Source organism: Paenibacillus sp. 37 (genome assembly GCF_008386395.1).
Lineage (GTDB): Bacteria > Bacillota > Bacilli > Paenibacillales > Paenibacillaceae > Paenibacillus > Paenibacillus amylolyticus_B.
In genome coordinates, this window is sequence record NZ_CP043761.1 from 5,532,823 (window position 1) to 5,590,493 (window position 57,671).

The 57,671-nt window shown below is 46.8% G+C and carries 51 protein-coding genes, 9 tRNA genes, 3 rRNA genes and 1 other annotated feature (2 of these 64 only partly in view); of the genes, 3 read left to right on the forward strand and 60 right to left on the reverse strand.

The features are described 5' to 3' along the window. From F0220_RS23655 to F0220_RS23690, 9 genes are all read right to left on the reverse strand, one after another. Nucleotides 1-433 carry the 5' portion of a tRNA threonylcarbamoyladenosine dehydratase gene (locus tag F0220_RS23655; protein ID WP_091020457.1) on the reverse strand. It extends 326 nt beyond the left edge of the window, so the window shows 433 of its 759 coding nt (coding positions 1-433); its start codon is at nt 431-433; its stop codon lies off the left edge, out of view. A gap of 18 nt (nt 434-451) precedes the next feature. Then, nucleotides 452-2,230, reverse strand: coding sequence for an aspartate--tRNA ligase (gene aspS, locus F0220_RS23660; protein WP_105601826.1), 1,779 nt, complete (start codon nt 2,228-2,230; stop codon nt 452-454). Between the two features lie 213 nt (nt 2,231-2,443). Next, nucleotides 2,444-3,697, reverse strand: coding sequence for a histidine--tRNA ligase (gene hisS, locus F0220_RS23665; protein ID WP_017686789.1), 1,254 nt, complete (start codon nt 3,695-3,697; stop codon nt 2,444-2,446). Between the two features lie 789 nt (nt 3,698-4,486). Beyond that, complete coding sequence (locus tag F0220_RS23670) at nt 4,487-5,755, reverse strand: SEC-C metal-binding domain-containing protein (protein WP_105601827.1); 1,269 nt, start codon at nt 5,753-5,755, stop codon at nt 4,487-4,489. 632 nt (nt 5,756-6,387) lie between these two features. Beyond that, nucleotides 6,388-6,834 (reverse strand): hypothetical protein, encoded by a 447-nt coding sequence (locus F0220_RS23675; protein WP_091020461.1) that lies wholly within the window; start codon nt 6,832-6,834, stop codon nt 6,388-6,390. Nucleotides 6,835-6,938: 104 nt separating this feature from the next. Next, a complete protein-coding gene (locus F0220_RS23680) occupies nt 6,939-7,445 on the reverse strand; it encodes a type 1 glutamine amidotransferase domain-containing protein (protein ID WP_105601829.1) in 507 nt (168 codons plus the stop codon). Between the two features lie 265 nt (nt 7,446-7,710). Continuing rightward, entirely contained in the window at nt 7,711-7,878 is a 168-nt protein-coding gene (locus F0220_RS32610; protein WP_017686784.1) for a hypothetical protein, read from the reverse strand. 76 nt (nt 7,879-7,954) lie between these two features. Next, the gene (gene dtd, locus F0220_RS23685; protein WP_091020464.1) at nt 7,955-8,416 is read right to left on the reverse strand and encodes a D-aminoacyl-tRNA deacylase; all 462 of its coding nucleotides are present in this window, start codon (nt 8,414-8,416) and stop codon (nt 7,955-7,957) included. A 12-nt stretch (nt 8,417-8,428) separates the two neighbouring features. After that, nucleotides 8,429-10,606: a RelA/SpoT family protein gene (locus F0220_RS23690; RefSeq protein ID WP_105601831.1), complete on the reverse strand. Its 2,178-nt coding sequence runs from the start codon at nt 10,604-10,606 to the stop codon at nt 8,429-8,431. A 374-nt stretch (nt 10,607-10,980) separates the two neighbouring features. On the opposite strand from F0220_RS23690, the gene uraA reads away from it, so the two are divergent. Beyond that, nucleotides 10,981-12,297 carry a uracil permease gene (gene uraA, locus F0220_RS23695; protein WP_091020470.1) on the forward strand — a complete coding sequence of 439 codons (1,317 nt, stop codon included), beginning with the start codon at nt 10,981-10,983 and terminating at the stop codon, nt 12,295-12,297. A gap of 160 nt (nt 12,298-12,457) precedes the next feature. Here the strand turns inward: uraA and F0220_RS23700 are convergent, their stop codons facing one another. The 6 genes from F0220_RS23700 to F0220_RS23725 form a co-directional block, all read right to left on the reverse strand. Beyond that, the gene (locus tag F0220_RS23700) at nt 12,458-12,973 is read right to left on the reverse strand and encodes an adenine phosphoribosyltransferase (RefSeq protein WP_091020472.1); all 516 of its coding nucleotides are present in this window, start codon (nt 12,971-12,973) and stop codon (nt 12,458-12,460) included. Between the two features lie 37 nt (nt 12,974-13,010). Continuing rightward, nucleotides 13,011-15,419, reverse strand: a complete 2,409-nt coding sequence (recJ, locus tag F0220_RS23705; protein ID WP_105601832.1) for a single-stranded-DNA-specific exonuclease RecJ — start codon at nt 15,417-15,419, stop codon at nt 13,011-13,013. 40 nt (nt 15,420-15,459) lie between these two features. Continuing rightward, entirely contained in the window at nt 15,460-16,419 is a 960-nt protein-coding gene (locus tag F0220_RS23710; protein ID WP_105601834.1) for a cation diffusion facilitator family transporter, read from the reverse strand. A 73-nt stretch (nt 16,420-16,492) separates the two neighbouring features. Beyond that, complete coding sequence (gene secF, locus F0220_RS23715; RefSeq protein ID WP_105601835.1) at nt 16,493-17,401, reverse strand: protein translocase subunit SecF; 909 nt, start codon at nt 17,399-17,401, stop codon at nt 16,493-16,495. After that, nucleotides 17,391-18,641: a protein translocase subunit SecD gene (secD, locus tag F0220_RS23720; RefSeq protein WP_051447453.1), complete on the reverse strand. Its 1,251-nt coding sequence runs from the start codon at nt 18,639-18,641 to the stop codon at nt 17,391-17,393. The genes secF and secD overlap by 11 nt, the downstream gene beginning before the upstream one ends. Before the next feature lie 91 nt (nt 18,642-18,732). Further along, the gene (locus tag F0220_RS23725) at nt 18,733-18,972 is read right to left on the reverse strand and encodes a post-transcriptional regulator (RefSeq protein ID WP_036617497.1); all 240 of its coding nucleotides are present in this window, start codon (nt 18,970-18,972) and stop codon (nt 18,733-18,735) included. A 227-nt stretch (nt 18,973-19,199) separates the two neighbouring features. Here F0220_RS23725 and spoVB point away from each other — a divergent pair, with 227 nt between their 5' ends. Beyond that, the gene (spoVB, locus tag F0220_RS23730) at nt 19,200-20,822 is read left to right on the forward strand and encodes a stage V sporulation protein B (protein ID WP_105601837.1); all 1,623 of its coding nucleotides are present in this window, start codon (nt 19,200-19,202) and stop codon (nt 20,820-20,822) included. Nucleotides 20,823-20,825: 3 nt separating this feature from the next. Here the strand turns inward: spoVB and F0220_RS23735 are convergent, their stop codons facing one another. Beyond that, nucleotides 20,826-21,554 carry a YetF domain-containing protein gene (locus tag F0220_RS23735; RefSeq protein ID WP_105601856.1) on the reverse strand — a complete coding sequence of 243 codons (729 nt, stop codon included), beginning with the start codon at nt 21,552-21,554 and terminating at the stop codon, nt 20,826-20,828. 228 nt (nt 21,555-21,782) lie between these two features. Here F0220_RS23735 and F0220_RS23740 point away from each other — a divergent pair, with 228 nt between their 5' ends. After that, on the forward strand, nt 21,783-22,175 hold the full coding sequence (locus F0220_RS23740; RefSeq protein ID WP_091020482.1) for a TIGR04086 family membrane protein: 393 nt from the start codon (nt 21,783-21,785) through the stop codon (nt 22,173-22,175). A 125-nt stretch (nt 22,176-22,300) separates the two neighbouring features. On the opposite strand, the gene yajC is transcribed toward F0220_RS23740, so the two are convergent. From yajC to F0220_RS23960, 44 genes are all read right to left on the reverse strand, one after another. Then, a complete protein-coding gene (gene yajC, locus F0220_RS23745; RefSeq protein WP_105601839.1) occupies nt 22,301-22,612 on the reverse strand; it encodes a preprotein translocase subunit YajC in 312 nt (103 codons plus the stop codon). Between the two features lie 68 nt (nt 22,613-22,680). Further along, entirely contained in the window at nt 22,681-23,817 is a 1,137-nt protein-coding gene (gene tgt, locus F0220_RS23750; protein ID WP_036616872.1) for a tRNA guanosine(34) transglycosylase Tgt, read from the reverse strand. Between the two features lie 43 nt (nt 23,818-23,860). Next, nucleotides 23,861-24,889: a tRNA preQ1(34) S-adenosylmethionine ribosyltransferase-isomerase QueA gene (gene queA / locus F0220_RS23755; RefSeq protein WP_105601840.1), complete on the reverse strand. Its 1,029-nt coding sequence runs from the start codon at nt 24,887-24,889 to the stop codon at nt 23,861-23,863. Nucleotides 24,890-24,895: 6 nt separating this feature from the next. Then, nucleotides 24,896-26,983 (reverse strand): SpoIID/LytB domain-containing protein, encoded by a 2,088-nt coding sequence (locus F0220_RS23760; RefSeq protein ID WP_105601841.1) that lies wholly within the window; start codon nt 26,981-26,983, stop codon nt 24,896-24,898. A gap of 122 nt (nt 26,984-27,105) precedes the next feature. After that, the gene (gene ruvB / locus F0220_RS23765; RefSeq protein WP_091020485.1) at nt 27,106-28,116 is read right to left on the reverse strand and encodes a Holliday junction branch migration DNA helicase RuvB; all 1,011 of its coding nucleotides are present in this window, start codon (nt 28,114-28,116) and stop codon (nt 27,106-27,108) included. Between the two features lie 55 nt (nt 28,117-28,171). Next, nucleotides 28,172-28,786 (reverse strand): Holliday junction branch migration protein RuvA, encoded by a 615-nt coding sequence (ruvA, locus tag F0220_RS23770; RefSeq protein ID WP_036616866.1) that lies wholly within the window; start codon nt 28,784-28,786, stop codon nt 28,172-28,174. Then, complete coding sequence (ruvC, locus tag F0220_RS23775) at nt 28,783-29,286, reverse strand: crossover junction endodeoxyribonuclease RuvC (RefSeq protein WP_017686765.1); 504 nt, start codon at nt 29,284-29,286, stop codon at nt 28,783-28,785. The genes ruvA and ruvC overlap by 4 nt, the downstream gene beginning before the upstream one ends. A 316-nt stretch (nt 29,287-29,602) precedes the next feature. Further along, nucleotides 29,603-30,295, reverse strand: a complete 693-nt coding sequence (locus tag F0220_RS23780; protein WP_149846775.1) for a BofC C-terminal domain-containing protein — start codon at nt 30,293-30,295, stop codon at nt 29,603-29,605. A 202-nt stretch (nt 30,296-30,497) separates the two neighbouring features. Beyond that, nucleotides 30,498-30,571: transfer RNA gene (locus F0220_RS23785), tRNA-Pro, on the reverse strand. 7 nt (nt 30,572-30,578) lie between these two features. Continuing rightward, nucleotides 30,579-30,657 (reverse strand) — tRNA-Leu (locus tag F0220_RS23790). 16 nt (nt 30,658-30,673) lie between these two features. After that, nucleotides 30,674-30,750: transfer RNA gene (locus F0220_RS23795), tRNA-Arg, on the reverse strand. A gap of 6 nt (nt 30,751-30,756) precedes the next feature. After that, nucleotides 30,757-30,831, reverse strand: a tRNA-Gly gene (locus F0220_RS23800). A gap of 24 nt (nt 30,832-30,855) precedes the next feature. Then, a tRNA-Asp gene (locus F0220_RS23805) sits at nt 30,856-30,933 on the reverse strand. Between the two features lie 27 nt (nt 30,934-30,960). Next, nucleotides 30,961-31,034 (reverse strand) — tRNA-Met (locus F0220_RS23810). Nucleotides 31,035-31,051: 17 nt separating this feature from the next. After that, nucleotides 31,052-31,127 (reverse strand) — tRNA-Val (locus F0220_RS23815). Between the two features lie 8 nt (nt 31,128-31,135). Continuing rightward, nucleotides 31,136-31,207, reverse strand: a tRNA-Glu gene (locus F0220_RS23820). Between the two features lie 4 nt (nt 31,208-31,211). Then, nucleotides 31,212-31,287, reverse strand: a tRNA-Asn gene (locus F0220_RS23825). An 83-nt stretch (nt 31,288-31,370) separates the two neighbouring features. Then, nucleotides 31,371-31,487: ribosomal RNA gene (gene rrf / locus F0220_RS23830) — 5S ribosomal RNA — on the reverse strand. Between the two features lie 81 nt (nt 31,488-31,568). Further along, nucleotides 31,569-34,496, reverse strand: a 23S ribosomal RNA gene (locus F0220_RS23835). A 308-nt stretch (nt 34,497-34,804) separates the two neighbouring features. Further along, nucleotides 34,805-36,357: ribosomal RNA gene (locus F0220_RS23840) — 16S ribosomal RNA — on the reverse strand. The 16S, 23S and 5S rRNA genes sit together here with 9 tRNA genes alongside, the layout of an rRNA operon. Before the next feature lie 546 nt (nt 36,358-36,903). Further along, complete coding sequence (locus F0220_RS23845; RefSeq protein WP_105601118.1) at nt 36,904-38,526, reverse strand: LysM peptidoglycan-binding domain-containing protein; 1,623 nt, start codon at nt 38,524-38,526, stop codon at nt 36,904-36,906. 195 nt (nt 38,527-38,721) lie between these two features. After that, a complete protein-coding gene (gene ilvE / locus F0220_RS23850) occupies nt 38,722-39,606 on the reverse strand; it encodes a branched-chain-amino-acid transaminase (protein ID WP_017692630.1) in 885 nt (294 codons plus the stop codon). A gap of 148 nt (nt 39,607-39,754) precedes the next feature. Beyond that, nucleotides 39,755-40,627 carry a prephenate dehydratase gene (pheA, locus tag F0220_RS23855; protein ID WP_105601119.1) on the reverse strand — a complete coding sequence of 291 codons (873 nt, stop codon included), beginning with the start codon at nt 40,625-40,627 and terminating at the stop codon, nt 39,755-39,757. Beyond that, a complete protein-coding gene (gene thrB, locus F0220_RS23860; RefSeq protein WP_091011906.1) occupies nt 40,624-41,592 on the reverse strand; it encodes a homoserine kinase in 969 nt (322 codons plus the stop codon). Before thrB ends, pheA begins: the two co-directional genes overlap by 4 nt. Next, the gene (gene thrC / locus F0220_RS23865) at nt 41,589-42,659 is read right to left on the reverse strand and encodes a threonine synthase (RefSeq protein WP_105601121.1); all 1,071 of its coding nucleotides are present in this window, start codon (nt 42,657-42,659) and stop codon (nt 41,589-41,591) included. The genes thrB and thrC overlap by 4 nt, the downstream gene beginning before the upstream one ends. Before the next feature lie 115 nt (nt 42,660-42,774). Further along, nucleotides 42,775-44,061: a homoserine dehydrogenase gene (locus F0220_RS23870; RefSeq protein WP_017692626.1), complete on the reverse strand. Its 1,287-nt coding sequence runs from the start codon at nt 44,059-44,061 to the stop codon at nt 42,775-42,777. Nucleotides 44,062-44,119: 58 nt separating this feature from the next. After that, nucleotides 44,120-44,557 (reverse strand): ACT domain-containing protein, encoded by a 438-nt coding sequence (locus F0220_RS23875; protein ID WP_017692625.1) that lies wholly within the window; start codon nt 44,555-44,557, stop codon nt 44,120-44,122. Between the two features lie 228 nt (nt 44,558-44,785). Beyond that, complete coding sequence (gene obgE / locus F0220_RS23880; RefSeq protein ID WP_076216952.1) at nt 44,786-46,096, reverse strand: GTPase ObgE; 1,311 nt, start codon at nt 46,094-46,096, stop codon at nt 44,786-44,788. A gap of 17 nt (nt 46,097-46,113) precedes the next feature. Further along, on the reverse strand, nt 46,114-46,911 hold the full coding sequence (locus F0220_RS23885) for a Spo0B domain-containing protein (protein ID WP_223199765.1): 798 nt from the start codon (nt 46,909-46,911) through the stop codon (nt 46,114-46,116). A 90-nt stretch (nt 46,912-47,001) separates the two neighbouring features. Further along, on the reverse strand, nt 47,002-47,313 hold the full coding sequence (rpmA, locus tag F0220_RS23890; protein ID WP_017692622.1) for a 50S ribosomal protein L27: 312 nt from the start codon (nt 47,311-47,313) through the stop codon (nt 47,002-47,004). Nucleotides 47,314-47,336: 23 nt separating this feature from the next. Continuing rightward, the gene (locus tag F0220_RS23895) at nt 47,337-47,666 is read right to left on the reverse strand and encodes a ribosomal-processing cysteine protease Prp (protein ID WP_036605912.1); all 330 of its coding nucleotides are present in this window, start codon (nt 47,664-47,666) and stop codon (nt 47,337-47,339) included. 14 nt (nt 47,667-47,680) lie between these two features. Further along, a complete protein-coding gene (rplU, locus tag F0220_RS23900; protein ID WP_017692620.1) occupies nt 47,681-47,992 on the reverse strand; it encodes a 50S ribosomal protein L21 in 312 nt (103 codons plus the stop codon). 14 nt (nt 47,993-48,006) lie between these two features. Continuing rightward, nucleotides 48,007-48,091 (reverse strand) — a sequence feature (ribosomal protein L21 leader region). Nucleotides 48,092-48,147: 56 nt separating this feature from the next. Further along, on the reverse strand, nt 48,148-49,398 hold the full coding sequence (locus tag F0220_RS23905; protein ID WP_105601123.1) for an Rne/Rng family ribonuclease: 1,251 nt from the start codon (nt 49,396-49,398) through the stop codon (nt 48,148-48,150). 106 nt (nt 49,399-49,504) lie between these two features. After that, entirely contained in the window at nt 49,505-50,365 is an 861-nt protein-coding gene (locus F0220_RS23910) for a M50 family metallopeptidase (protein ID WP_091011902.1), read from the reverse strand. Further along, entirely contained in the window at nt 50,358-51,206 is an 849-nt protein-coding gene (locus F0220_RS23915) for a M23 family metallopeptidase (RefSeq protein WP_105601124.1), read from the reverse strand. Before F0220_RS23915 ends, F0220_RS23910 begins: the two co-directional genes overlap by 8 nt. 148 nt (nt 51,207-51,354) lie before the next feature. Then, nucleotides 51,355-52,149, reverse strand: a complete 795-nt coding sequence (gene minD, locus F0220_RS23920; protein ID WP_053783092.1) for a septum site-determining protein MinD — start codon at nt 52,147-52,149, stop codon at nt 51,355-51,357. A gap of 3 nt (nt 52,150-52,152) precedes the next feature. Then, entirely contained in the window at nt 52,153-52,815 is a 663-nt protein-coding gene (minC, locus tag F0220_RS23925; RefSeq protein ID WP_017692615.1) for a septum site-determining protein MinC, read from the reverse strand. A gap of 74 nt (nt 52,816-52,889) precedes the next feature. Continuing rightward, nucleotides 52,890-53,423 (reverse strand): rod shape-determining protein MreD, encoded by a 534-nt coding sequence (mreD, locus tag F0220_RS23930; protein ID WP_036605906.1) that lies wholly within the window; start codon nt 53,421-53,423, stop codon nt 52,890-52,892. Further along, nucleotides 53,423-54,295, reverse strand: a complete 873-nt coding sequence (mreC, locus tag F0220_RS23935; RefSeq protein WP_091011898.1) for a rod shape-determining protein MreC — start codon at nt 54,293-54,295, stop codon at nt 53,423-53,425. Before mreC ends, mreD begins: the two co-directional genes overlap by 1 nt. A gap of 185 nt (nt 54,296-54,480) precedes the next feature. Next, on the reverse strand, nt 54,481-55,515 hold the full coding sequence (locus tag F0220_RS23940) for a rod shape-determining protein (RefSeq protein ID WP_017692612.1): 1,035 nt from the start codon (nt 55,513-55,515) through the stop codon (nt 54,481-54,483). A 183-nt stretch (nt 55,516-55,698) separates the two neighbouring features. Next, the gene (radC, locus tag F0220_RS23945) at nt 55,699-56,388 is read right to left on the reverse strand and encodes a RadC family protein (RefSeq protein ID WP_091011896.1); all 690 of its coding nucleotides are present in this window, start codon (nt 56,386-56,388) and stop codon (nt 55,699-55,701) included. 37 nt (nt 56,389-56,425) lie between these two features. After that, the gene (locus F0220_RS23950) at nt 56,426-57,037 is read right to left on the reverse strand and encodes a Maf family protein (protein ID WP_036673538.1); all 612 of its coding nucleotides are present in this window, start codon (nt 57,035-57,037) and stop codon (nt 56,426-56,428) included. Between the two features lie 94 nt (nt 57,038-57,131). Further along, nucleotides 57,132-57,374 (reverse strand): DUF4321 domain-containing protein, encoded by a 243-nt coding sequence (locus F0220_RS23955; protein WP_036605903.1) that lies wholly within the window; start codon nt 57,372-57,374, stop codon nt 57,132-57,134. Nucleotides 57,375-57,519: 145 nt separating this feature from the next. Beyond that, nucleotides 57,520-57,671, reverse strand: partial view of an SPOR domain-containing protein gene (locus F0220_RS23960; protein WP_181155546.1) — the 3' portion only. It continues 1,078 nt past the right edge of the window; only the last 152 of its 1,230 coding nucleotides appear in the window; the start codon falls outside the window, past its right edge; the stop codon is at nt 57,520-57,522.

Sequence of the window (57,671 nt, forward strand, 5' to 3'; positions counted from 1 at the left end):
TGCTGGAAATCATCGGAATTTTACGTTTCAGGCACTCTTTAATGAGATGGATTTTGTAGATAATCGTGTCGGATGCATCCAGCACATAATCCAGTTCATATTTGAACAGTTCCTCATACGTTTCTTCCGTGTAAAACATATTCAATGCAATGGCATCACATTCCGGATTGATCAGTTTCACACGTTCCACCATCAGGTCCGCTTTTTTCTGTCCCACTGTCGTGGTCAGCGCATGAATCTGGCGGTTGATGTTGGTGATATCCACGACGTCTTTGTCAATCAGGATGATTCGTCCCACACCGCTACGGGCAAGAGCTTCTACAGCAATACCACCTACGCCGCCAATACCGAGCACAGCGACTGTACTATTTTTCAATGCGTCCAGACCTTCAGGTCCGATCGCAAGTTCTGTTCTTGAAAATTGATGGAGCATTGAGAATCGATGCCTCCTTTATTTCTTTTCCGCTACCGGTTTACGGGCTACGCGGATATGAAGTTGTTCCAATTGCGAGTCATCCACTTCGGAAGGTGCATTCATCAGCAGATCCGTTGCACTTGCCGTTTTCGGGAAGGCAATCGTTTCACGCAGATTTGTGCGGCCCGCCAGCAACATCACCAAACGGTCAAGACCAAAGGCAATTCCGCCATGTGGTGGTGTTCCATATTCAAATGCTTCCAGCAGGTAGCCGAATTTCTCATTTGCTACTTCTGTAGAGAGTCCCAGGGCAGCAAACATTTTCTCCTGAACGTCACGTTTGTAGATACGCATCGAACCGCCACCTACTTCATAACCATTGAGAACAAGGTCATAGGCTTGGGCACGAATAGCACCCGGATCTGTGTCGAACAGATGTACATCTTCGTCTTTTGGACGTGTGAACGGATGGTGTTCTGCCACATAACGTTTTGCATCTTCATCATATCCGAGGAGTGGGAAGTCCACAACCCAAGCGAATTTGAATTTGCTGTCATCGATCAGTCCGAGTTGACGGCCGATTTTCAGACGCAATGCACCCAGCACGTCAGCAACCACTTTTTTCGTGTCAGCAGAGAAGAGCAACAAGTCGCCATCCTCAGCACCTGTATGTTCTTTAACAGCTTCGATTTCTTCAGGCGTGAAGAACTTCACGATTGGCCCTTTGAACTCGCCGTCTTTTACTTGAATCCAAGCCAGACCTTTCGCACCGTAACGTGCAGCAAATGGTCCGAGATCATCGATCTCTTTACGACTCCACGTGCCACAGCCTTTAGCGTTCAGCACTTTCACTTCTCCACCTTTTTCGATGACGGAAGCAAACACTTTCACACCACTGTTGGCTACAATATCGTTCATTTCAACCAGTTCCATACCGAAGCGCAGATCTGGTTTGTCTGAACCATATTTACCCATTGCATCTGCATACGTAATCCGTTGGAAAGGCAGTTCCAGCTCAATACCTTTTGTTTCACGCAGCAATTTGGCCATCAGTTCTTCCATCATTGGCAGCAGGTCATCCTGTTGCAGGAAAGAAGTCTCGATGTCGACTTGAGTGAATTCTGGTTGACGGTCTGCACGCAGATCCTCATCCCGGAAACAACGAGCGATCTGATAATAACGCTCAACGCCACCCACCATCAGCAATTGTTTGTAGATTTGTGGGGATTGTGGCAAGGCGAAGAATTCACCTTCATGCACACGGCTCGGTACGAGATAATCACGCGCACCTTCCGGGGAGCTCTTGGTCAGGATTGGTGTTTCCACTTCAACGAACTCTTCTCCATCCAGGTAGTCACGGAACACTTTGGATGCTTTGGAACGCAGTTTCAATGTTTCGAACATTTCCGGACGACGCAGGTCCAGGTAACGATATTTCAAACGAAGGGATTCATCAACTTCAACACCATCTTCAATGAAGAATGGAGGTGTTTTGGCTGCATTGAGCACTTCGATTTCTGTGATTTGAACTTCAATTTCGCCAGTAGGCAGGTTTTTGTTAACTGTTTCTGCATCACGTTTAACAACTTTACCCGTTACAGCGATAACATACTCGCTACGTACGCGATCTGCGATTTGCAAAGCTTCACCGGAATAAGCCGGGTTAAAGACAACTTGTACAATTCCGCTACGATCACGCAGATCGATGAAAAGTACGCCCCCCAAGTCACGGCGGGTTTGAACCCAACCGTTCAATGTTACTGTTTCACCGATGTGTGCGGGTGTTAATGCGCCGCAATGATGACTTCTTTTCATAACCAAACTCCTCATTATGTGAATTTCCGTTCTGTATGGGCAATTATTACCTGCTCTTCAACAGTCCGGTTACGTGTAGACCATGTATTCAAAAAGGCATGTTACCTCTGGCCCGCCAACTTCCGCTTAATTGGAATCGTCGGTGAACCTCAGTAATTTTGCCGGATCAATTGTTTAACTTGAATGTTTAAGACTTAATGTAACACTTCGTGCTTATTTACCTTCGCGAATTGCCGCTACCAGATCATCAAGCTTCACGGTTTGTTGCTCACCCGTATCCATCGACTTGAGGGCGATCTCACCACGCTCTAGCTCGTCATCACCAAGGATGGCGGTATAGCGGGATTTGAAACGGTCAGCTGACTTCATCTGTGCTTTCATCTTGCGACCCAGATAATCACGTTCACCAGACAGTCCAGACTGGCGAAGTTTGAACAACAGTCGGTTCACTTCACGATCAGCGGCCTCTCCCAGAGCAACAAAGTACACATCCAGTGGAGCGAGCGTAGTCACCTCAATGTTTTGGTGCTCCAGAATCAGTTGAATACGCTCCAGACCAATACCGAAGCCGATGCCCGGCTGATCAGGTCCGCCGATATCTCCAACGAGACCATTGTACCGGCCACCGCCGCCAACCGTATCAATTGCTCCAATCCCTTGGGCTTTTAATTCAAACGCAGTCAGCGTGTAATAATCCAAGCCCCGTACCAGACGATTGTTCACAGCATAATCTACTCCGAAATCATCCAGGTATGCCTGTAGCTTGGCAAAGTGATTCAAAGACTCTTCATCCAGGCTATCCAATATGGACGGTGCCCCTACGAATTTGTCCTGATCGACTTTACAGTCGAGTACACGCAGCGGATTACGCTCCATGCGGGACTGACAGTCCTTGCACAGGCTGTCTTTCATCGGTCTGAGGAACCCAAGTAATGTCTCGCGGTATTCTGCACGGCTAGTCGAGTTACCAACGGAGTTGATCTCCACTTTAACATCCTTCAAGCCGAGCTCAACACACAACTGGTAGCCCAGTGCGATGACTTCGGCATCAATCGCCGGGTCCAGTGCACCGATGGCTTCTACACCAAACTGGTGGAACTGACGCTGACGGCCTGCCTGCGGACGCTCATACCGGAACATCGGACCGATGTAATACAACTTGCTCACATCCGGTTCGCCGTAGATTTTATTCTCTACATACGCACGGACAACACCGGCTGTTCCCTCTGGACGAAGAGTCATGCTGCGATTGCCTTTGTCATCAAAGGTATACATTTCTTTCTCAACGATATCGGTAGTCTCTCCTACACCTCGTACAAATAAAGAAGTCTGTTCGAAGATCGGTGTACGAATCTCACGGTAATTAAACCGTCGACACAGATCTCGTGCTTTTTCTTCTACGTACTGCCATTTCTCGACAACTCCAGGCAGTAAGTCCTGCGTTCCAGTCGGTTTTTGAAAAGCCATCTTGATCCCTCCAGCATTGATTTTTTTCTGTAAAAGTTAATCCAGAAATGTTACACCTGGACTCTCCGACTGTAGTACCATCTTTTGATCGCTGTTATCCCCAGATTTTTTGAATTAATTTTTTTCAATGTGAAAATCCGGGGATAAAGGCGAACGCTCCGCTTCTACAGATTGGTTCTACAATCTCCGTTATGGTATAAATGTTAGAATCAACTTATATAACAAAAAAATCCCTCGCCCTGTCGCTGTGTATACAGCAAACAAAGGGACGAGAGATTGTGTAATATACATTCACCCGTGGTACCACCCACATTCCGGAAACCTGACACTTTAGCCGTCCAGGTGATCTCTGGTGATTCAACATCGCCTAGGGCACTGTAATCAAGCAGATATTCCGCTCTACGTGTAACGCACGTCCTGCGCAGGCCGGCTACTGGTCAACAGATCATGTCTGTTATGTTCGCCGTCTGTTCTCGGGGAAGTCATTCGTCCGCTCATCAAGAGAATCCTTACAGCCTGGGGATTCCTCTCTGGTCATGTGGGCACGGAGTACTTGGTCCCGTCATCAAATCAGTAATATAGTTCAAAAATCGACTTGTATTGACTATAGTCAACGTATTATTTTCTGATTGTAATGAACCGCAGTGCTAAAGTCAAGGGTTAACACGAAAAGATAGCTCTAAAAAATTTTACTCACACGCAGCATGGTATGAGGAGTCCACAGAAAATATGGCTAGTAGAAGCTGGATTCATCATATGAATTCCAACTTCTATTCGCTTCTTATTCCTCTATTGTTGCAGCATCCACTTCAACAGATCCGGCGCGCTCGCCCATAAACGGGAATGCATAATGACATATTCAATCGCTTCGTCGGAGTCGCCCATCCCGACAAAATCAGGGAGGTTATGCGGCAACCGCTTCAAACCCAACAGGTAATCAGGCACATGTTTGTTCACACCCCGCGCCACACGGTACAGCATTTTGAGCTGGGAGGTGATTCCGTTTTTCTTATACTCCAGAATAATCTTGTCATAGGCAAAGGCCGCTGCGGCGTCACCTCTTCCATACTCCTCCAGCAATTGCTCTGCCTGATCCAATTGATTACTGTACAAATACACAGCAACGAGCAAGTAACGTGCTCCGGTATTGTCTTCCGTATTAAGCTCTAGAATATGCTCCAGGACTTGTGCTGCTTCTTTCGTATCTCCGCCAAACCAGCAGGATTCGGCATAACTTTTGCATATCCGGATATAGGGACGAGTCTCATGAAGCCCCCAGAAGTCCCCTTTGTTCTCCTCAAAGAACAGTTCGCCCAGTTCACGTTTGCCAGCAGCGATTCCTTCCTTGAGGTAAGATCGTGCATCTTGCTCATCTTCCGATTCCTCAGCTAGAATGAGATACGCATCAGAACTGTCAGGATACATCTCCAGCGCTGTTTCCGCCATATGTACTCTCCGTTTGGAAGAGCTCGCTTCCCTTGCCTTAGACAGCAGAGCCTGTGCTTTGTCTTTCGATGTGCCTGGACCGTTCAGCATCAATAGCTCGTCCGTTTCCCCGCCCATGCCGTATTCTTCGATGTAACTACTCATCTCCTTAACCTTCCGGGAGATCGTGCCTGTCGTTACCTCATATTTATCAGCCAGCTCAGCCTTTGAGACATTGAAGCCGTATTCCTCGGACAGCAAATACTCAATTGCAGCAGAGAACGAGCCTGTCTTCTTCACAGTAGGACGGGTCTGACGGGAGTAGCCGTTCCATAACACCAGAGCTTCCAAAATCACCTCTGGCTCGTATTGTTTCCTCATGTTCTCAATAGTCTGCAGGGCCAGCTGTTCGTGAGCCGGATGCTCCCATTTCAAATCGCTTGCCACCATCTTTTTCAGCTTGGTCAAGGTCAGTTTGCTCTCAGGCTGAATAGAAGCTTCCCGAACCGGTTGCTCCGTTGATATTATCCCCAGTATGGATTCTACTGCAGAGGACTCCTTGTTGAGACAACATTTCTTATATTTTTTCCCACTACCGCATGGGCATAAATCATTTCTTCCAACCTTACTCAAAACTAATTCCCCCTTAAATCTGTCTCTAGCCATTCGCATGAGAACTCTGTTGCTTTAGCATTGTAGGTGTCATTTCTCTAACGAGGCATTCTATATAACTTTCAAATTCCATCGATCAAGCAGAAACGGCTGCCCCGTACTTATCTAAAAAAGGTGGGGCCGTTTCAGCGAGTATGTGTTCATCTGGAATATGACGGATCACTCTGGCGATGAGTTCCTCATACTCACTGTCATAGGATTGGATTCGCCTGAACCCAATCGCTGGAGCTAAATTTACCGTCCAATGTAACCCAACTATGAAAACAATTCGCTGTAGAATATATAAACCCATCTCTCTATTCTAGCAAAAATTGAATAAAGGGGTAAGCTCTGCCCAAAACATACACATTCTCAGCTCAAAAAAAATAGCCTGCACACGGTGTGCAGGCTCAAAGGATATATAAAAAAAGGGGGTCATGTGTGTTATTATAAGCCCACTATGTTAAAGGCTTATGTATCTAATATTACAGTAATATTACAAAAATGATAGCGCTTTATAAATTAAACTTTTTAATATCCTCCTGATTAAAAAGCCCTTGCACATCACTCGACTGTGTGGTCGAGCAGTGCAAGGGCCATGAAGTATCTACACGTTAATTCAAATCTTCCACATAGGCATGGTTGGAACGAAGCTTATGAACAATCTCGTCATAATCCTCATCCCTTACTTTGGCAGACAGAACATAATGCAGATCATCATAATCGGCCGAAGAAACATCCGCCGCTTGCAGCAGGTCTCCATCCTCATTCACTCTGTCACGAGTATCCCGTTCTGCATCACGGTCCACATTGGCTACCACAGGGATCACATTTTCGCTGGCTGGAACACCAGGGGCTGCACCTACACCCATTGCTCCGTTGGTACCTACGCCACCTGCTGTATTATAAGGCACCAGTGGCACCATAACACGCGTGTCTCTACCTATCGCACTATCAAGTTGACCTACTTCCAAATGCTCTGTACGGAACGTCTGAAGTGAAGTTCTTGCTCCCTCTGCCTCGTCCTCGGTTCGAAAATACGCCTGAATATGTTTTGTCATGTCAAACCCTCCTTTTTCGGAATGAAATGCAACGTGAAGTTTGTAAACGTCACGATGTAACGTAGTTAAGATACATCAATATATGTCAGTTTCACTAGCTGAAGTTATATTACTTTTAGCAGTTCACGTACAAACGCTGGCTCATCTTCAGGTGTTCGGGATGTAATATAGTTTCCATCCACAACGGCCTCATGATCCTTGAACTCTGCTCCTGCGTTTACCATGTCATCCTTAAGTGGTGGATAGGATGTAATGGTGCGGCCTTTCAACAGACCGGCACTAGCCAAAATTTGCGGGCCATGACATATCGCTGCGATTGGTTTCTTCGCACTGTTGATCTCGGTGACAAACTTCAAGATGTGCGCATCAGTTCGCAAATTCTCAGGGGATGATCCACCAGGAATCACGACTGCATCATAATCTGAAGCGGATGCATCACCAATCGCCTTATCTGTCGTATAGGAGGCCTTTCCTCCTTTACCTTTAAGGGTCTCACCGGCTTTTAAACCGATAATCTCCACTTCATGTCCAGCTTTTTTTACTTCGTCATACGGAACCTGCATCTCCGAATCTTCAAAGTCATTCGCCAATAAAAAAGCAACTTTACTCATAATGTATGTTCTCCTTTCCGTGTTCGAACTTTCTTTATGAATCGGGTCTTGCAGTACATTGGCACTTCGTTGTGCCTCGTTTTGTTATTACCCTCACCAGAGCAATTTATAACAATTCAATGTAATTTCATTTTGTAACGAAGTCATCAAACGAACATTTAAAAAGATCATCTCATGACAAAAAGTCCTGATTCGGTAAGGAATCAGGACTTTTTCAGAATCTGTATAATCCAAATATCGGATAATTATATACCTGTGTAAACATTCAAGATCGCGGAAGATGACTCTGCTTCCCTTTGTCCGAATCCTGAAGTGCCCAGATCGTTGCAACATACTCAGCAGCCGAACGGGCAAGGTGCAATGATTCATACAGGTTGCCAGGGAGTAACAGAGGTTCTGAACGGGTACGTGTTTCTTTCGCAGATTGGCGCATAATTGGATGGATGCTCCTTTGATCATGAAATAGTCATCAACGAATTATCCCTCATTATGGCCTGAACCCTATGAAATTATGCACGTAGTTCCTGACGAACCGGACTTTCAAGCATCAAAGTCACGGGTCCCCAGTTGGTAAATGTTACATCCATCATCGCTCCGAAACGCCCGGTTTCCACCTGAATACCTTTATCCCGTAGCAGTTGATTAAAGGTTTCATATAACAGTTCTGCCGCTTCAGGTCGGGCCGCAGCCGCAAAGCTCGGGCGCTTTCCTTTGCGACAATCTCCGTACAGGGTAAACTGGGAAACAGACAATACAGCACCGCCTACATCAAGCAGGCTGAGATTCATCTTCTCCTGATCATCCTCAAATATCCGCAACCCACTAACTTTGTCAGCCAGATACTGGGCATCCTTCTCGGTGTCCTCATGGGTAATGCCTACGAGCAGCATTAATCCGGATTCGATCTTACCTGTCAGCTCGTCTCCCACAGTCACCTGAGCCTCTTTACAGCGTTGTACAAGCACCCTCATCTTACAGGCTCCTTACTGCATAATCCGATGCACTGAATAGACATCTTTCACACGTTTGATCCGTTCTACAACGGATTGCAGATGATCCGTATTACGAATCAGAATTGTGACGTGCACCAATGCTAATTTATTTTTATCTGTCCGTCCTGTAACGGCAGATATATTGGTTTTACTTTCAGATACAGCCTGAAGTACCTCATTGAGCAAGCCATTCCGATCATGGCCTGTAATCTCAATATCCACACTGTAACTTGCTTCGATATTCTCTTCCCACTCGACCTCTATAACACGTGCTGCTTCTTCACCGTCTGCACTTGTAGGAATATTCGGACAGTCACTACGGTGTACGGAAACGCCGCGTCCACGTGTAACGTATCCGATAATGTCATCTCCAGGTACAGGATTACAGCATCGTGCGAATCGAACAAGCAGATTATCGATGCCTTTGACACGAATACCGTTGGTTGGTCGATTTCTGCGCTCAGGCGCAGGTTTCAGCTCGCGCATCTCAGAATTTAATTCCAGCAAACTGGATTCTTCCTGCTCTTTACGCAGTTTTTCGGTTGCTTTGGTTACAATCTGTGCAGCAGTAATCCCACCGAATCCAACAGCCGCAAGCATGTCCTCAATATCATTAAATGCATATTTTTTGGCAGCTTCCATCAACTTGTCATCCGTCATCCACGCAGAAGGATCAAGCCCCATACGTTTCAGTTCACGCTCACAGCTTTCCCGACCTTTTTCAACGTTTTCTTCACGGCGTTCCTTCTTGAACCATTGCTTGATCTTCGCTCGTGCATGAGAAGATTTCGCAATTTTCATCCAGTCCTGGCTCGGTCCGTAAGAATGTTTGGACGTCAAAATTTCGATGATATCACCTGTCTTCAGATGATAATCAAGCGGAACAATCCGACCGTTTACTTTGGCACCAATGGTCCGATTACCAACCTCCGTATGAATTCGATAAGCAAAATCCAAAGGAACAGAGCCGATCGGCAATTCAATGACTTCTCCTTTTGGCGTAAATACAAATACCAGATCCGAGAAGAAATCCATTTTGAGCGATTCTACGAATTCTGACGCGTCCTGTGCTTCATTTTGGAGTTCAAGAATTTCGCGGAAGAACGTAATTTTATCTTCGAATTGCGGACCTGCCGCTGCGCCTTCCTTATATGCCCAGTGAGCAGCGATACCAAATTCAGCAGTCCGGTGCATATCCCATGTCCGGATCTGTACTTCCGTTGGTTCGCCATTGGGACCAACTACGGTTGTATGCAGCGATTGGTACATATTCGCCTTTGGCATCGCAATATAGTCTTTAAAACGTCCAGGCATCGGTTTCCATAAGGTGTGTATAATTCCCAGGGTAGCATAACAATCCTTGATATTATCCACAATAATACGAATGGCAAGCAGATCATAAATTTCGTTAAACTGCTTGTTTTTGGTGGTCATTTTCTTGAACACGCTGTAGATATGTTTCGGGCGGCCCGAAAGGTCTGCCTGAATGCCCATCTCATCGAGTTTGTTCGTAATTCCGTCCATAACCGTATCAATATATTGCTCACGTTCGGCACGCTTTTTGTGCATCAGGTTCGCAATACGGTAATATTGCTGCGGATTCAAATAACGGAGGGCGATGTCCTCCATTTCCCATTTGATCGCAGAGATCCCCAGACGGTTCGCAATCGGACAGAAAATTTCCAGCGTCTCATATGAAATTCGGCGCTGGCTTTCTTCCGACTGAAACTTGAGTGTCCGCATATTATGCAGACGGTCAGCTAATTTGATCACGATGACACGGATGTCCTGCGCCATGGCGATGAACATTTTGCGGTAGTTCTCGTTCTGCTGTTCTTCCTTGGAGCGGAACTTAATACGTTCCAGCTTCGTCAAGCCGTCAACAAGCATGGCACACGTATTGCCGAAATGATTGCGGATCTCTTCAAGTGAGACCGTAGTATCCTCTACTACATCATGAAGAAGCGCTGCTATTATGGAGATGGTGTCCATCTGCATGTTCACAACAATGTCGGCAACCGCAAGCGGATGCAGAATATACGGTTCTCCCGATTTTCGCGTCTGTCCATGGTGGGCATGATCAGCAAATTCGTAAGCTTCTCGTATGCGCACCAGATCGGGTTCTTTGATATATGCCCCGGCCTTCTCGAGTAATTGCTCTATGCCCATTCTGATCTGTTCCGTGTCCTTTCTATACCAAATGGAACCCGTGACAGTGCTGCAACACAGGTTCCCCGTAAAAGTAATTTCCTATAATTATGACGCTTCGCCCGTTTCCCGTCAACTGCTGACGAATAAGAGCGCTTATCCAATTTTTATATTGGTGATCTGTATTACTGTTAACCCGTTTCCCTATGCTTCACAGGGGATTGAATGTATTTCTTTAATTCTTATGTATTATTGCCGTTATTTGCTGAAATAGAAGGAAAATTCATGAAAATATAAATTCCATCGCTCTGCTACGTCAAAAATGTTATTGCTTAATTAAGAGAAACTCTGTAATCTATTGAAAGTTTGTGTTTCGGAAAAGGAGATGAAATTCATTGCAACGCGAAATTCAGGTTAATCAAAAGATGCCACTTGGCTCAGGTTCACTGCTTAGCCTTCAGCATTTGTTCGCCATGTTTGGCAGCACGGTGCTTGTACCTAACCTGTTCGGTGTCGATCCAAGTATGATCCTGCTGATGAACGGGATTGGAACACTGTTGTACATACTGATGTGTAAAGGTAAGATTCCAGCATATCTCGGATCAAGCTTTGCCTTTATCGCACCTGTCACAATGGTATTAAAAGAAAATCCAGGTAACGGTTACTCCATGGCACTGGGCGCCTTTATCATTACAGGTATTGTGTTCTGCCTCGTAGCCCTCATTATTAAATATGCTGGTACCGGATGGATTAACGTAGTCTTTCCCCCAGCAGTTATGGGTGCCATTGTTGCCCTGATCGGTCTGGAACTCGTACCCGTTGCAGCTGGTATGGCCGGATTAATTAATTCGGATCCTGTAGCTAACCCCAACTGGTTTCCTCAGGCAAAACCCATTATTCTCTCTATGGTCACGCTCGGAATCACTGTCATTGGAGCCGTGACGTTCCGTGGTTTCCCCAAAATCATTCATATTTTAATCGGAATTGTATCCGGTTATGTATTGGGTAGTTTAATGGGTCTCGTAGACAAACAAGCTATTGGACAAGCTGATTTCATCTCACTACCGACTGTAACCACACCTACATTTGACTGGTCCGTCATTTTCACCATTTTACCTGTAGCGCTTGTCGTTATCGTAGAACATATTGGACATTTACTTGTAACCAGCAGCATTGTGGGCAAAGATCTTTCGAAAGACCCAGGCCTCCATCGTTCCCTGCTTGGTAACGGGGTATCCACCATTCTTTCCGGGTTTGTAGGATCTACTCCCAATACAACCTATGGTGAGAACATCGGTGTTATGGCACTGACCCGCGTATACTCTACATACGTCATTGGTGGGGCAGCGGTTATTGCAATCGTGCTCTCCTTCTCAGGGACGTTCTCAGCACTTGTAGCTAACATTCCTGTGCCTGTTATGGGTGGGGTATCCCTGCTTCTGTTCGGAGTTATTGCAGCATCGGGTCTGCGTATTCTGGTTGAACAGAAAGTCGACTTTGCCAAGCCGACCAATTTACTGCTTACTACACTTGTACTGGTCATTGGACTGAGTGGTACTGAGGTTGTCTTCTACGGCGTTCATCTGAAAGGGATGGCACTGGCAACCATCGTCGGAATCCTGATGAGCTTGTTGTTCAAACTGTTTGAAGTAATGGGTTGGTTGAATGACGATTCGCAAAAACAGCCTATCACTGAAAAAACGCCGGATTAATCTCACTGTACCGTATATAATCAAAAAAAGCCTGTTCTATCCAACCTTAACGGTTGGATAGAACAGGCTTTTTTATAATCATTAATGCTGTATATTATTTCCCGGGAAACGGAAAAGCAATTCAGGTTTTAATCACAACACTCCAAGTGGAGATTTAAACTTAGTAGTTCATCAATGTGAATACATCGATTTTTTCAGGCAACTTAGCACGACCATTCAGATCAGACAGCTCGATCAGGAATGCAGCACCAACAACGTTCCCACCCAATTGTTCAATCAAGTTGATGGAAGTTGCAATCGTTCCACCCGTTGCGAGCAGATCATCTGCGATCAGGACATTTTGACCTTTTTCAATCGCATCTGTGTGCATCGCGAGTGTATCCTTGCCATACTCGAGATCATAACCAACTTCAATCGTCTCTCCAGGCAGTTTTCCACTTTTGCGAATCGGAGCAAAACCGACACCAAGAGCGTATGCCAGAGGGGCGCCCACAACGAAACCACGTGCTTCAGGTCCAGCAATAACGTCAATTTTGAGATCAGAAACCATCACTTTCAGTTCATTGATCGCATTGCGGTACATTTCTCCATCCTTCAACAATGTTGTAATGTCCTTAAAGCTGATTCCCGGTTGTGGAAAGTCAGGGATGACACGAATATAATCTTTAAAATCCAAAATAATCTCCTCCTAAAATAAATACACAAACTTCCATCTAAGATACGCCCTTCATCCGGGATATCATCCATTGTGTCAGTTGCGGTGTGGCTGCATCCAGCATCACCTGTTCTATCTCGGCCATATTTTCGAGCGCCTGATAGTGACGTGAAGCGGTTAGTTCACGCTTAGGCGGGTTATCCACAAACGTAATTTTGCCGTTATCACGGGTAATGAAGGATAACTCTTCGAATACATCCAACATCATCGTAATCATGCGCGGCGAACAACTACACTGACGACTGAGCACAGGAGTAATCTCTTGTTCCTCCACGGGTTCAGCTTTCCATTTCAACACCTGCATATAAATACGCTTAAAGAGTTCTCTGGAAGGCATCTGAAGGCGATCTCGGCGGTTGCCTGATCCGTGCAGAAGGATGATATTCTCAGCTCCACTGAACAAAGCCAGCATGGCATTAAGTTGTTCCGGGGTTTCCGGCGTATCAAACACAAATAACGTCCGGACTTGTTCCTGTCCATAATGCTGTGCAGCAGCATTACACGGAAATAACCCGACCTTTCTATCATATACCCAAAGGCAAGGTTCATACAATGAATTTCCCTCGGAAACGTCTGTTTCTTTCCGAACAATTGCACCAACAGAACCAGATTTATATCGCAGATGCACCTCAAGTGAGCTCAAGAAATGTTTCATCGCATTTAATGGCTCGGCATTTCCGCGCAAATCAAACACTTGAACCTGAGGAACATGAATGTCCTGAAGCATCAATTGAGGTTTTCTCATTCCATTCCATTCATTGATGGACAGTTCTCCCATCACATCAATAACGGAACCTGGGAGAAGAAATTCTGCTAACGCTCCCTTGCCAAAAGCGACGGTTTCCAGTTGCTGACCATCCTGTTCCAGAACCAGTTTCAGATGGCGTTTCTCTCGTCCCATCGTTCTGGTTTCCTTCACAGTCACACTTCTCAATACAAACCGTGGCGAAGGATTGCTCATTCCAAAAGGCTGCAATCTGTCGATCTCCTGGATCACTTTCAGCGGAACATCACTGATTCTGCATTCATCATCCGCAAGACGTTGAGGTACAAAGTCCTCTTCAGTTAATACAGATGCAGCAAACTCATTCAAACCAGCCTCAAGTTCTTCCAGCTGTTCCCGATGCAAGGTCATACCTGCTGCAGCAGGGTGTCCCCCGTAATGGTCCATAGTGTGTTTATTGACTGTGAGTGCCTGATAGATATCCAAGCCCTCAATGGAGCGCGCAGAGCCCTTGCAGACACCGCTCTCTGGATCGATCCCAAGGATAAGTGTAGGTCGGTAATAACGCTCCAGCAATTTGGACGCCACAATACCAACCACTCCAACGTTCCAGCCCTCACCAGCCAATACGATTACATCTGGAACGGATCCTGAACGTAGCTGTATCTTTTGTTCCAGCTGTGCAGTTGCTTCTTGTAATATGCCCTCTACGACTTGCTGCCGCTCCCGATTCAATAGATCTAGTTGGCCCGCAAGCGTATGAGCTTCATCCAGATTCTCGGTGGTGAGAAGTGATACCGCTCTCCCGGCATGATCCAAACGTCCACTGGCATTAATACGAGGTGCCATGGCAAAGGCAATATTAATTGAAGTCACCTGACTCTGATCCACTCCACTGATTTCCAGCAATGCACTCACACCGGGTAGACGTGAACCACGCATCGATTCTATTCCATAACTGACGATAACCCGGTTCTCCCCTTCCAAAGGCATCAGATCGGCTACGGTACCGATGGCGGCAATCTCCATCCATTCACCGGGTACCTCCCCGATTAGTGCCTGAGCAAGTTTCAGGGCTACTCCCGCTCCGGCCAAACCTTTAAAAGGATACGGACATCCTGGAAGTTTTGGATTAATAAGAGTAAAGGCTTCTGGCAAAATTTCAGGTGGCTCGTGGTGGTCTGTCACAATGACTTCAATTCCCAGTGTTGCCGCATAGGCAATCTGTTCAACAGCACTGATTCCGGTATCCACGGTAATAATCAATGAAACGCCTTGTTGATGGGCCCAATCTAACGCATGGTTGTGCAACCCATACCCTTCATTCGAGCGATGAGGGATATAGATATCGTACGAAGCCCCAAGATGACGCATCAAATGGATCATAAGCGATGTGCTGGATACGCCATCAGCGTCATAATCCCCGTAGATCAAAATATGTTCTTCCCGCTCCAATGCCAGTTTGATACGTGGCACAGCTTCATTCATGCCGAGGAGCAGATAGGGATCATGCATCTGATTAAGGTCAGGATGCAAAAAACGTTCGGCCTCCTTCTCATTGTGCACTCCTCGACTCACAAGCAAACGTCCAACAAGGGGTGAAACGGAAAGCGCCTGCGAGAGTCCCGCAGCCGCCTCCAAATCGATATTCGGTGTATTCCACCGGTATTGCGAATAAAGCAATGATAACGCTCCTTTCCTGATCTACTGGACCCGCGCTTCACTACTGAATTAATGTCGCTTCGTGATCGGGCAGTTCATGATTGGATTTATAGGGATAACCTGGATCATAAGGTATCGCTTGAATCTGTACTTCTTTCACATGACTGAAACGGGTGAGCAGTAATGTCTTGGCACGATTTGCAATCTCCTGTGCTTCCAGTATCGAGATCCTCGGATTCACACTAATGACCAGCTCAATCGTAACGTCATGTTCCTGTTCACGTGCAACCAAATGCTCAATGGTAATGATGCCATATACCCGCTGTACGGTCTCTTTGAAATCTGACGCTTCTTCCTGCTCCAACTCCTGAACGAGTGAACCATAGACTGTGTCCACAATCATTCGGTAACCCTTGTGAAGCACAAAACAGGAAGCAATCAACGCAGCTGTGGGGTCCAGGTAGAGCAGCATGCTCAAACCCGTTTCTTCACCAGCCATCGATCCTATAATGCCGATTAACACGGTGAGCGAACAATAGAGTGCACGGCGATGTTGCTGTGCATAGGCCAGCGCCTGAGACTGGTTTCGTTTACGGAAATATCTGTACTGAAATTGAAAAATCGCTTCTTTCACAGCCAAAGCTGCAACAGCCACCAAAAGTACCGACTTGCCGGGTGCTTCCGGTTCACTTCCGGAGAGACTGCCCAATGCGGAGATGGCAAGCTGTAATCCACCCATGAGAATCAGCACAGATAACAATACTGAGATTCCGGGTCTAGCAACACTTGAATGTTCTTTAAACCGTCCCCCGCGAGCCTTGCTCTTATCACGTACAGACTTGGAGGGAAAGAGACCTGCCAGGGCAGAACCAGCTTCAGAAGCAGAATACAAGCCGTCAGCGAGCAATGATTTGCTGTTTGCCATATAACCGACTCCCGCTTTGATTACCGCAAGTCCCATATTACCGGCAATACCACTCCATGTGGCAGCCTGAGCAGATGGGATATGTTCTCTGGTCATGAATATTCCCCCTTAATTCTGTACATAAAGTTGCAAAACCGCGCCTGGCAGACGCGGCTTCACAATAAAATGTTTAGTTAGATTCTTTAGCTACTGTCTTAGGTTTGTTCGTTTGTTTACCTTTGAGCGTGAGCCATAATGGTGCCGCAATAAAGATTGAAGAGTAAGCGCCGAACAGTGTTCCGATCACCATTGCAAGTGAGAACATGCGGATGGATTCTCCGCCAAAAATAAACAAACAAAGGGAAGCAACAAAAACCGTAAATGTTGTATTTAATGAACGAGTCATTGTTTGTGACAAACTGTGATTAACTACTTCGCGCAAGTCTGCTTTAGATGACTTTTTAGCAAATCGCAAATTCTCACGAATCCGGTCAAAGATAACGATGGTATCGTTAATTGAGAATCCGACAATGGTCAATACTGCGGTAATAAAGGTCAGATCCACTTCCAAGCGGAAGATCGAAAATACGCTTATGACAACAAATGCATCATGGAACAATGAAACCACTGCCGCCACAGCAAAGCGCCACTCGAATCGGATTGCAACATAGATCATGATCCCGATACTTGCAATGAGTACCGCGTAGATCGCATTGCGCTCCAATTCTTTGGCCATCTCCGGATCAACCGTATTTACTTCATAGGAAGCCGATGCATCCAGTTTGGTAAATTCCTGTTTAAATTTACTCTCTTGGGTCTCATCCAATTCATTGGAGAAACGAACATTTACACGGTCAGCCCCCGGTGTAATGGTAACATCACCCTCATCAACACCGATGTCCTTAACGATAGGTTTAATCTGCTCCGCTGTGATTGCTTTGGATACCGAGATATCCACATTCGATCCAGCACGGAAATCAACCGCATAATTCAAACCCAAAGCCAGAATGCTGATGATCCCCGTAATCGTCAGAATAATCGAGAAGAAATAGGCAATCTTACTTCCTTTAACATAATCAAAATTCCAATTAAAGCGCACGAATTTCACTCTCCTTCACTCCGAAGTACTTAGGCTTCTTCAACACGTTACCCCGAACAAGCAGGGTCAACAGGAAGCGGGAGAAGAAAATATTCGTGATAATACTGGTGACAATATCAAAAATCAGCACGAGTGCAAAACCTTTAACCGCACCTGTTCCCAAGAAGAACATAACAGCCGCAGCAATAATGGTTGTGATATTGGAGTCAATGATTGTTCGGAAGGAATGTTTACCACCCGCTTTAACCGAAGACAAGATCGACTTACCACTGCGCATCTCCTCTTTAATCCGTTCGTACGTGATGATATTGGCATCCACCGCCATCCCTATACCCAGGATAAACGCCGCAATACCTGGAAGGGTAAGCACGAATTCTCCTAAATAGAAGATTGCAAGTACCAGCCACGTATGTGTAATCAAGGCAAAACTCGCAATAATACCAGGAATGCGATAAAGCCCAATCATGAACACTAGAATAATAACGGAACCAATCAATCCCGCTTTAATAGTCTGATCCAAAGAAAGCTTACCAAGTGTTGCACCAACACTTTGTGAATACTTCTCTGTAAGTTTCAGTGGCAATGCACCCAGGTTAATGGTGTCACGAAGCTGGTTTGCTTCGTCACGTGTGTAAGCACCCGAAATCTGAGCGGAACCATCTGTCAACTGTTGTCTGACGGTTGGAGCAGATAGAAGCTCATCGTCCAAATAAATAGCGAGAGGTTGTCCGATCAAACGTTTGGTAATCTCGGAAAATTTGGCTTTGTCTTTCACTTGAATGTCAATCATCGGCTCATTCAATTGAGTGAACACAACTTTGGCTGCATTCTCAACAAATTCATTTCCGCGAAGCTCAATTTTGGTGTATTCGCCTTCCTTGTCGTTCTCTGCTTTACTACGGAAGGTCAAAACAGCAGGTTCTTTCATTTTGGCTCTAACTTCAGCCTCATCCGTAACCCCTGCCAACTTCAATCGAATCCGGTTGCTTCCTTCAGTGGTTACCTCCGGTTCGCTTGTTCCGAGCGCATTGGCGCGGCTTTCAAGGCTTTTGGCCGTTTGCACCAAAGATGCTTTCGTTACTTGTTGACCTGCTTCGAGCGGCTCTGCTTCATATAAGATCTCGTAGCCTCCCTTTAAATCAAGGCCCAAGCGTATATTTTTGAGCAGTTCCGGGCTTGTTCCCACCATTACCCCTGTGGTGACAAGCACGACCAGAATGAAACTGATAATTCTTTTCATGCCGTTCCTAGATCCCCTTTCGTTCTCAATATTCCTATTATAGCGATGCCGTAAAAAGCAGTCAATTTTCAACAAAAAAGATCCCTTTCGTCTAGAAAGAGGACCCCCGGTATGCAGACACGGTCATAAAGTTCATAAAGCTTGTTGCTTTCAGTGACAAAATGTCGTTCACCAGCTGGTGAAGCGGTGGAATGCCCTGTTTTTCATATTTATGACTGACGCAATTCCAGACATCTTTGCTGGTGACATATTCGTAACCGACAAGCCTTAATTCCTCCGCCTTGCTACGGCAGAGCATCTCTATTGACTGTTCCAACTCCACATCATTCATTTCTTCCAACGGGGAGCCTCCCTTCGTACATCCAAGCCTTTATGCGGCATCAATATTACATGATTCGACTTCGCCTAATCATATTCCTTCTTGCTGATTATGGTTCTTTTTGTTAATCGTGTCCAAGTTGTCATGAGAAGATAAAGGACTGGCATAGGATGAAGAACAACGGCTTTGTCCCGTTTATGTTGATAGCCTGTACTTTCAACCGGGAAAGAGGGATAGTCTTGAAGAAACAGACATTTATTCAGGGGGCCATGATCCTGCTCGCGGCAGGCATAATTAATCGAATACTTGGTTTCATACCGCGCATTGCGCTGCCACGAGTCATCGGTGCAGAAGGTGTTGGCATCTACCAATTGAGCTATCCCTTTTTTATCGTACTGGTGACATTAATTACGGGTGGTATTCCGCTCGCCGTAGCCAAGCTCGTAGCCGAAGCTGATACCGGTGCCAATCGTTATTCTCCCCAGCGAATCCTGCAAGTAAGCTTAAGTTTTACGTTGACCCTTGGTGTTGTATTCATGTTTTTGTGCATCCTGTTTGCACCCTGGGTTACCAAGTACGTGCTCACTGATGAGCGGGTGTACCATACGTTCGTTAGTATGAGCCCAATGATTGCCATTATCGCCGTATCTGCTGTCTACAGAGGGTACTTCCAAGGCAAGCAAAATATGATGCCTACTGCCATTTCATCCATTGTTGAAACCATCATTCGTATCGTCTGTGTCATTTGGTTTGCCTGGCTTCTCCTCCCCCACGGTATTGCCCAAGCTGCTGCTGGTGCCATGCTGGGCGCGCTCGTTGGAGAATTCGGCGGTATGCTTGTACTCTTGTGGAAGTATAACAGGCAGAAGAAAGAGTTACCGCTCGCTATGCAACAGAACATGTCCAATCTCACAGCCAAACCTTTAAACCCAATACCTTCAGTTCTGAAAGAAAAGGGTACTCCACAGCCGGGATTAATCCGGCGTTTGCTTGCAATCTCTATTCCTGTTACAGCAGGCCGATTGGTTGGCTCCTTATCCTATCTGGCCGAAACCATCGTTACTGCCCAGAGTCTGGCTCTGGCAGGCATATCCAAAGGGCTCGCTACAGCACAATATGGTGCATTACAAGGTATGATTATTCCTTTGCTACTGCTGCCGGGAGCACTAACCTCATCGCTCGCGACATCACTTGTGCCTTCACTGTCCGAAGCTTCTGCGCAGGGAGATCGCGCACTGATTCACAAAAGAATGCATCAGGCCTTACGTTTGGCACTTGTGACAGGTGCTCCGTTTTCTGTGTTTATGTATGTGCTTGCCGAACCGATGTGTCTTGTTCTGTATAATGATGCATCGATCGGAAGCATGCTGAAACTAATGGCTCCCTTTGCTTTGTTCATTTATATTCAAGCTCCTCTTCAAGCTGCATTACAAGCTCTTGACCGTCCAGGTAAAGCATTGCTAAATACGTTTATCGGTGCTGTTATCAAAATCACGTTGATTTTAACGCTTGCTTCCCAGCCTGAATATGGCATCTTCGGTGCAGTCATCGCCATCTGTGTGAATTCTACGGTAGTTACCCTGTTGCATGCCCAAAGCGTACGTAGCCTGCTACAGTTCCGCTTCAAAATGATGGATTGGGTCAAGACGGGTGCAGGAATGTTTATCATGGGAGCAGCGACCCTACTCGTATACGAAGAGACTGCCATGATATTGCCTTTTTGGGTAAGGATGCTTCTCGCTCCTTTTGTCGGGCTTATCGTGTATTTCATCGTCATGGGCTGGACCAAAATGATTGACTTTCATGATCTGTCCCGTGTTCCTTTTATTGGTTCATGGTTCAAGCGCCGGTCAGGCAAATGATTTTCATTTTTTATCATCTTTTGGACTGACATATATCTTCCCATTGTGGTCAATGGAACATATAAATACATCCTTGAAATCCAGAATTCCGTTATATTGAATTTGATTTTTCAGCCAAAATCTCGTTTTCTGGATGATCTCCAGATTCTGATCCTGGACCTTTCCGTCCATAATTAAGGGTAGTGGCAGACCTTCATATTTAATATTTGGAAATTTGATATTTGGAGATCCGTCAATCTGGTTTTTTCCCGTTTTGGATTTACTGGAAGAAGAATCTTCTGAGTCAGAACCGGAAGAATTGCTGTCGTTAGAAATATTCTCATCCTTGGGAAACACGGTCAGCTTGCCTGTGGTCTCCAAAATAGCGAAATCAACCTCACCGATACTGTCTACATTCTGTTCACGGAGTTGTTGCAATAGATCATCCAGATTATAGCGTTGCTTCCGCATCTCATCCCGGTGAAGGACGCCTTTGGAGATCAAAACAGTAGGTTTGCCATCAATTATCAGGCGAAGACGCCGACTTTTAAGACCTATAAAGGCCATTCCGATCTGTACAATGATCAAGGTAAGCATGGGGGCAATCCCGTGAGAGAGCGGTTTATCAATATCTTCAATGACAAAAGCAGCCATTTCAGCAAGCATAATGGACACGACAAGATCAAACATGGATAGCTTACCAATCTCACGTTTACCCATAACCCTCATTGCACAGTACACCAAAAAGTACATGAGAATGGTTCGAAAGATATGTGATCCGACATCTGGGAAGTTCACAACAGGGGTCCTCCTTCGAAACTGAGTTTTTAACAGTTAGCTGGGTAGTGCAATCCCTATTTTGACCTGAACCTTACATGCTCATGCAGAAATAATCCGTTCATTTAATGGAAAACAGTTCATAAGTCCGAAGGCTTGACCATACACTGTATTAACTTATAACTTGTACAAGGGGGTTGCTTCATGCAATTGATCCGCCGCTTGGTTTCGTTTCGAGTGTCCAATCCGATTCTGTCAGGCCTCTGTCAGGCTTTTGTATGGATGTTTATCGGGGCATTTATTCTCTCCTTGTTTCTCTGGATGAGCGGAATGCGGGAACAGGACCTCTCGTTGTATACCTATGTTGTTCATGGCTTGTCATTATTGGTTGGTGGTTTTGTGGCAGGCAAACGTTCTGGTGAAAAAGGATGGTACTACGGAGGGATTACCGGAATCGTATATGGACTCCTTGTGCTGTTGATCGGATTTCTCGCGCTGGATGCTTCGTTTAATTGGAAGGATAGTCTACAACTGCTTAGCGCGTTTTTCATTTCAGCTCTCGGTGGCATATTCGGTGTAAATACGCATCGCTCCTAACTGACTGGTAAAGAACATCGACCTTCACTCATAAATCAAAAAAGAGAACCGGGTCTCCAAGGAGATCCGGTTCTCTACTAGTGAATACGCCACAAACGTACCCTCATTATTCTATGTTACAGTAACTATTCAGCAGCCGTATCACGAGCTACGGCCGTGCTGATTGCATTGCGGTCAAATGTAAGCTTAGTTACATCGTTTACACGCAATACAACCACATCGTCCGTAATCTCAGCGATCGTTCCGTGAAGGCCACCAATCGTTACAATTTTATCGCCTTTTTTCAACTGGCTCAGCATGGAATTCCGTTGCTTTTGCTTTTTGTTCTGTGGACGAATCATTAAGAAGTAGAAAATCGCAACCATGAGTACTAAAGGTACAATCAAAGATACGATTCCACCGCCTTGCGCTCCTGCTAGAGGCATTCCTTGAAACATTCAAAACTCCCCCTTATCGACTATACGTACAGATATTACTTGTTACGCCGGCTTCCGCAAAACTTGAATCAGAAACCTTTGTCATTGTCATGAAGACCATATTGATCGAAAAATTCATCCCGGAAATCAAGCAAACGATCTTCCATAATGGCTTTACGTACGTTACGCATCAAATTCTGCAAGAAATGAAGATTATGGATCGTTGTCAAACGCAGGCCAAATGTTTCATCTGCTTTGATCAAATGACGCAGATAAGCTCTGGAATAGTTGCGACAAGTGTAGCAATCACATTCAGGATCTAATGGTCCAAAATCTGTTGCAAACTTGGCATTGCGAACTACCAGACGTCCTTGGCTGGTCATTGTTGTTCCGTTACGGGCAATCCGGGTTGGCAGAACACAATCGAACATGTCCACTCCACGAATTGACCCCTCAATCAACGCATCGGGCGAACCTACCCCCATCAAATAACGTGGTTTATTGGATGGCAACAAAGGTAACGTATAATCCAATACACCATACATCAAATGTTTCGGTTCTCCAACACTCAGTCCACCAATAGCATACCCCGGGAAATCCATGGAAGTCAAATCTGCGGCGCTCTGACGGCGAAGATCCTCATGCATGCCTCCCTGTACGATGGCAAACAGACCTTGGTCATGCGGACGAGCGTGACTTTCGAGACAACGTTCCGCCCAGCGGCTTGTTCTTTCGAGTGATTTTTTTACATATTCATATTCAGCCGGATACGGTGGGCATTCATCAAACGCCATCATAATATCGGAGCCAAGTGCGTTCTGGATTTCCATCGCTACTTCAGGAGAAAGGAACTTCTTGTCTCCATTCAGATGAGAACGGAAGTTAACGCCTTCTTCCGTAATTTTGCGCATCTCGCTGAGAGAAAACACTTGGAATCCGCCGCTGTCCGTCAGAATTGGACGATCCCAGTTCATGAACTTGTGCAATCCGCCAGCTTCACGAATGATTTCATGTCCTGGTCTTAGAAAAAGGTGATAGGTATTACTCAAAATAATCTGAGCATCCATTTCTTTCAATTCTTCAGGGCTCATTGTTTTGACAGTCGCCTGTGTACCTACAGGCATAAAGGTTGGTGTCTCAATAATACCGTGAGGTGTATGTACACGTCCCAGACGTGCACCGGATTGTTTGCAAGTTTTGATATGTTCATACGTAATTGCTGCCATTGGTTTTAATCATCCTCTAAAAGTTAATCGTTATACCGTTATACTAATATATCAACATGGCATCGCCGAAGCTGAAGAACCGGTATTTCTCTTGGATGGCTTCCTCATATGCCTGCATAATATGTTCCCTGCCTGCTAGTGCACTAACCAACATAACCAACGTGGATTTCGGGAGATGAAAATTCGTAAGCATCCCATCGATCACTTTGAAGGAATAGCCTGGGTAGATGAAAATGCTGGTCCATCCGCTGCTCGCTTGCAGTATTCCATTTTCAAATTTGCTGCCTACCGTTTCCAGAGTCCGGCAACTGGTTGTACCAACCGCAAAAACACGGTGTCCATTCTCTTTGGTCTGGTTAATCAGGTCTGCTGTTTCTTGTGACAAGGAGTAATACTCCTCATGCATGACATGATCTTCTACAACGTCTACCGACATTGGTCTGAACGTTCCCAGTCCTACATGCAGCGTAATGAAGGCAACATTAACGCCCTTGGCACGAATCTGATCCAACAATTCATCCGTAAAATGGAGTCCTGCTGTAGGTGCAGCCGCCGATCCTTCATGCTTGGCATACACAGTCTGATACCGTTCACGGTCATCCAACGTCTCTTTGATATAAGGCGGCAACGGCATCTCGCCCAGACGGTCCAGAATCTCCTGGAAGATTCCATCATACGTAAACGTAAGTGTACGTGCCCCCATCTCGCCCTCTTCTTCAATGATTGCCTTCAGTTCATCACCGAATACGATGACCGAACCGGCTTTCAGTTTTTTACCCGGCTTAACCAGTGCTTCCCACTTGTCGCCTTCCACATTTTTAAGCAATAACACTTCTGCCTTTGCTCCTGTATCTTCTTTTGTACCAAACAGACGAGCGGGAAGAACACGTGTATCATTCAGAATCAATGTATCACCGGGATTCAGAAAATCGATAATATCAGGAAACGTTTGATGATTAATCTCACCACTATCTTTGTTCAAGGCAAGCAAACGGGATGCCGTGCGATCAAGCAACGGCGTCTGTGCTATCAATTGCTCTGGTAATTCAAAATCATATAAGTTCACATTCATTTAGTTTCATTCCTTAACAATAGTCGCATTTTGATAATAGTGTTTCAATATTGCCTGGTAATCATACCCCTCATCTGCCATGCCTTTGGCTCCCCATTGGGACAAACCCAATCCGTGGCCATTGCCCTGACCGATGAACATGAAGGTCTGACCCTGCGTTACCGCTCTCGCTTGACCATCACCACTCATCACCACAAGGGCATTACCGGATGATGAGCCTGTACCAGAGGCAGACATTACAGCAGCACCATTAGAACCGGTTTTGCTGGCTGTTTTGCCGTCAGCGCCTAATACAGTATAACTTCCGGTTCCTGCAATATCAAATAAAGTGCTCGGTAATCCACCAAGCGCAGAGCGGTATGTATCGGCATATTTCACCGTCATAGCCTGTCCGTTGGCAGTGACTTCAAGTGCTCTTCCGGAAGGTCCACGCTTGGTCACTTCCAAGGTTGAGATTGAAGCAGGAACAGACGCTGTTGTTTTACCCTGAAGGGATTTAACCAACTGTGCAGACGTGAAAGGTCCTCTCACCCAAGCATAATCATTCGATTGAGCCACTTTTGCCAGTACAACAGCTTCGTTGCCTGGATTCATTTTGGCTACAGGTTCAACGGTGGATTGAATTAATGGAATGGCACGTACATTGGTGTTCTGAGCCGTTACCGTCACTTTTGCCAGTCCCGCATTGGTCTTGGTCGTTAATTCTTTGATGTTATCCTCACGAATGTACCCGCTAACGCCTGAACTCAGCAGCACATGGTACCACGTATGTAATCCTGCCTGGGCTGATGTATCCCCTGAGCTAACCACATTGGTGAACACACCTGCTCCGCCGTTCCATACCTCAGAAGGATGAGCGGTCTGTCCGCCCGCATTGGAGGAGAACACCGCTTCGATAATTTTCCCACCGCTCTTGACTACTTCTCCAGCAGTTGCATCTACTGCGCTGGTTACTTTATCGTTCTCCGAACCAATCCCGTTATAGGCTTGGCTGAGCGTTGTATCCACAACATTGGCAATTTTGAAACGTTCACCCTGTTGAAGCGCGTAGGATCGGGCAGCTACGGCTTGAACTTTCAGAGCTTCAGCAGGCCAGGAGGAATACACCTCTGCCCCTACGACAGAGTACAGGTATTGCTCCAGTGGAACGACATTGACCAACGCCAGATCACCACTTACGATGCTGATTTCCATATCTCCACGATACGTTCGCTGGGAACGTTCCACTACTTTGATCCCATTGCCATTCCCTTGTACCAATGCTTTGGATTCAGTACCTGCAATGGTGTAATGGGGAGCTGTTTTGAGTGCATCCGTACTTAATCCTGCATCCTGGCGAATGATGAGCCCTGCACTATTGTTGACAGGTGAAAGGCTTACCCCCGGAGCTTTGGCTTCCACACTGTTCTTTAATGCGGTTAATTCCGCATCCGTTGAAGCTTCACCCACCCATACTGCATATGCTTGGCTTCCTCCACTCAGTTGAAGGACCGGATAAGCACTACTAACTCCTGTTGATAAAAGGTTGGCTTGCGCTGCCTCTGCTTCCTGAAGTGAACCATACGTTCCAGCAGACAGGCGCTTACTTCCGGTCACAGTTGGCTTTTGACCAGCCAATTGAGCTGCTGCTGCCTTTTGTACCCGTGTAACAGCTTGTCCAGCCAGTGCCTCCGTTGCATAATTGCCTGTGTAGAGCTGGTAAATGGCATTTCCATTCATGGACGTTGTGAACAGCAATGGCTTATCCGCGGTTGCTTGCAACAATTTTGCTGCTGCAGATGCTGCCTTGAAATCTGCTGTTTCCAACACTTTCACTCTGAAACCATCTGCACTGAAACGAACTTGCCCTGCCGGAAGGCTTACATTAGCACCACTCTCTGATTGGATACTCCATTGTCCCGTCGATTCAAGCGTAATAAGTGGTGTAGTTGATTTATACGTACTGCCCAGATTCGCAAACAAGGCTACCCGGATCGTTTGTCCATCATTTCCCGCTGCATAAGCAGGCACTTGCAGACAACCCACTGTCAAAAGAGCTGCCGCCAGTACCTTCAATCGACGACTCCACTTCTTCGTTCGTATTGCTTTTCCCACATTCAGACTCCTCTCCATGCATTGCCTTCACTTTATATCGGATTAACACACGTAATATTTCAATGTTTATGGTGAACCTTCAATTGGTAAACGTTCGAATCGTGGACTTTCACCAGGCTCGATTATTTCCCGTCTCTTGGTGGAACAGGTAGACCCAAATGATGATAGGCTAGATCTGTTACGATCCTGCCCCTTGGTGTACGCTGAATCATGCCAATCTGAAGCAGATACGGTTCATAAACATCCTCGATCGTCTGACTCTCTTCACCAATCGTAGCAGCAATGGTATCCAGCCCTACCGGTCCTCCCCGGAAGCTGTTGATCATCGATTTGAGCATCTTATGATCAATCTCATCCAGGCCACGCGGATCAATCTGGAGACGTTGCAACGCTTCTTCCGCCAGTGTCTGTGTTATAATCCCGTCACCACGCACCTGTGCAAAGTCACGTACTCGTTTTAACAAACGGTTCGCGATCCTCGGTGTCCCACGTGAGCGCAATGCAATCTCTTGCGCAGCATCCCCCACAATTTCCACACCCAAAATTTCGGTAGAGCGTGAGACGATATAAGCCAGCTCATCAACTGTGTAGAATTCCAATCGACTGATAACACCAAATCGGTCTCGAAGTGGAGCAGACAGCAAGCCAGCACGCGTTGTAGCCCCAATCAGAGTGAATGGCGGCAGATCCAGCCGAACGGAACGTGCACTTGGACCTTTACCAATCATAATGTCCAATGCGGAATCTTCCATAGCGGGGTACATGACTTCTTCAACTGTACGATGCAAACGATGAATCTCATCAATAAACAGGACATCGCCTTCCTGCAGATTGGTTAACAATGCTGCAAGATCACCCGGGCGTTCAATAGCCGGGCCTGACGTAGTTCGTAAATTAACGCCCAGTTCGTTGGCAATAATATTGGCAAGTGTTGTTTTACCCAGTCCAGGTGGGCCATATAACAAAACGTGATCCAATGCCTCATTACGGAATTTGGCAGCTTCAATATATATCTTTAAATTTTCCTTCACCTGATTCTGCCCGATATATTCATTCAGATACCGGGGACGAAGACTCAACTCAACATTTTGGTCCTCCATCATCAGGTTCGCGGAAATAATCCGATCATCCATGTTCATCCCTACCTTTTTTTGCAGGCTACAGCTATATTATAATATGCAATTTGTATTATCCCGTAAACAGCATTTGCAGCGCCTTTTTCATCAACACATCAACGGAATCTGCTGTAGTAACATCCTTTTTCAATTTGAGCCATACTTTATCAAGCTCACTGTCAGTATACCCAAGTGCCTTGAGACCTTCACGTGCCTCATCCCAAGCTGAACCACTTCCCGACTCTTCCGATGGAGGAGCGAACAAACCTGTTGCATACGCTGCCGCACCAAAGCTATCCAGCTTATCCTTGAGATCCAGAATCATGCGTTGTGCAGTCTTCTTGCCGATGCCTGGCAATTTGGTCAAGAACGTAAGATTCTCCTGATAAATCGCCGTAACCACATGTTCTGGTGTACCTCCAGCGAGTATGCCCAGAGCTACTTTTGGACCGATACCGGATACTTCAATCAGTTTACGGAACAAACGCTGCTCATCCCGGGTAACAAATCCAAACAGCAACATCGCATCCTCACGCACATGATGGTGAGTGTACACCGTAATTTCGCCTTCTTGCTTGGCAAACGCAAATGGATTCGGACAGAATACGCGATACCCTACACCATGAACATCCAGCACAATATAATCATTCTCTACATGAATGAACTGTCCTCTTAGAAAATCAATCATTTTCGCAATACCTCATTCAACTTGGAATTTAATGTATAAGAGTGTGCGTGGCACACGGCTACAGCCAATGCATCCGCTACGTCATCCGGCTTAGGAACGACCTGAAGACGCAAGAACATTTTGACCATCTCCTGTACTTGCTTCTTCTCCGCTTTACCGTACCCCACAACAGCCTGCTTGATCTGCATTGGCGTATACTCTGCAATAGGTAAACCCTTCTGCGCGGCAGCGAGTACCATAACGCCTCTCGCCTGACTGACAGACATTGCTGTTGTAACGTTCCGGTTGAAAAAAAGTTTCTCTAGCGCTACTGCGTCAGGTTTGTATTTATCAATCAATTGCACCATACCTTCATATACGTGAAGCAACCGCTCCTCTTCAGGGGTATGAGCTTCCGTCTGAATACATCCATATTGTACGGGTACCACCTTACTGCCGATTTTATCCACAAAACCAAAACCAACAATCGCAATACCCGGGTCAATTCCCAAAAAACGCAAAACCATCTCTCCCTCACAAAAGCGAACATATGTATCGTTCATTTCATTATAACAAAAGATGGACCCTGCGGCAGGAAAAACTTTGTCTAACTGATTACTCGTCTTTATTCGCGGAATTTTTACATGTTTATTCGTATTTTCAACTATTTCAGTATAAACGACAAAAAGGACATCTCTTCGATGTCCTTCATCATATTCCACATATATTTGGGTGTAACGCTTGATTCCCTAAACCATCAATGTTATTGCTATTGCCACCATTTCACCATCGTTTCAGTACTTCACAATCTTAGTACTGTAGGTGAGGACGTTTGGATTACCCGCCATTACGGATTAAATGATGATCTTCATCCACGGCGTAGTCACTGAACGTAGAAATCACGCTATCATACTCATCCTTGTCCTGAATCCGAATCCCCTGCTGCAATTGATCCAGCACCCCTTCAGGCAAAGAACTTTCCAACGTCCCAACATCCAATTGAAAGAACGTACGAATAACCTTCTCTTTTGCCGGCTTACCCTCGTACAAATTAAGGTTCCCTACAGCATCTATGCTGATATAAGCCTGCTGTTTACAAAGCGATGAAAGATCATCTACACGTTGCTTCAAATGCAACTCATCTGATGTTCCGACGGTAGCATCCCATTCCGGATGTTGAGCAAGGAGCATCTTCAACTGCGGTCTAGCCATCTTGCCTAACTGCTCTGTCTCCACTCCGCAGATGTACTGTGTTTCCAAAACCACACTTGTCAAATGATCCGGATCAGAATCAAGTTGCTCTACTAACGCCTGAATCTCCTGTTCAGATCTTGTTTCCTGCGTAACAGGCCCCATCACACTGGTTGCCTCACTAAAATTAGTTGTCAGCAAACGCTCAATCGCCGATGAGATGGACAACCCGCTATAAGCCAATATCGTAACTGCAAGCAGAGCCGCCGTCATCCATACTGTTCGTTTCCACCGTCGCCAGCGTCTCTTGAATTGTTTTCTGAAGTTAAACGTGTTCACATGAACCCCTTCTATCACTTTTTAAACCTATTGTGACCTAAAGACTGAGGCTTTATGCACAACTAACTTATCGCTGAAGAAGGAACACACATGTGTTAGGTTAGAGAACTTGTCATAGTGAATACCGGAACCTGCATTTATAGAATCTTATATAGATAAATATAAAAAAACACTATCTAATTATAGATAGTGTTTTTAGAGATCGGGATGACACGATTTGAACATGCGACCCCCTGGTCCCAAACCAGGTGCTCTACCAAGCTGAGCTACATCCCGTTATATATACCGGCGAGAGGACTCGAACCTCCACGGTTTCCCACTCGATTTTGAGTCGAGCGCGTCTGCCATTCCGCCACGCCGGCAAATTTGAAGTTATAATGGCGCGCCCTGAGAGATTCGAACTCCCGGCCTTTTGATTCGTAGTCAAACGCTCTATCCAGCTGAGCTAAGGGCGCAAATATTGGAGCGGAAGACGGGAATCGAACCCGCGACCCTCGCCTTGGCAAGGCGATGCTCTACCGCTGAGCCACTTCCGCATACGGTATTAATAAATATAAAAATGGCGGAACCGACGGGATTCGAACCCGCGATCTCCTGCGTGACAGGCAGGCATGTTAGGCCAACTACACCACGGTTCCAGATCACTTTCTCAAAAGAAAGTATAATTGCGGGGGCAGGATTTGAACCTGCGGCCTTCGGGTTATGAGCCCGACGAGCTACCGGGCTGCTCCACCCCGCGTCGTTATAAAGTTTATATGGTGGAGGCTGAGGGGATCGAACCCCCGACCCTCTGCTTGTAAGGCAGATGCTCTCCCAGCTGAGCTAAGCCTCCAACTTATATGACCCGTAGGGGATTCGAACCCCTGTTACCTCCGTGAAAGGGAGGTGTCTTAACCCCTTGACCAACGGGCCTTAATGGCTCCCCGAACAGGGCTCGAACCTGTGACAACTCGATTAACAGTCGAGTGCTCTACCAACTGAGCTATCAGGGAATATATGCATTTGCAGGGCAAATGCAATTCATCGTACAACGTCCACATGCAGAGCCTGTTTTCTATGTATGATGAAAGAGTTCGCTTGGCGGCGTCCTACTCTCCCAGGACCCTGCGGTCCAAGTACCATCGGCGCTAGAGGGCTTAACGGTCGTGTTCGGGATGGGTACGTGTGGAACCCCTCCGCCATCGCCACCAAACGCATAGCTGTGCTTACATTTCAGAGATCGTTCTCTGAAAACTAGATTCGAAACGAAACATGCGAATTATCACTTGCATATTTGGATAAGCCCTCGACCGATTAGTACTGGTCAGCTCCATGCATTGCTGCACTTCCACCCCCAGCCTATCTACCTCGTCGTCTTCAAGGGGTCTTACATACTGGGAAATCTCATCTTGAGGGGGGCTTCACGCTTAGATGCTTTCAGCGTTTATCCCGTCCGTACATAGCTACCCAGCGGTGCTCCTGGCGGAACAACTGGTACACCAGCGGTACGTCCATCCCGGTCCTCTCGTACTAAGGACAGCTCCTCTCAAATTTCCTACGCCCACGACAGATAGGGACCGAACTGTCTCACGACGTTCTGAACCCAGCTCGCGTACCGCTTTAATGGGCGAACAGCCCAACCCTTGGGACCTACTTCAGCCCCAGGATGCGATGAGCCGACATCGAGGTGCCAAACCTCCCCGTCGATGTGGACTCTTGGGGGAGATAAGCCTGTTATCCCCAGGGTAGCTTTTATCCGTTGAGCGATGGCCCTTCCATGCGGTACCACCGGATCACTAAGCCCGACTTTCGTCCCTGCTCGACTTGTAGGTCTCGCAGTCAAGCTCCCTTATGCCTTTGCACTCTTCGAATGATTTCCAACCATTCTGAGGGAACCTTTGGGCGCCTCCGTTACTCTTTAGGAGGCGACCGCCCCAGTCAAACTGCCCACCTGACACTGTCCCCGCACCGGATTACGGTACCAGGTTAGAACCTAGATACGATCAGGGTGGTATCCCAACGTTGCCTCCACACAAGCTGGCGCTCATGCTTCAAAGGCTCCCACCTATCCTGTACAGATCGTACCCAAATTCAATATCAAGCTGCAGTAAAGCTCCATGGGGTCTTTCCGTCTTGTCGCGGGTAACCTGCATCTTCACAGGTATTAAAATTTCACCGGATCTCTCGTTGAGACAGCGCCCAAGTCGTTACGCCATTCGTGCGGGTCAGAATTTACCTGACAAGGAATTTCGCTACCTTAGGACCGTTATAGTTACGGCCGCCGTTTACTGGGGCTTCGGTTCACAGCTTCGGGATTACTCCCTAACCACTCCCCTTAACCTTCCAGCACCGGGCAGGCGTCAGCCCGTATACTTCGCCTTACGGCTTCGCACAGACCTGTGTTTTTGCTAAACAGTCGCTTGGGCCTTTTCACTGCGGCCCCCTCGTGCTATTCACACTACCGGGGCACCCCTTCTCCCGAAGTTACGGGGTCATTTTGCCGAGTTCCTTAACGAGAGTTCTTCCGCGCGCCTTAGAATACTCTTCTCGCCTACCTGTGTCGGTTTGCGGTACGGGCACCATCACCTGGCTAGAGGCTTTTCTTGGCAGTGTGAGATCATGACCTTCGCTACTATAATTTTCGCTCCCCATCACAGCTCAGCCTTACAATGTGCGGATTTGCCTACACATCAGCCTTACTGCTTAGACGGACATCCATCAGTCCGCGTCACTACCCTACTGCGTCCCCCCATTGCTCATAACGGCTTACGGTGGTACAGGAATTTCGACCTGTTGTCCTTCGACTACGCCTTTCGGCCTCGCCTTAGGTCCCGACTTACCCTGAGCGGACGAGCCTTCCTCAGGAACCCTTAGGCTTTCGGCGGATCAGATTCTCACTGATCTTTTCGTTACTCATACCGGCATTCTCACTTGTATAATGTCCAGCGCTCCTTACGGTACACCTTCAACCCTTATACAACGCTCCCCTACCCCTGATGCAAAGCATCAAGCCATAGCTTCGGTGGTGTGTTTAGCCCCGTTACATTTTCGGCGCAGAGTCACTCGACCAGTGAGCTATTACGCACTCTTTCAATGGTGGCTGCTTCTAAGCCAACATCCTGGTTGTCTGTGCAACTCCACATCCTTTCCCACTTAACACACACTTGGGGACCTTAGCTGATGGTCTGGGCTGTTTCCCTTTTGACAATGGATCTTAGCACTCACTGTCTGACTCCCGGAAGTAAGTCTATGGCATTCGGAGTTTGACTGAGCTTGGTAACCCTTGCGGGCCCCGCACCCAATCAGTGCTCTACCTCCACGACTCTGTTTTCCGAGGCTAGCCCTAAAGCTATTTCGGGGAGAACCAGCTATCTCCGAGTTCGATTGGAATTTCTCCGCTACCCCCACCTCATCCCCGCATTTTTCAACATGCGTGGGTTCGGGCCTCCAGTGCGTGTTACCGCACCTTCACCCTGGACAGGGGTAGATCACCCGGTTTCGGGTCTACGTCCACGTACTATGTCGCCCTATTCAGACTCGCTTTCGCTGCGGCTCCGGCTCTTCACCTTAACCTTGCACGGGAACGTAACTCGCCGGTTCATTCTACAAAAGGCACGCCATCACCCCTAAAACGGGCTCTGACTTTTTGTAAGCACACGGTTTCAGGTTCTATTTCACTCCCCTTCCGGGGTGCTTTTCACCTTTCCCTCACGGTACTGCTTCACTATCGGTCGCTAGGAAGTATTTAGCCTTGGCAGATGGTCCTGCCGGATTCATACGGGGTTTCACGTGCCCCGCACTACTCGGGATCCGTCTCGGAGGGAACAGACTTTCAACTACAGGGCTTTTACCTTCTTTGGCGGGCCTTTCCAGACCTCTTCGCTTAACCGGTTCCTTTGTAACTCCATGTGAGACGTCCCACAACCCCAAAGAGCAAGCTCTCTGGTTTGGGCTTCTCCGCGTTCGCTCGCCGCTACTGACGGAATCACTATTGTTTTCTCTTCCTCAGGGTACTTAGATGTTTCAGTTCCCCTGGTATGCCTCTACACAACCTATGTATTCAGTTGTGAGTAACTGGAAATTACCCCAGCTGGGTTTCCCCATTCGGACACCCCCGGATCAAAGCTTGCTTACAGCTCCCCGAGGCAGTTTCGTTGTTCGCCACGTCCTTCATCGGCTCCTAGCGCCTAGGCATCCTCCGTGTGCTCTTAGTAGCTTAACCATTGCGCTCGTGTTCGAGCTGTCGCTTCCCTTGTTTTGGACTACGTCCAAAGCCAAAAGTCACTCCATTTCGATCACTCGCTCCAGCAATCTACCGTTTTTATTGAAACTTGTTTAACACAAGTTCAGCTAAAAAGGAATGTTCTAATTCGCGTTTGTTTCGTTTCGATATCTAGTTTTCAAAGAACAAGCTCCATGCAAAAGCAAGCTGTTTTGAGAGTTTGAGCTCTCAAAACTGAGCAACGAGTGAGTGTTTTGCAGCTAAGCTGCATATTTGAATGTTTCCACTCGGGAAACGATTCTCCATAGAAAGGAGGTGATCCAGCCGCACCTTCCGATACGGCTACCTTGTTACGACTTCACCCCAATCATCTATCCCACCTTCGGCGGCTGGCTCCTTGCGGTTACCCCACCGACTTCGGGTGTTATAAACTCTCGTGGTGTGACGGGCGGTGTGTACAAGACCCGGGAACGTATTCACCGCGGCATGCTGATCCGCGATTACTAGCAATTCCGACTTCATGCAGGCGAGTTGCAGCCTGCAATCCGAACTGAGACCGGCTTTGTTGGGATTGGCTCCATCTCGCGATTTCGCAGCCCGTTGTACCGGCCATTGTAGTACGTGTGTAGCCCAGGTCATAAGGGGCATGATGATTTGACGTCATCCCCACCTTCCTCCGGTTTGTCACCGGCAGTCTATCTAGAGTGCCCATCCGAAATGCTGGCAACTAAATATAAGGGTTGCGCTCGTTGCGGGACTTAACCCAACATCTCACGACACGAGCTGACGACAACCATGCACCACCTGTCTCCTCTGTCCCGAAGGAAAGATACATCTCTGCATCGATCAGAGGGATGTCAAGACCTGGTAAGGTTCTTCGCGTTGCTTCGAATTAAACCACATACTCCACTGCTTGTGCGGGTCCCCGTCAATTCCTTTGAGTTTCAGTCTTGCGACCGTACTCCCCAGGCGGAGTGCTTAATGTGTTAACTTCGGCACCAAGGGTATCGAAACCCCTAACACCTAGCACTCATCGTTTACGGCGTGGACTACCAGGGTATCTAATCCTGTTTGCTCCCCACGCTTTCGCGCCTCAGCGTCAGTTACAGCCCAGAGAGTCGCCTTCGCCACTGGTGTTCCTCCACATATCTACGCATTTCACCGCTACACGTGGAATTCCACTCTCCTCTTCTGCACTCAAGTCACCCAGTTTCCAGTGCGATCCGGGGTTGAGCCCCGGGATTAAACACCAGACTTAAATGACCGCCTGCGCGCGCTTTACGCCCAATAATTCCGGACAACGCTTGCCCCCTACGTATTACCGCGGCTGCTGGCACGTAGTTAGCCGGGGCTTTCTTCTCAGGTACCGTCACCTTGAGAGCAGTTACTCTCCCAAGCGTTCTTCCCTGGCAACAGAGCTTTACGATCCGAAAACCTTCATCACTCACGCGGCATTGCTCCGTCAGGCTTTCGCCCATTGCGGAAGATTCCCTACTGCTGCCTCCCGTAGGAGTCTGGGCCGTGTCTCAGTCCCAGTGTGGCCGATCACCCTCTCAGGTCGGCTACGCATCGTCGCCTTGGTGAGCCGTTACCTCACCAACTAGCTAATGCGCCGCAGGCCCATCCCCAAGTGACAGATTGCTCCGTCTTTCCAGTTTCCTTCAGGCGAAGAAAACAATTATTCGGTATTAGCTACCGTTTCCGGTAGTTGTCCCAAACTTGAGGGCAGGTTGCCTACGTGTTACTCACCCGTCCGCCGCTAAGTATCAAGGAAGCAAGCTTCCTATCAACTCCGCTCGACTTGCATGTATTAGGCATGCCGCCAGCGTTCGTCCTGAGCCAGGATCAAACTCTCCAATAAAGTATTGAAAAGAGCGATAAGCTCATTTTGAATCTGACGAGATTAAAAATCTCATTTGTGCTCCAGTCGATCCAAGCCAAGGCTTGTTTCAAACTTTCGCGTTCATTCTGCAAGCAGAATGTTTACTCACTCGTTGTTCAGTTTTCAAAGATCAAACTTATTTCATTATCTCTTGTGTTTCCCGTGTCAGCACTGTGTTTCAGCGGCGACTTAAATAATATATCATACGGCTGAATGTAATGCAACAGTTTTTTTTATTTCTTTTCTTTAGTAGTTTTACATTAGCCAAAGCTATCATATCCGTACCCTATCTTGTCCTTCCATATTAGGTCATGCTAATAGGGTACAAATATTTTAACACATTTATGAAAGGGTTTACAATAAATTCTTAATAAAATGCTTTCTATCATTTCCTGGGCAACTAAATCTCCGTTATGCGCACCTCAATGTTCACTCAGGTAAGCGGGAAGCCAGCTCTCTATTACAGAGCTGGCTTCCCACTTATATAACAGCTACCTCACTTATTGTTCAATCGCAATCCCAAGGTTAGTTTTGTATCCAAGGATTACGACGCTTTTTATCAGATTTTCGTTGGTTGGAAGGAGCTGCACCCTCTCTGGATGTTTTCCCGGACACGGATACCTTGGATTTATTCTTCAGAGGAGCCTTGCTTGTTCTGCGTTTTGCAGCTGTCGGTTTATTCCCTGCTTGCTTGGACTTCCCTTCCGAATCTGATCCAACCTCTTCAATTGCTACCTGACTTAAGTTAGCGTCTTCACGCCCCCCTTTTTTACCACCCTTGCCTTGCCCTTGAGGAGGGTACATTTCACCAAATGCTCCAAGAGGGGACGGCGGAACCATGCTCTGAGTAGGATACGGATTCTGATAAGCATACTCAATAGGCTGGTTTGGCATCGTTGATGTGGACATTTCAGGCGGCATACCGTACGAAGGACCGTACATATTCCATGCCGGATCCTGATAACCATGAGAAGGATAAGTATACTGCGGCATATGTGTATGTGAGCCACATCCGCATGGAGGGTACGGAAGCATTGAGTATGGAGACATGAAAGGCGGCTGATGATTCATATGACTAGGTGCTACATACGTTGGGAATGGACTATTCACTTCGCCAGCTGGTGCAATCGGAAATGAGTTGTTTTGCATGTCTGCGGACAGATTCGGCAAAACGTTATTGTGGTTATAACCCTGCTCCGCGCCAGTCCACGGACTGTTAGGCAGATCACTGCCACTATAAGGACTAACTTCCGGAATCCCTGGAAACCCCGCATTGTTACTCGCTCCTGCCGTGTACATGTCTTGCTGAGCACCATACACCTCTTGTACAGGAACCGGGATTTGAACATAAGGGTGCTCGGCTGGCGCATGATGCAACTTATTACCACAACCACAAGGCTTTTTCGTTGCTGGTGCAACCTCAGTTGGAGACTTTGTATTAGGCATTACAGGCAAAGGCATAATTTCAGGCGATAGATTAGGCATTGTGTATTTCTTGGATTCTGCTACCGGTTTTACCTCAACTTCGGGTTTAACCTCTTCTTTTTTGTGCGTTTCCTTTTCGGGTTTCACTTCAGGAAGCTCTGGTAACTGCGGCAGTACCTCCAGTTCAGGCTTCACATTCGGCTTCTCCGTATTGGCTGGTGGTGGAGCAGGGACCGGAACAGGAACCTCTGCTACTGGAGCAGGAGGAGTTGGCATAACTGGCGCCGGTGGTTCCGGTTCTTTGACTCCCGTGTATTCCTTACCTTCAGGTGACAACTTTTCATGAGCAGCAATATTGCTGGCACCCGAATTAGATGTGCTGTTTCCTTGTGCGTGCATAGATGGAATATAAACTGTCTCCCCCACCAACAGAGCGTTCGGGTTTTTCAACTGTGGATTGGCATTGACCATATCTTTCAAAGGAACTCCCCAGGCTTGTGCCAACTTCCATAACGAATCTCCTTGCTGCACCTTGTGACTGTGGAGCACACCCTCCGGTTTCGGTGTTACTGGCTCAGCAGGGATTTTGACCTTCATGCCAATATCCAACTTGTCGGGATTTGTGATTTGCGGATTAGCCGCGATCAATTTGTCCAGCGCTACATTGTATTTTTGGGACAGCAGATATAATGTGTCGCCTTTTTTCACCATGTGTATTTTCACAGGGAACTAACCTCCTAGACGTCATACTTGGGCAGTACATTCGCCCATACCGTTACTACATCCTATGCAGAAACCGGGCTAATGACATCAACTAAACAAAAAAAATCCTCCTGTCTCTAAAATCCCCATACACCAGGTATGCAGAATTTTATCGGACAAGGAGGATTCCTGTTCCCTATGTTATGCAATTCTAACTTAAGATTCCCACACTTTATATCCATCTTTGTCAACAATCTGACGGAATGCTTCCAGCAATCTCAGCGTTACCGGACCTGCTACCCCCGTGCCAATTGTTCTTCCATCCACTTCATATGCAGCGATAACTTCTGCAGCTGTCCCGGTGAAAAAGACTTCGTCTGCGATATATACATCATGCAAGGTGAATGGTACTTCTTTTAATTCAAGCTCCAGTTCGCCACATAGATCGATAATCGCTTGACGTGTAATCCCTTCAAGTGCTCCGAGATAACAAGGGGGCGTGTACACTACACCATTTTTGATGATGAAGATGTTATCACTTGAACCCTCAGTAACGTAACCTTGGGAGTTCAGCATAATTGCTTCACCAGCACCTGAATAGTTAGACTGGATTTTAACCAGGATGTTATTCAGATAGTTCAATGATTTAATTTTTGGATTCAAGGCGTCCGGAATGTTCCGGCGTTGGGATACAGAAACTGCTTTCAAGCCAGTTAGATAAGCTTCCTCCGGATAGATCGCCAATTGTTCCACGATGATGATTACAGATGCCTTAGGGCAACGTAACGGGTCCAACCCCAGATTACCAGGGCCACGCGATACAATAAGACGAATATAACCATTACGCATATCATTGCGGCGCACCGTTTCAGCCATGACTTCCAGCATCTCATCAATGGACAGCGGAATGTTCAAACTAATGGATTTTGCCGAATCATACAAACGATCCAAGTGGGCCTTACATCTGAAAATATTTCCATTATAGATCCGAATACCTTCGAAAATCCCGTCTCCATACAAAAATCCATGATCATATACCGAAACGGTTGCGTTCTCCTTGGTCACATACTGACCATCCAAATAGATCCATTGTTCTGCCACTGATGACTGCACCTCCATAAAATATCCATTCCCTGTACTCCGAAACGTTATTAACCCGTCCATTGTACACCAAATGACAAGCCATTACTCGCTCATTCTACCCCGACTTATGACAACCTTCTAACATTCCCAAACACCATCAGGTCAATTATCTCGAAGGATATGTGTAACAAGGATAGCTACCCAGAACGCGCACCTGACAATTCAATGCTTCAATCTCTTCCATGGCTGCGGTAAGCAATACCGAATCGACCGTTTCCACAACATCAATGTAAAAATAGTAACTGCCCAATCGTTTCTTCGTTGGACGAGATTCGAGACGGGTCAAGTTCAGCTTCCGCCATGCAAAAGCTGACAATACCTGATGCAACGCACCCGGTGCATCTTCTGGCAACGTCACCAGCAAGCTGGTTTTTACATGATCCGGTTCACGTGGAATGTTCACAGGTTCATGGCCTATAAGCACAAAACGGGTGTAGTTGTTGTCATGATCTGTAACCCGTTCAGCCATAATGTCCAAGCCATGCTTCTGAGCAGCAAGCTTTGTACCGATCGCCACCCAGCCCTTACCTGGATTTTTTTTCACAATTTCTACAGCTTCGGCTGTACTGTTCACACCTTCAAGGTCGGCCCCAGGCGAATGTAGCCGAATAAAATTCTGACACTGTGGAATAGCCACTGGATGGGACATGATCTTGGTAATTCTACCGAAATCATACTCGCCACTCTCTGTCTTAAATTCCGAGCCATGTCCGATAACATTCTGGATGGATGGGTATACCCACTCTGCTTGCATCGGAATGTCTACTTCATTCACAAGCCAGTCCATATGGAGACTAACGGAACCCTCAATGGTATTTTCGATCGGAATGACACTGTATTGTGCATTCCCGCTATCCGTTGCTCTAAACACATCCGAAATCAACTTGGAATGAAGCAAATCTAATGGTTCTCCGTTGAAAAGGAAATCAATTGCCTCATGAGAGACTGAGCCTTCAGGTAATACTGCAATTCGTTTCATGCATTAACTTCCCCTTTGATTCTGTCCAGAAAAGGACGTTCGTCTTGATCAGGCAGCACGGTTACACCGTCCAAATCCGGATCGAGCCACAGTGCAGAAGCAGATATGCCCTCCCGCTCCATAGTGTCCAGCAAATATTGTTCCAATCCCGCTTTCCGGGTGTCATGACGATCTACCAAAGTCAATACGGTCGGGCCAGCTCCGCTCAGGGCAGCTCCCAACGCTCCATGATCAACAGCATGTTCCAATATCTCAGCCATGCCTGGCACCAATGATGCCCGATATGGTTGGTGAATTCGATCTGACATCGCCTTCTGAATCATATCCAGTCGTCCACTCGCCAAAGCGGCAACGAGCAGTGAAGATCTGCTAATGTTATGCACCACATCAGACATGCCAAATTGCTCTGGAATTACATTCCTTGCTTTTGAAGTAGACAGCTGGAATTCAGGTATAATAACCAACGCCTGCAGATCCTGGTGTGGTTCAATACGTATATGATCTACCTGTTGACCATTCCATGCAGCCGTAATAATACCGCCATACAGAGATGCTCCCACATTATCAGGATGCTTCTCGAGGGATGTGGCCATATCCAGAAGCTTCGCATCGGATAAAGGAGCACCAATTAATGCATTCGCTGCTGCCAGTGCACCAACGATGGCTGATGCACTGCTCCCGAGTCCCCGCGTAAGCGGAATATCGGAATACATGGAAATCTCCAATTCAGGGATGGATACCCCAGCTTCATTGAATACCATCTGTGCAACTTCGTAAATCAAATTCGATTTATCTGTTGGCAGACCTGTCAAATGATTGCCGTAAAGATGAAATGACGTCTGTTCGGCAGGTTTCATTTCCAACCAGGCATACAAAGACAATGCCATGCCCAGGGTATCAAACCCCGGACCGAGATTGGCTGTGCTTGCAGGTATTTTTACAGTTACCTTTTCACGCAAACTCATACAGATTGCTGCTCCAGTTGTGCAATAGCCGCCATTACTGCTTCTTCCGTATCTTCAACAACAAGTGGCTCAGTCGCTACTGTTTTGATCGCAATATTAGGATCTTTCAGGCCATTACCTGTCAGTACACAAACGACAGTCTCTCCGCCTTTAAAGTACCCTTCACTCTTCAGTTTGTATACACCGGCAAGGGAAGCCGCAGAAGCAGGTTCAGCAAAAATCCCTTCCCGAGAAGCAAGTGTACGGTACGCTGTCAGGATTTGTTCATCCGTTACATAGTTGATCTGTCCACCAGATTCCTCAGCTGCAGCTACTGCCGTTTTCCAGCTCGCTGGATTACCGATTCGAATCGCTGTTGCTACTGTTTCAGGTTCAAGGATCGGCTCACCTTTGACAATGGCCATCGCACCTTCTGCTTCGAAACCAACCATACGTGGAAGTGTGCTGGACTTACCTGCCTCTTTATATTCTTTGAAACCTTTCCAATAAGCCGAGATATTACCCGCATTACCGACTGGAATAGCCAGAACGTCAGGCGCTTCGCCAAGTTGTTCAATGACTTCAAACGCTGCTGTCTTCTGTCCTTCAATCCGGAACGGATTCACAGAGTTTACAAGCGTGATCGGATGTTTGGCTGTGATCTCACGCACAATCTCCAGTGCACGGTCAAAGTTACCATTGATCGCAATCACCTTAGCTCCATAGATCATGGCTTGGGCCAGTTTACCCAGTGCAATGTTGTTATTCGGGATCAGTACGATACAATTGAGGCCACCACGTGCGGCGTAGGCCGCAGCAGCTGCTGACGTATTACCTGTGGATGCACACATAATCGTACGGCTGCCCTCTTCCATAGCTTTGGCAACTGCCATAACCATACCGCGGTCTTTGAAAGATCCCGTAGGGTTCAAACCTTCATACTTGAAATAAACATTCAAACCGAGTTCCTCAGACAGATTCTCTGCATGAATCAACGGTGTATTTCCTTCCTGAAGCGTAAGAAAGGGTGTATTTTCATTAACTGGAAGGTGTTCTCTGTACGTTTGCAAAAGTCCTTGATATCTCATTGTGGGTAAACTCCTTTATGTTTTAATAATCTGAAATGATGACCTGTTGAACCAGATATGATTAACTTGTACGTTATAACTGAAATAATTGAGATGCCGTATGGGATATGGACAATTACCCTTCGACCCGGTAGACACTCTTAATGCGGCGAATGACGCTGAGTGATTCAAAATGTTTTAACACTTTATCCATGCTTGCCTTACTTGCATTATGTGTAACGATAATGATCTCGGCATCCGGGTTGTGCTCATTCGGCTGTTGAACAACCGACGCCAGACTGACATCATACTCTGCGAAAATTTGTGTGATCTGTGCCAATACACCGGCTTTATCGTCTACGTGTAGTAAAATAAAGTTTTTTGACACGATCTGCTCGTCGCTTTGCAGTCGCTTAATCTTATAAGGCACAATTGCTTTGAGACCGTTCACGCCAAGTTTAAGGTTTTTGGTAACCGCCACAATGTCAGCTACAACCGAAGTTGCCGTTGGGAGTTCTCCCGCACCCGCACCGTAGAACATCGTCTCCCCTACAGCTTCACCGTGTACATATACTGCGTTGAACACACCGTTGACTGAAGCAATCGGGTGATTCTGTCTAACCATTGTCGGCTGAACGCTGATCGTGATCTCATCGCCAATACGGTCCGCAATACCAAGTAACTTCATCTCATAGCCCAATCTTTTGGCATACATAATGTCTTCTCGAGTTACGGAGGATATTCCTTTAACAGTTACATCCTTCAGCTCCACATTGGTGCGGAAACCGAGTGTACTCAAAATCGCCATTTTGCGAGCTGCGTCAAGTCCCTCCACATCGGAAGTTGGATCCGATTCGGCATATCCCAGAGCCTGTGCTTCAGCCAGTACTTCTTCATAGGATGCACCTTCCTGACTCATTTTGGTCAGAATAAAGTTCGTTGTTCCGTTCACAATCCCCATAATGCGGGTAATCCGATCAGAAGAGAAACCTTCAATCAGCGTACGAATGATCGGAATCCCTCCAGCAACACTCGCCTCATAGAACACGTCACATTGTTTTTCCTGTGCCTTCGCCAAAATCTCTGTACCATGCAGTGCCATGAGATCTTTGTTTGCTGTTACGATATGTTTCCCACGTTCCAACGCTTCAAGAATATACTCCTTCGTCTGATCAATGCCGCCCATGACTTCAACGATGACATCAATATCCGGATGCCGAATGACTTCCCAAGGATCTTCCGTAAGCTTGGCACGGTCTACAGCAATAACACGTTCTTTCTCTGTATTTTTCACTGCGATCTTCTCGATGACAATCGGCGATCCAACCTGACTGCTCAGATCCTCCTGATTCCCTTCCACAATGCGAACGACTCCCGTTCCGACAGTTCCCAGACCCAACAATCCGACTTTTACTGGTTTCACTAACGATCTACCCCCTAATGTCTATTCTTGTCCGTCAGTCCTGTATGTTAAAGCCTAATTACCCTTGGCCTACAATACGTGTACGTCTTACTCCAGGCATATCTTGCATTCGATCCAGCATTTCACCAATTTCGCCATGAAGATGTGTTGTTTCCACCGAAATGACAACATTGGCTCTTCCTTGAAGCGGGATACTCTGATTAATCGTGAGTACATTAGCTCCATAACCAGCTACATGTCCAAGCACACGAGACAAAATACCCGACTGATGCTCCAGATCAATGGAGATCGTTACAATTCTCTCGCGCTCAAGCTGGTTGATCAGATGAATTCCATCTTTGTACTTGTAAAAGGCACTCCGGCTTAATCCGACCTGTTCAACCGCCTCATGCACTGTTTTAACATCACCAGAAGCAAGTAGTTCTTTTACCTGCATGGTCTTCACCACTGCCTCTGGTAAGATATCTTCCCGTACTAAGTAATAGCGTTCGTTCACAGAACGTCCTCTCCTCAAAGACTCATGTATTCATATAGTGGACATTATATAGGATCTATGACAAAAGGGCAATACATGACACGCCTATTTTTTGAAATACGTTCCTCACAGTATACAAGTTTATCCCTCTCCCATGTCAGGAAAAAACAAAAAAACGCAGAGTTGCGGGTCAACTTCCCACTTCTCTGCGTTCCTATATCGATCTGTCTCTCCACGGAAGACGGCTACTTAGTAGTAACTGCTGCCTTCCACGAATTCGAATTCAAAGTCTCCAATACGCACGATGGTACCTTCTACAGCTCCGCGCTTACGCAACTCAGCGTCGACACCCATATAACGCAGTGTACGTGCGAGTTTCAGTATGGCTTCATGTGAGTTCAATTGCATCCGTTTCATCATGCGGTCAATCTTGGCACTTTCGACAACGAACATTTCGTTCTCACGCACAATTTTGAAACCATCGTCTTCTTTTTTGTCCAGACTGTATACTTTACGTTCAGATACATCTGCTACCTCTTCAACCACTCGCTCGTCTGGAACCTGATCCAGCAGATCAGCTGCACGATACAGAAGTTCTTGAATCCCTTTCCGGGTCAAGGATGAAATTGGCATCACTTCAATATCAGGTTGAACTTCACGAACTTGCTGTAAAAATTGCTCCAGGTTCGCTTCAGAGTCTGGCATATCCATCTTGTTAGCTGCTACAATTTGCGTTCTCTCGGCGAGAAGCGGATTGTACAACTTCAATTCGTCATTGATTTTCTGCCAGTCTTCAAAAGGATCGCGTCCTTCCGAACCCGACATATCTACGACATGAACAATAATACGAGTACGCTCGACATGACGTAAGAACTCATGTCCCAGTCCAACCCCTTCATGCGCACCTTCAATCAGTCCAGGCAAATCGGCCATGACGAAGCTTCGGCCTTCTCCTACACCGACTACACCCAGATTCGGTGTAATGGTTGTGAAATGGTATGCACCGATCTTTGGCTTGGCTGACGAAACGACAGAAAGCAATGTGGATTTCCCGACACTCGGGAAACCAACCAGACCAACATCTGCCATAACTTTCAGTTCGAGTACGATGTAACGCTCTTGTCCTTCTTCACCGTTCTCAGCAAGTTCAGGTGCAGGATTGTTCGGTGTAGCAAATCGGATGTTACCCCGTCCGCCCCGTCCACCACGTGCAATGACAACCTGTTGACCGTGACGTGTCATATCCGCCAGTACTTCTCCACTGTCTTCATCCAAAATGATAGTTCCTGGTGGAATGCGCACAATCATGTTCTCCGCGTTTGCACCATGCTGACTTTTATTACGTCCCTTCTCACCACGTGGGGCTTTGAAGTGACGCTGGTAACGGAAATCCATCAACGTACGCAAACCTTCATCCACGCGGAAAATGATGTCAGCTCCTCTGCCTCCATCGCCCCCGGCAGGTCCGCCGTTTGGTACATACTTCTCACGACGGAACGAAATTATTCCGTCCCCTCCGTCTCCGGCTTTTACATAAATCTTCGCTTTATCTACAAACATTGGTTAACCCCTTCTTCCTATATTCCACACGGCATTCTGAATTGTATAAACGTATCCTCAGACGGAAACTGCTCCGTTCTGACTTTTTTTCCTTTGAGTACGGCAGTAAGCTGCCGTAGTGTTTCCGGATCGGGTGTTTGATCCCCGTCCAGTCGGACAACCACATCTCCATGATCCTGTCCGAAGTTCAAGGTCAGTTTGCGAACCTCTCCCCAAGAAGACCGGCCGCCGCCATATTGATAGGCCCTGATTGCATCCGCAATCGCCCCGGTAAGTGACTCGCCATCCTCGGGAGAGACCAGAGCACTAAGCTGCAACTCATCTTCTATTTCCACATGCAAGTCCAGCGCAATTCCACTGGCGCGAAAAGACTGAAGATAAAATACGAGGGAAGGAATACCTAATCTGGAGATTCGGCTTTCTTCTGTAACCCGCTCTTTTATTCTTTCCACACATTGCAAGGATTTATCAAGTTTGCCCAGCCGAAGATATCCATATAACACCTGAAGGTCGTTCATCCAGTCGTGTCGATGATGATTTAATGAAGCAATTGCTGTTTTTTCCATGGATTGTATGATGGCTCTGCGTTCCGCCTCCGCCTGTTTCTTCATCGCATTCACAGAAATGAGCAATACTGCGACGGACCACAATGCGCACACGGCGCTTGAGATTATCGCCGGATACAACATAACGAAAACCAAAGGAATCAGAAGTGAACATGCCGCAATCCACGGCACTCTTTTCCAAGATTTCATGGCTTCTCCCCGTTCTACAAAACTCGGTTGGTCTACACCCACCGTAACCAAGTATAACATGTCTTTTCTGCCAGTTCATTATCGAATAACCGTTGAATACAAAAAACCTTCGGCAAAAATGCCGAAGGCTCCTTAGGCGGAATGCCGATATTACGCTTCTACTGCTGCTGCTACAGGAGCAACATTAACAGGGTAGATGCTTACTTTTTTGCGATCGCGTCCCCAACGTTCGAATTTTACAACGCCGTCGATTTTCGCGAACAAAGTGTCATCTTTACCGATGCCAACGTTAGTTCCCGGGTGAATTTTCGTTCCGCGTTGGCGAACGAGAATGCTACCACCAGTTACAGTTTGACCATCAGCACGTTTAACACCCAGACGTTGAGCATTACTGTCACGTCCGTTCTTCGTGGAACCTACACCTTTTTTCGATGCGAATAACTGAAGATTTAATTTCAACATGATTGGTTGTCCTCCTTCTTTGCTTATTTGAATTGCTGTATTTTAATATACTTCCCGTATGACTCTGCAATATTAGAGAGCATAACTACCATGGATTCGAGTAACAATTGTACCTGGGACCAGGTTTCCCCTCTCTCTAACAAAGGTAAAGAACCGCTTAAAAAGCCATTCTTCATCTTGGCATCCATTTCGACACCGGTCAATGTTTCAATCGAGTTCACCGTACCCACTGTAACAGCGGATACCCCGGCACATACGATGTCTTCTCCCCGCTTGGCAAAATTAGCATGCCCTTCAATGGAAAAACGTTCGATGTTCCCGTCCTCATCACGAAAGATTTGAACGATAATCACTTATCGCACCTTCTTTACGCTTTGATTGTTTCGATAGTTACTTTAGTGTACGGTTGACGGTGACCTTGCTTCACATGGTAGTTCTTTTTAGGTTTGTATTTGTATACGATAACCTTTTGTCCTTTGCCATGTTTCTCCACTTTAGCCGTTACAGTAGCTCCGGAAATCAATGGTGTACCTGCTGTCAAACCTTGATCGTTAGATACAGCCAGGACACGGTCGAACGTTACGCTTTCGCCATCGTTCGCAGTCAATTTCTCGATGAACAGAACATCGCCCTCTTGGACTTTGTACTGTTTGCCGCCTGTTTCAATAATTGCGTACATTTGCCTTGCACCTCCTCATGTCTCAGACTCGCCCGTTCTCAGGTGACAGTGTCCTTGCGGAACTGTTCTTATACCCGGCCAGTGCGGTTACAGCATGTGCAAGACCATTAGGCTAAACACATACTTGAAGATTATATCACGCAATATATCAAAAATCAATGAAAAGGTGAAATATATCTTTTTCCCGTACCATGGCAGGAAGAACACGGCTCCACATAGGGTAGCGTACTTTCTTCCCGCACTTTCTTACGGGTAAGTTCGAGCAAGCCCAGCTTTGTCCAACCCATTACAAACGCTTTGGTCCGATCCTTCTTGAGCTCACCCTCCAAGGTTGCCGCTACTTCATGCCGATTTGAGGCTTCCTCCATATCAATGAAGTCGACAATAATCATGCCACCGATATCACGCAGGCGCATTAGACGGGCAATCTCCACTGCTGCCTGTATGTTGGTCTCTGTCACGGTCTCTTCCAGACTGTCACCGCCAGCTCCCGTATATTTACCCGTGTTCACATCCACTACAGTCAGAGCTTCGGTATGATCAATAACAATGTATCCGCCTCCGGGCAACCACACCTTCCGGGCAAAATCCTTATTCAACTGTTCCTGCACACCATAGGCAGCAAAGATGGATTCTGTTCCCCGATACACCTGTACTTTGGGTTGATGACCAGGACTAATCTCTTCGAGCAATGCTTTTACTTCACGGGCTTGTCCCTCACTATCAGTGATGACTTCGTCACTCCCTGGCGTATACACATCTCTGATGATTCGCTGTACCATGCTATGATCCCGATGCAAGAGGCTTGGTGAAGGCAAACTGTCTGCTTTTTCACGAATCAGATACCACTGCGCGCGTAATGTTTCCAAGTCCGACTTAATGGCCTCATGCTGTTCTTCTCCAGATACGGTCCGAATAATGAGTCCTTCTTCATCCCGCCTCAGTTGCTCCCCAAGTGCCTTAAGACGGGAACGATCCCCTTCACGGGCAATTTTCTTGGATACCGCTACATAGTCAGCAACAGGCATGTAGACAAGCCAACGGCCCGGGAGTGAATAATGAGTCGTCACCCGGGCTCCCTTGCCTCCTACCGGTTCTTTCAGAACCTGAACAATGACTTCCTGACCCGGACGAAGCAACTCCGAGATGGAAGGCTTCACCTTGGGCTGTTTCTCCAGATGGGGATGCAACACATCGTCCACATAAAGGAACGCATTCTTTTTCTGACCAATATCCACAAAAGCAGCTTGCATACCTGGTAACACATTCACGACCCGTCCCTTGAAAAAGGAACCCAGCAGTCCACGATCGCGTGTACGTTCTGCCGTAAATTCCACAGCTTTGCCTTCTTCCAGAAGCGCCATTTGCATGAGGTTATGTTCATTATGTACTACCATTTGTTTCATGGCTTCACCTCTAGAAGACAATTCAAATCATCCACATCCATTTCAGTATCTTTTCAATTCTCATTGTACATATATTAACCCATTTCAGAACAGGTCCACCAGAACACTACAATTTATCACCATTTTGTTGAAAATAGGAACCGATAATCCGTTGCTCAGGCAATACAGCCATAATTCGACCCTGTCTGTTCATCACGTATACCATATGGTATCTTTCTCTCTTTAATAGACGCAAAATAGTGTCCAAAGGTTTCGCCGGGAATGAGATTATTGGCTGCGCCAAACTGCCAGTAGCCGCGTGACGAGCAAACGCACCCTCTCGATTCATAAGAAAACGAATAAAGCGATAGGGCACATTTCGGTAATCCGTTACGTTGGAATAGAACAAAAAAAGGCCGATTAACAGAATGTTGAGCGGTAGGCCGTAGTCTCCAGTAAACCATCGGCTGATCGCATATAAAATCACCCCTACGCTACACAGAATGCTAATTCTGTAAGTCCACATTAATGTTGTATAGTAGGGTGCCCACAGACTGACAAGTGCCTGAACAATTTTACCTCCGTCCAGAGGAAGTACAGGCAGCAGATTAAAGAGAGCAATGAGCAGATTCCCCTGAATGATATAGTTTAGAAATACCGGATCACCCAGATTGCCATACTGCAACAGCATAACCACGCCAACCATCAGCATGTTTTGTAATGGACCAGCCAGAGCAATCATGATTTCCCGGTAGGCCGTGATCGTACCTCCATCTTCGATAACCGCTACTCCTCCAAAAGGGAGCATCTGGATCGACAAGACACGATAGCCCAGAAGTGCCGCCGCCGCAGCATGTCCACATTCATGAATGAATACGATGGCAAACAACGTAATAAGTTCAATAAAATGTCCAGTCAGAAGGGAGGCCATCATGATAATTACAAAAAACGGATGAAACGTAATACGGACTCCCCACACCCTAATCAAGGGCAACAACTTCCGCCGGGTCTACGTACTCCTCGCCCTCTTTGACTGCAAAATAGAGCGTGGCCGGTTGTTCACCACCCGTAGCCTTGAGACTCCCCACTGGATTCCCCGCTTCCACCCAATCGTTCACGCTCACTTCACTTTCGTTCAGCCGACCATATATTGCCGTGACATTGCCTGTATGTTGGATGACAACTGTGAATCCACTTGCTGCATCGCCGATAACCTCCATGACACGCCCAGCATCAGAACTTTCGACCTGTATACGTTCTGCACCTGCGGCATCCGGAACGATCTCAATTCCCTTCATGCTCAGCGCGAATGGCTGAACCACTGTGCCTGAGATCGGTTTGCCCAGTAACTGCCTTACTTTCAATCCGTTCACGGCATCCGTCGTATGTCCGAGGACCGGAAGAAACGAAGGGGTTCCTCCAAAATGCCGTTCATACCAAGCCGCTGCTGAGGCAAAATCCATATCCCGATGGAGTGCATCCGCAATGACTGTTTTGGGTGATGTCGTCCACGATGTATCCAACTGAAATAGACCCCATACTCCGCCAAATATCAAAGCGCTAATGACCGTCCGTTTGAGAAGTGACTTGAACAGGTTAAATCTCGAATGCCCCCCTGGAACAAAATGACCATTCTCTTTTTTCCACAACCATTCCGGATCTCTTTCCTGTATACCTTCACTAGGCGTAAATGGTTTCGGGTGTATGATCTCATTCTTGTCCAATAGCGAACCTACTTTTTGCTCCTGTAAGACCTCCACAGTGGCACCATCCATCAGTCGCCGAATGCGTTCTTCTCGTCTCTGCTTGATTCTGAGTTTCGTGTTCATGAAATGTCCTCCCGCCGAGGCTTGTTTACTACATCCTATGAAGAGGTGGTTGATAATATGAACAAGCCTGCCCGCAGGTAACAAAAAAAGCCGGGCTATAAGCCACGGCTGTCATGTAATTGCTTTATGAATAAGTTCGTTTAACGAGTTAACCCATTCCGAAGAACTTTTTGAAACGAGTAAAAGCGCCCTTTTTCTGCTCCAGCTGCATCAATGGGACCGTATCTCCCAGAATGCGTCGTGCGATATTCCGATACGCAATCGCCGCAAGTGAATCCGGATTCATGACCGTAGGTTCTCCTGAATTGGCAGCTTTGATGACCAGTTCATCATCAGGCACGATGCCAATCAGGTCAATATTAAGTACTTGTAAAATACCATCGATATCTAACATGTCACCCGATTTTACCATATTATTGCGAATTCGATTCACCACCAGCTTTGGTGATTGAATGTGTGAACTCTCCAGCAGGCCGATGACACGATCCGCATCACGTACTGCAGCATTTTCCGGTGTAGTGACCACGATGGCCTGATCTGCTCCTGCTACCGCATTTTTGAAACCCTGCTCTATGCCGGCTGGGCAATCAATAATAACGTATTCAAAATCTTTTTTCAATTCAAGGATAATATCCTTGACCTGTTCTGGCGACACTGAGTTTTTGTCTCTCGTCTGCGCCGCAGGCAACATGTATAATTCTTCGAAACGCTTGTCTTTGACCAAAGCCTGATTCAGACGGCAGCGGCCGTCCGCAACGTCGCACAGATCGTAAATAATACGGTTTTCGAGTCCCATCACGACATCCAAATTACGAAGGCCGATATCGGTATCTACCAGACAAACCTTTTTGCCGAGCAACGCCAGCGCTGTCCCGATGTTTGCCGAGGTGGTTGTTTTACCCACGCCGCCTTTACCCGAAGTGATCACGATCGCCTCTCCCATGAGCTACACTCCTTTAAACACATTAAAATCTCGGCGTAACCGAACGATATTGCTCATTTTGTCTATCTGCATCTGATTGTCCTGTAAGTAAGCAAATTCCATTCCGGTCTCTCGGCTCTCCCATTCATCGGGAGGACGACTGATGATATCCGCAATCCGTAGCTGCGTCGGTGCAAATACCGAAGCGGCAATGATCGCTTCCTCGTCCCCGCCAATTCCGGCATGAGCCATACCTCTGAGTGAACCCAACACATATATATCTCCGGTACACGTCACTGTGCCCCCCGGATTGATATCCCCAAGAAACAGGAGATTTCCTTCATGATGAAGCACCTGACCTGAACGCACCATACCACACATGGTTACAATCGGCGGTGGTCCTTTAACCTCCGGTTGGAGTGCAGGTGAGTCGATGGATCGAATAAGCAGATTCCCTTTTTGCTTCAATATATCGAGGATTGCTTCTTTCTGGTCCTCTGTCACTTCGCGGGCACCCAACTTGATATCCACATGAACAATCGGTCCGGTCAAAATATTTTGATGGCTGTGTTCCAGCTTATAGCGGAGCTCATAGAGCAATTCCTCGAATTCACATTGATCGTCCAACAGGAAAACCAGGCCGTCTCGGATGCCTTTAATCGTTACGTGATTCGATTTTACCGTCATAAGCCTGTCCCTCCCATCTCATTACATTTCGTGCCCGGGGCCCCAAGTTCCTGCTTTGCGCTCCATAAATGTATTTAGGAAGCTTCTTCTGTCTTGCTCCGTCTCTTGCCGATCCGCTCCAGTTGTTTCCGAAGCGGGACATATATGATCAAGGCAAACACAAAATGAATGAACAAATTAGGAATCATGTATTCAATCAACGCCCAGTCAAAGGTCACGTGGTTAAGTTGGAAGAGCTTGTACAGGAAAAATAGCATGGTGTCATTAAGCAGACTTCCCAAAATGACAACCGATACCATAACCGGCAGTGGTGCACGTGGTGCTTGAAAAATGAGTCCCATCATATATGCCGATAATCCCATTGAGAATCCATAAGGTCCAATCATCTCGCCGTAGAATACAACGTCATGCAATAGTCCAAAAAATATACCAAGTACTAGTGCCGTGTGTCGATGATGATATACAGCGATAAACAAAATGACGATATAGACCAGATTGGCAGAAATACGCATCTGCCAGCCAGAAGGGATGAGCAGCGGCAAAATTGTGCCTTCCGCAATGAATAAAACGAATAGTAACAGGAACAAAACTTGCTTACGTGTTACCATTATTCTTTTACCTCAGGCGGGATAATGACAATCAGCTCTTTCCAATCAAGGAAGCTTGCGTATGGTTTGATAATCGCAGTCCGCGTTAAACCGTACTCCCCAACTTCAACCTTTTCCACTTCACCAATCCGCATATACTTGGGAAAGTTATTGATGATTCCCGAAGAGATGATCTCATCACCCTTTTTGATATTTGAATCCTCCGAAATTTTGGTCATCTTGAGCATGCCCGTCTTCGGATCGTAGCTCTCAATCATACCAAACACTTTCTCTTTACCTACTGCGGTTGCTGCAATGGCATTGGATGTCGGATCATTGGCATCCATGGACGTTAACAGATTAACCGTTGATGTATATGAGCTGACATGACTGATCACGCCGACCAGCCCTTCCTGGGAGGTAACGGCCATCCCCGGCTTAATTCCCGCATTTTCACCGATGTCAATGTTAATGGTTCTGCTATTTGGATCCGAATTGGCACTGATAACCTGAGCAATTCGTGAACCGTAATTATATCGATTTTTCTGTTCTTCGGTGAAATTGAGCGCTTTCTGAAGTTGCTCATTCACTTGCTCCATATCATTGTACTTCAGCCGATCCCGGGTATAGTGACCCATCGCGATGCGAAGCTCTTCATTCTCATCATATACCGTACGCATGTTCGCTACATCTTTGAAAAAGCCCGCTACATAGGAAGCGGGCTTGTAAAATACGTATTGTACAAATCCAACTGAATCCTTCAGGAATTTCTCCGGCCAGGATAGAGTGGTTCGCGGACTGAGCGTAAAGCCCATTAACGCGATAAATGTAACAAGGCCCACCAGCAAAACAAAAAGTCTTTTGTTGCCTAGCAGTTTAAACAGTTCGAACACCCTCTAACATCCATATTCTCTTCCGAGCCATGCCCGGCGGGGAGACTGTCAGACCTGAAGTCCCTGCGAGAATATCAGCCGATCCTCCCCTGTTAAGCGGGTAATAGCTCATCCCCGGGGTTAACCGGGTCCTCTATAAAGATATCTTACCACTTGGTCGCTATGCCAAGTTAGGCAAATACCAATTAACGTTTGGAACGAACTGCCGAACTGCTTCTGCTTTTGAACAAATGAATATTCTCTAGCGCTTTACCTGTTCCGATCGCTACACAATCCAGCGGGTTCTCAGCCACGATGACAGGCATTCCTGTCTCACCAGCGAGAAGCTTGTCCAGGTTGCGAAGCAACGCCCCACCACCTGTAAGAACGATACCCCGATCCATGATATCGGCAGCAAGTTCAGGCGGGCATTTTTCCAGTGTTACTTTTACCGCTTCAACAATTGCATTCACAGTATCAGCCAGCGCTTCACTGATCTCGTCCGAAGTAATCGTAATTGTCTTCGGCAGACCTGTTACAAGGTCACGTCCACGAATTTCCATCGTTTCTACTTGTTCCAATGGCATAGCTGATCCGATGTCCATCTTCAATTGCTCCGATGTACGCTCACCGATCATCAGATTGTATTGTCGTTTGATGTACTGGATAACGGATTCATCCATCTCGTCACCTGCTACACGAACCGAACGGCTCGTTACAATACCACCAAGAGAGATAACAGCCACTTCCGTTGTACCGCCACCAATATCCACAACCATACTACCCGTTGGTTCCCATACAGGCAGATCTGCACCGATTGCAGCAGCAAAAGGCTCTTCAATCGTATAGGCTTCACGTGCTCCAGCCTGTTTGGTTGCATCTTCAACCGCACGTTGTTCTACTGCCGTGATCCCGGATGGTACACATACCATCACGTTTGGATGACGCTGGAACATGGAGCGCTGTTTCTGCGCCTCACGGATGAAATATTTGATCATCGTTGCCGTTGTATCGAAATCGGCAATAACGCCATCTTTCATTGGACGAATGGCACGAATGTTACCTGGTGTACGTCCAATCATTTTTTTGGCGGCTTCACCTACTGCCTCAATGCTATTTGTATCTGTCCGTATAGCGACAACCGAAGGTTCTCGCACCACAATTCCTTTTCCTCGTACATAAACCAACGTATTTGCTGTCCCCAAGTCAATACCCAAATCTTTCGTAAAACCACCAAACATAACATAATCTCCTTTTCTGCCTCATATAGCCGCTCCATTCTGATCCAGAGCGTAATAATTTTATTCCCACGCAATACGTGGAGCTAATATTCGCATTTGTTTTTTTGCATTTGTAAAGTGAACCTATCTTTTACGGACAACGCCGTTAACATTCATAGGAAAACATCAACGCCAACCATTATATTATACTAAGCCCTTCTCCTTCAAACTTACGTACGTTCCATCTCCGATAATAATATGATCAAGCACGTCAATGCCAACAATAGCGCCTGCTTCAATCAGTCTCTTGGTTATTTGGATATCCTCCGGACTGGGCGTAGGATCACCACTCGGATGGTTGTGTGCGCACACAATCGATGCGCTGCTGCATTTGATGGCAGCCCGGAACACTTCACGTGGATGTACAATCGAAGCGTTAAGGCTGCCCATGGAGAGTGTTTCCTGGGCAATAATATGATTTTTGCTATTCAGAAAAAGACACACAAAATGTTCTTTTTGCAAGTAACGCAATTGTTCCATCAGGATATCAGCTGCATCACGCGGTGTACGAATTGAAGTCGACTGTATGAGTCTGCTCTTGGCAATCCGATGACCCAGCTCAATGCCAGCTTTCAATTGCACAGCCTTGGCATTGCCAATCCCTTTCATCGTGGTCAGTTCTTCCAAACTCAAATCCATCAACGAGCGAATGCCACCCGCTTCGGCCAAAATCCGCTGTGCCATATGCACCGCGGATTCCTGTCTTGTGCCTGTTCGAAGTAAAATTGCCAGCAATTCAGCATGGCTTAAGGCGCCCGCCCCGTATTCCATCATGCGTTCTCTCGGGCGTTCTTCCTGGGGGATGTCGCGCATCATGTATTGAGGCGACTCCATATGTTCCCTCTTTTCATTTCACAACATTTGGCTTCATTCATGTTCGTGGCAGCACATGTACGCCGAACCCGTCCAACATATCACTTAACAAAGATAGCGGCAAGCCAACCACATTAAAGTAACATCCTTCAATGCGGTCGATCAGTGAAGCACCAATGCCCTGAATGGCATATGATCCTGCCTTATCTGAAGGCTCACCTGTCTGCACATAAGCACGGATGGTCGCATCCGACAGCTCTTTCATCGTTACATCGGTCTGGCGGTAATGAACTAACGACTGTCCATTGCCCGCATCAATACAAGCGACGCCCGTGAACACCCGATGTACGCGGCCCTGCAGCCTTGATAACATACGTTCAGCATCCGCTTCGTCTAAGGGTTTGCCTAGAATCTCACCATCCAGAACAACAACGGTGTCACTACCAACAATAATGGCTTCCTGCTCGCGGCCTTCAAGCCCGCGATACACGGCAAGCGCCTTGCGCAAAGCAAGTTCCTGTACCGTCTGTTCAGGTGTCCACTCTGGTGGTGTATCTTCATTGGCATGACTTGGTATTACATCAAACGCTAGATGGAGTGATGCGATCAGTTCTTTGCGCCGAGGCGATGTGGAGGCCAGAATAATAGGGCGCTGTTGTGTGTTATCCAAAATGAACGGCTCCTTATGCCACGGCAACATCCTGTCCGGATCACGATAATAGATGTCACTGGTTTAATTTTTTTCGTCATAACTCGTCATTCTCCTACAGTCTGCGATACAGCCACACAGCGGCAATCATACCGATCAGACTCAGAAGGCTCATTTGAAATTGAAGTGAAATATTATAACTGATAATATCCAGATCAGCCTGTGGCGACCAACGTATGGTCGTGGCTTTCGTAAGAAAGGCTACTGCCTTTACAGGCTGCAGTGCCTTGGCGATCCACGCTCCGGCCATCCAGCCGAGCAGCAGAAACAGCAATAACATGCCGAAGTTTTTTTTCATCGGTAATCTTCCCTCGCCATTTTTTGACACCCACATTATTATACGGGGTTTTGTACGCCAATACAAACACAAATCCGGCAAGGGGAACTATTTCCAGTTCCTTGCCGGATGGGTATTTCCAAGCGTTGTTATGGGAAAGAGCATGTTACTGCTTTATCGCTTCAAGCCATTTTTTCTGCTGCAGTACATATTCCATCAGATCGGACTGCACAGACCACATGTGCACATCATCCGGGTTCTTGTTGTACTCTGCAATAGCCGTTATTGCATCGTTCATTGATTTCTCCATTCCACCAA

Excerpts from the sequence above, each read along its gene's own strand:
- secD (WP_051447453.1), bottom strand. The coding sequence starts at position 18,641 with ATGAAAAGAATTATCAGTTTCATTCTGGTCGTGCTTGTCACCACAGGG.
- dtd (WP_091020464.1), bottom strand. The coding sequence starts at position 8,416 with ATGAGGGTGCTTGTACAACGCTGTAAAGAGGCTCAGGTGACTGTGGGA.
- F0220_RS23955 (WP_036605903.1), bottom strand. The coding sequence starts at position 57,374 with ATGAAAAAAAACTTCGGCATGTTATTGCTGTTTCTGCTGCTCGGCTGG.
- yajC (WP_105601839.1), bottom strand. The coding sequence starts at position 22,612 with ATGTTTCAAGGAATGCCTCTAGCAGGAGCGCAAGGCGGTGGAATCGTA.
- F0220_RS23675 (WP_091020461.1), bottom strand. The coding sequence starts at position 6,834 with ATGACAAAACATATTCAGGCGTATTTTCGAACCGAGGACGAGGCAGAG.
- F0220_RS23690 (WP_105601831.1), bottom strand. The coding sequence starts at position 10,606 with ATGGGCATAGAGCAATTACTCGAGAAGGCCGGGGCATATATCAAAGAA.
- ruvA (WP_036616866.1), bottom strand. The coding sequence starts at position 28,786 with ATGATTGATTTTCTAAGAGGACAGTTCATTCATGTAGAGAATGATTAT.
- F0220_RS23940 (WP_017692612.1), bottom strand. The coding sequence starts at position 55,515 with ATGTTTGGTGGTTTTACGAAAGATTTGGGTATTGACTTGGGGACAGCA.
- F0220_RS23735 (WP_105601856.1), bottom strand. The coding sequence starts at position 21,554 with ATGTACTTTTTGGTGTACTGTGCAATGAGGGTTATGGGTAAACGTGAG.
- ruvB (WP_091020485.1), bottom strand. The coding sequence starts at position 28,116 with ATGGATGATCGGATTATTTCCGCGAACCTGATGATGGAGGACCAAAAT.
- F0220_RS23885 (WP_223199765.1), bottom strand. The coding sequence starts at position 46,911 with ATGTTATACTTGGTTACGGTGGGTGTAGACCAACCGAGTTTTGTAGAA.
- F0220_RS32610 (WP_017686784.1), bottom strand. The coding sequence starts at position 7,878 with ATGCGCCAATCTGCGAAAGAAACACGTACCCGTTCAGAACCTCTGTTA.
- aspS (WP_105601826.1), bottom strand. The coding sequence starts at position 2,230 with ATGAAAAGAAGTCATCATTGCGGCGCATTAACACCCGCACACATCGGT.
- thrB (WP_091011906.1), bottom strand. The coding sequence starts at position 41,592 with ATGAGTTTGCGTGAAAAGGTAACTGTAAAAATACCTGCAAGCACAGCC.
- F0220_RS23915 (WP_105601124.1), bottom strand. The coding sequence starts at position 51,206 with ATGAACACGAAACTCAGAATCAAGCAGAGACGAGAAGAACGCATTCGG.
- queA (WP_105601840.1), bottom strand. The coding sequence starts at position 24,889 with ATGAATGTGAACTTATATGATTTTGAATTACCAGAGCAATTGATAGCA.
- rpmA (WP_017692622.1), bottom strand. The coding sequence starts at position 47,313 with ATGTTGAAATTAAATCTTCAGTTATTCGCATCGAAAAAAGGTGTAGGT.
- radC (WP_091011896.1), bottom strand. The coding sequence starts at position 56,388 with ATGGAGTCGCCTCAATACATGATGCGCGACATCCCCCAGGAAGAACGC.
- hisS (WP_017686789.1), bottom strand. The coding sequence starts at position 3,697 with ATGGCTTTTCAAAAACCGACTGGAACGCAGGACTTACTGCCTGGAGTT.
- F0220_RS23725 (WP_036617497.1), bottom strand. The coding sequence starts at position 18,972 with ATGAATGATGTGGAGTTGGAACAGTCAATAGAGATGCTCTGCCGTAGC.
- thrC (WP_105601121.1), bottom strand. The coding sequence starts at position 42,659 with ATGAGATATCAAGGACTTTTGCAAACGTACAGAGAACACCTTCCAGTT.
- mreD (WP_036605906.1), bottom strand. The coding sequence starts at position 53,423 with ATGGTAACACGTAAGCAAGTTTTGTTCCTGTTACTATTCGTTTTATTC.
- F0220_RS23740 (WP_091020482.1), top strand. The coding sequence starts at position 21,783 with ATGCAATTGATCCGCCGCTTGGTTTCGTTTCGAGTGTCCAATCCGATT.
- minD (WP_053783092.1), bottom strand. The coding sequence starts at position 52,149 with ATGGGAGAGGCGATCGTGATCACTTCGGGTAAAGGCGGCGTGGGTAAA.
- F0220_RS23905 (WP_105601123.1), bottom strand. The coding sequence starts at position 49,398 with ATGAAACAAATGGTAGTACATAATGAACATAACCTCATGCAAATGGCG.
- obgE (WP_076216952.1), bottom strand. The coding sequence starts at position 46,096 with ATGTTTGTAGATAAAGCGAAGATTTATGTAAAAGCCGGAGACGGAGGG.
- pheA (WP_105601119.1), bottom strand. The coding sequence starts at position 40,627 with ATGAAACGAATTGCAGTATTACCTGAAGGCTCAGTCTCTCATGAGGCA.
- F0220_RS23710 (WP_105601834.1), bottom strand. The coding sequence starts at position 16,419 with ATGACCAGAGAACATATCCCATCTGCTCAGGCTGCCACATGGAGTGGT.
- F0220_RS23680 (WP_105601829.1), bottom strand. The coding sequence starts at position 7,445 with ATGAGTAAAGTTGCTTTTTTATTGGCGAATGACTTTGAAGATTCGGAG.
- tgt (WP_036616872.1), bottom strand. The coding sequence starts at position 23,817 with ATGGCAGCAATTACGTATGAACATATCAAAACTTGCAAACAATCCGGT.
- minC (WP_017692615.1), bottom strand. The coding sequence starts at position 52,815 with ATGACGGTAAAATCGAATCACGTAACGATTAAAGGCATCCGAGACGGC.
- rplU (WP_017692620.1), bottom strand. The coding sequence starts at position 47,992 with ATGTACGCAATTATTGAAACAGGCGGCAAACAGTACAAAGTCCAAGAG.